At 51.4% G+C, this 46,054-nt stretch carries 47 protein-coding genes and 1 pseudogene (1 of these 48 running past the window's edge); 19 read left to right on the top strand and 29 right to left on the bottom strand.

The window, feature by feature from the left end; all coding sequences use genetic code 11:
- The first annotated feature begins 373 nt into the window (after positions 1 to 373).
- Positions 374 to 1,585, top strand: coding sequence for a glycosyltransferase family 1 protein (locus JTN23_RS23255; protein WP_247237477.1), 1,212 nt, complete (start codon positions 374 to 376; stop codon positions 1,583 to 1,585).
- 12 nt (positions 1,586 to 1,597) lie between these two features.
- On the top strand, positions 1,598 to 3,778 hold the full coding sequence (gene rfbD, locus JTN23_RS23250; RefSeq protein WP_247237476.1) for a dTDP-4-dehydrorhamnose reductase: 2,181 nt from the start codon (positions 1,598 to 1,600) through the stop codon (positions 3,776 to 3,778).
- 6 nt (positions 3,779 to 3,784) lie between these two features.
- Here the strand turns inward: rfbD and JTN23_RS23245 are convergent, their stop codons facing one another.
- From JTN23_RS23245 to alaS, 8 genes are all read right to left on the bottom strand, one after another.
- A complete protein-coding gene (locus tag JTN23_RS23245; RefSeq protein ID WP_247237475.1) occupies positions 3,785 to 5,020 on the bottom strand; it encodes a DEAD/DEAH box helicase in 1,236 nt (411 codons plus the stop codon).
- Between the two features lie 98 nt (positions 5,021 to 5,118).
- Positions 5,119 to 5,955 carry a DUF1206 domain-containing protein gene (locus tag JTN23_RS23240; RefSeq protein ID WP_247237474.1) on the bottom strand — a complete coding sequence of 279 codons (837 nt, stop codon included), beginning with the start codon at positions 5,953 to 5,955 and terminating at the stop codon, positions 5,119 to 5,121.
- A gap of 122 nt (positions 5,956 to 6,077) precedes the next feature.
- On the bottom strand, positions 6,078 to 6,914 hold the full coding sequence (locus tag JTN23_RS23235; protein ID WP_247237473.1) for a DUF1206 domain-containing protein: 837 nt from the start codon (positions 6,912 to 6,914) through the stop codon (positions 6,078 to 6,080).
- A 152-nt stretch (positions 6,915 to 7,066) separates the two neighbouring features.
- On the bottom strand, positions 7,067 to 7,906 hold the full coding sequence (locus tag JTN23_RS23230) for a maleylpyruvate isomerase family mycothiol-dependent enzyme (RefSeq protein ID WP_247237472.1): 840 nt from the start codon (positions 7,904 to 7,906) through the stop codon (positions 7,067 to 7,069).
- Positions 7,907 to 7,955: 49 nt separating this feature from the next.
- On the bottom strand, positions 7,956 to 8,885 hold the full coding sequence (locus JTN23_RS23225) for a hydrogen peroxide-inducible genes activator (protein ID WP_247237471.1): 930 nt from the start codon (positions 8,883 to 8,885) through the stop codon (positions 7,956 to 7,958).
- A gap of 486 nt (positions 8,886 to 9,371) precedes the next feature.
- Positions 9,372 to 10,013 (bottom strand): porin family protein, encoded by a 642-nt coding sequence (locus JTN23_RS23220; RefSeq protein WP_247237470.1) that lies wholly within the window; start codon positions 10,011 to 10,013, stop codon positions 9,372 to 9,374.
- A gap of 82 nt (positions 10,014 to 10,095) precedes the next feature.
- Positions 10,096 to 10,281, bottom strand: a complete 186-nt coding sequence (locus tag JTN23_RS23215; protein WP_247237469.1) for a hypothetical protein — start codon at positions 10,279 to 10,281, stop codon at positions 10,096 to 10,098.
- Between the two features lie 285 nt (positions 10,282 to 10,566).
- Positions 10,567 to 13,227 (bottom strand): alanine--tRNA ligase, encoded by a 2,661-nt coding sequence (gene alaS / locus JTN23_RS23210; protein WP_247237468.1) that lies wholly within the window; start codon positions 13,225 to 13,227, stop codon positions 10,567 to 10,569.
- A 303-nt stretch (positions 13,228 to 13,530) separates the two neighbouring features.
- Here alaS and JTN23_RS23205 point away from each other — a divergent pair, with 303 nt between their 5' ends.
- Together JTN23_RS23205 and JTN23_RS23200 are read left to right on the top strand one after the other, a co-directional pair.
- Positions 13,531 to 13,842 carry a MerR family transcriptional regulator gene (locus JTN23_RS23205; RefSeq protein ID WP_247237467.1) on the top strand — a complete coding sequence of 104 codons (312 nt, stop codon included), beginning with the start codon at positions 13,531 to 13,533 and terminating at the stop codon, positions 13,840 to 13,842.
- 88 nt (positions 13,843 to 13,930) lie between these two features.
- Positions 13,931 to 15,157 (top strand): M20/M25/M40 family metallo-hydrolase, encoded by a 1,227-nt coding sequence (locus JTN23_RS23200; RefSeq protein ID WP_247237466.1) that lies wholly within the window; start codon positions 13,931 to 13,933, stop codon positions 15,155 to 15,157.
- Between the two features lie 123 nt (positions 15,158 to 15,280).
- On the opposite strand, the gene JTN23_RS23195 is transcribed toward JTN23_RS23200, so the two are convergent.
- Positions 15,281 to 15,895, bottom strand: a complete 615-nt coding sequence (locus JTN23_RS23195) for a class I SAM-dependent methyltransferase (protein WP_247237465.1) — start codon at positions 15,893 to 15,895, stop codon at positions 15,281 to 15,283.
- 361 nt (positions 15,896 to 16,256) lie between these two features.
- Entirely contained in the window at positions 16,257 to 16,481 is a 225-nt protein-coding gene (locus JTN23_RS23190) for a VF530 family protein (RefSeq protein ID WP_247237464.1), read from the bottom strand.
- A gap of 210 nt (positions 16,482 to 16,691) precedes the next feature.
- Between JTN23_RS23190 and JTN23_RS23185 the strand changes: the two genes are divergently transcribed.
- Both JTN23_RS23185 and JTN23_RS23180 read left to right on the top strand, forming a co-directional pair.
- Entirely contained in the window at positions 16,692 to 17,348 is a 657-nt protein-coding gene (locus tag JTN23_RS23185) for a hypothetical protein (protein WP_247237463.1), read from the top strand.
- A gap of 43 nt (positions 17,349 to 17,391) precedes the next feature.
- On the top strand, positions 17,392 to 18,018 hold the full coding sequence (locus tag JTN23_RS23180) for a PRC-barrel domain-containing protein (RefSeq protein ID WP_247237462.1): 627 nt from the start codon (positions 17,392 to 17,394) through the stop codon (positions 18,016 to 18,018).
- A gap of 81 nt (positions 18,019 to 18,099) precedes the next feature.
- Here the strand turns inward: JTN23_RS23180 and JTN23_RS23175 are convergent, their stop codons facing one another.
- Positions 18,100 to 18,399 carry a chaperone modulator CbpM gene (locus JTN23_RS23175; protein WP_247237461.1) on the bottom strand — a complete coding sequence of 100 codons (300 nt, stop codon included), beginning with the start codon at positions 18,397 to 18,399 and terminating at the stop codon, positions 18,100 to 18,102.
- Positions 18,400 to 18,412: 13 nt separating this feature from the next.
- Positions 18,413 to 19,306 (bottom strand): DnaJ C-terminal domain-containing protein, encoded by an 894-nt coding sequence (locus tag JTN23_RS23170; RefSeq protein WP_247237460.1) that lies wholly within the window; start codon positions 19,304 to 19,306, stop codon positions 18,413 to 18,415.
- Between the two features lie 178 nt (positions 19,307 to 19,484).
- Here JTN23_RS23170 and JTN23_RS23165 point away from each other — a divergent pair, with 178 nt between their 5' ends.
- Together JTN23_RS23165 and JTN23_RS23160 are read left to right on the top strand one after the other, a co-directional pair.
- Positions 19,485 to 20,018, top strand: coding sequence for a DinB family protein (locus tag JTN23_RS23165; RefSeq protein ID WP_247237459.1), 534 nt, complete (start codon positions 19,485 to 19,487; stop codon positions 20,016 to 20,018).
- A 49-nt stretch (positions 20,019 to 20,067) separates the two neighbouring features.
- Positions 20,068 to 20,598, top strand: coding sequence for a DUF421 domain-containing protein (locus JTN23_RS23160; RefSeq protein WP_247237458.1), 531 nt, complete (start codon positions 20,068 to 20,070; stop codon positions 20,596 to 20,598).
- 47 nt (positions 20,599 to 20,645) lie between these two features.
- On the opposite strand, the gene JTN23_RS23155 is transcribed toward JTN23_RS23160, so the two are convergent.
- Positions 20,646 to 21,950 (bottom strand): DUF885 domain-containing protein, encoded by a 1,305-nt coding sequence (locus JTN23_RS23155; RefSeq protein WP_247237457.1) that lies wholly within the window; start codon positions 21,948 to 21,950, stop codon positions 20,646 to 20,648.
- A 291-nt stretch (positions 21,951 to 22,241) separates the two neighbouring features.
- Entirely contained in the window at positions 22,242 to 22,694 is a 453-nt protein-coding gene (locus JTN23_RS23150) for a hypothetical protein (protein ID WP_247237456.1), read from the bottom strand.
- Between the two features lie 419 nt (positions 22,695 to 23,113).
- On the opposite strand from JTN23_RS23150, the gene JTN23_RS23145 reads away from it, so the two are divergent.
- Entirely contained in the window at positions 23,114 to 23,689 is a 576-nt protein-coding gene (locus JTN23_RS23145; protein ID WP_247237455.1) for a hypothetical protein, read from the top strand.
- Positions 23,690 to 23,710: 21 nt separating this feature from the next.
- Here JTN23_RS23145 and nfi read toward each other — a convergent pair whose 3' ends face one another.
- The 6 genes from nfi to JTN23_RS23115 form a co-directional block, all read right to left on the bottom strand.
- Positions 23,711 to 24,400, bottom strand: coding sequence for a deoxyribonuclease V (gene nfi, locus JTN23_RS23140; protein WP_247237454.1), 690 nt, complete (start codon positions 24,398 to 24,400; stop codon positions 23,711 to 23,713).
- A 43-nt stretch (positions 24,401 to 24,443) separates the two neighbouring features.
- Positions 24,444 to 25,106, bottom strand: coding sequence for an endonuclease III domain-containing protein (locus JTN23_RS23135; RefSeq protein ID WP_247237453.1), 663 nt, complete (start codon positions 25,104 to 25,106; stop codon positions 24,444 to 24,446).
- Between the two features lie 21 nt (positions 25,107 to 25,127).
- Entirely contained in the window at positions 25,128 to 25,376 is a 249-nt protein-coding gene (locus JTN23_RS23130; protein WP_247237452.1) for a hypothetical protein, read from the bottom strand.
- Between the two features lie 77 nt (positions 25,377 to 25,453).
- Positions 25,454 to 26,419 carry an MBL fold metallo-hydrolase gene (locus JTN23_RS23125; protein ID WP_247237451.1) on the bottom strand — a complete coding sequence of 322 codons (966 nt, stop codon included), beginning with the start codon at positions 26,417 to 26,419 and terminating at the stop codon, positions 25,454 to 25,456.
- A 154-nt stretch (positions 26,420 to 26,573) separates the two neighbouring features.
- Positions 26,574 to 27,482 (bottom strand): UV DNA damage repair endonuclease UvsE, encoded by a 909-nt coding sequence (gene uvsE / locus JTN23_RS23120; RefSeq protein WP_247237450.1) that lies wholly within the window; start codon positions 27,480 to 27,482, stop codon positions 26,574 to 26,576.
- Positions 27,483 to 27,547: 65 nt separating this feature from the next.
- On the bottom strand, positions 27,548 to 28,129 hold the full coding sequence (locus JTN23_RS23115; protein ID WP_247237449.1) for an HD domain-containing protein: 582 nt from the start codon (positions 28,127 to 28,129) through the stop codon (positions 27,548 to 27,550).
- Between the two features lie 278 nt (positions 28,130 to 28,407).
- Here JTN23_RS23115 and JTN23_RS23110 point away from each other — a divergent pair, with 278 nt between their 5' ends.
- The gene (locus tag JTN23_RS23110) at positions 28,408 to 29,175 is read left to right on the top strand and encodes a S1/P1 nuclease (RefSeq protein WP_247237448.1); all 768 of its coding nucleotides are present in this window, start codon (positions 28,408 to 28,410) and stop codon (positions 29,173 to 29,175) included.
- Positions 29,176 to 29,231: 56 nt separating this feature from the next.
- Here the strand turns inward: JTN23_RS23110 and JTN23_RS23105 are convergent, their stop codons facing one another.
- Complete coding sequence (locus JTN23_RS23105) at positions 29,232 to 29,459, bottom strand: filamentous hemagglutinin (RefSeq protein WP_247237447.1); 228 nt, start codon at positions 29,457 to 29,459, stop codon at positions 29,232 to 29,234.
- Positions 29,460 to 29,726: 267 nt separating this feature from the next.
- Between JTN23_RS23105 and JTN23_RS23100 the strand changes: the two genes are divergently transcribed.
- Positions 29,727 to 30,815: a Gfo/Idh/MocA family protein gene (locus JTN23_RS23100; RefSeq protein ID WP_247237446.1), complete on the top strand. Its 1,089-nt coding sequence runs from the start codon at positions 29,727 to 29,729 to the stop codon at positions 30,813 to 30,815.
- Between the two features lie 79 nt (positions 30,816 to 30,894).
- Here JTN23_RS23100 and JTN23_RS23095 read toward each other — a convergent pair whose 3' ends face one another.
- The 6 genes and pseudogenes from JTN23_RS23095 to JTN23_RS23070 form a co-directional block, all read right to left on the bottom strand.
- On the bottom strand, positions 30,895 to 31,422 hold the full coding sequence (locus tag JTN23_RS23095; RefSeq protein ID WP_247237445.1) for a DUF4142 domain-containing protein: 528 nt from the start codon (positions 31,420 to 31,422) through the stop codon (positions 30,895 to 30,897).
- A gap of 187 nt (positions 31,423 to 31,609) precedes the next feature.
- Entirely contained in the window at positions 31,610 to 32,125 is a 516-nt protein-coding gene (locus JTN23_RS23090) for a DUF4142 domain-containing protein (protein WP_247237444.1), read from the bottom strand.
- Positions 32,126 to 32,499: 374 nt separating this feature from the next.
- The gene (locus JTN23_RS23085) at positions 32,500 to 33,045 is read right to left on the bottom strand and encodes a DUF4142 domain-containing protein (protein WP_247237443.1); all 546 of its coding nucleotides are present in this window, start codon (positions 33,043 to 33,045) and stop codon (positions 32,500 to 32,502) included.
- Between the two features lie 267 nt (positions 33,046 to 33,312).
- A complete protein-coding gene (locus JTN23_RS23080; protein WP_247237442.1) occupies positions 33,313 to 34,224 on the bottom strand; it encodes an SDR family oxidoreductase in 912 nt (303 codons plus the stop codon).
- 107 nt (positions 34,225 to 34,331) lie between these two features.
- Entirely contained in the window at positions 34,332 to 35,546 is a 1,215-nt protein-coding gene (locus tag JTN23_RS23075; protein ID WP_247237441.1) for a CehA/McbA family metallohydrolase domain-containing protein, read from the bottom strand.
- Between the two features lie 125 nt (positions 35,547 to 35,671).
- Positions 35,672 to 37,045, bottom strand: a pseudogene (locus JTN23_RS23070) (enolase C-terminal domain-like protein).
- Positions 37,046 to 37,349: 304 nt separating this feature from the next.
- On the opposite strand from JTN23_RS23070, the gene JTN23_RS23065 reads away from it, so the two are divergent.
- From JTN23_RS23065 to JTN23_RS23040, 6 genes are all read left to right on the top strand, one after another.
- Positions 37,350 to 39,353, top strand: coding sequence for an alginate lyase family protein (locus JTN23_RS23065; RefSeq protein WP_247237440.1), 2,004 nt, complete (start codon positions 37,350 to 37,352; stop codon positions 39,351 to 39,353).
- 150 nt (positions 39,354 to 39,503) lie between these two features.
- Positions 39,504 to 40,145: a hypothetical protein gene (locus JTN23_RS23060; protein ID WP_247237439.1), complete on the top strand. Its 642-nt coding sequence runs from the start codon at positions 39,504 to 39,506 to the stop codon at positions 40,143 to 40,145.
- A 120-nt stretch (positions 40,146 to 40,265) separates the two neighbouring features.
- Positions 40,266 to 40,940: a hypothetical protein gene (locus JTN23_RS23055; protein WP_247237438.1), complete on the top strand. Its 675-nt coding sequence runs from the start codon at positions 40,266 to 40,268 to the stop codon at positions 40,938 to 40,940.
- A 113-nt stretch (positions 40,941 to 41,053) separates the two neighbouring features.
- Positions 41,054 to 41,632, top strand: a complete 579-nt coding sequence (locus JTN23_RS23050; protein ID WP_247237437.1) for a PepSY domain-containing protein — start codon at positions 41,054 to 41,056, stop codon at positions 41,630 to 41,632.
- 61 nt (positions 41,633 to 41,693) lie between these two features.
- Positions 41,694 to 42,494, top strand: coding sequence for a patatin-like phospholipase family protein (locus JTN23_RS23045; RefSeq protein WP_247237436.1), 801 nt, complete (start codon positions 41,694 to 41,696; stop codon positions 42,492 to 42,494).
- Positions 42,484 to 42,717, top strand: coding sequence for a hypothetical protein (locus JTN23_RS23040; protein ID WP_247237435.1), 234 nt, complete (start codon positions 42,484 to 42,486; stop codon positions 42,715 to 42,717). Before JTN23_RS23045 ends, JTN23_RS23040 begins: the two co-directional genes overlap by 11 nt.
- A gap of 18 nt (positions 42,718 to 42,735) precedes the next feature.
- Here the strand turns inward: JTN23_RS23040 and JTN23_RS23035 are convergent, their stop codons facing one another.
- Positions 42,736 to 43,428, bottom strand: coding sequence for a hypothetical protein (locus JTN23_RS23035; protein ID WP_247237434.1), 693 nt, complete (start codon positions 43,426 to 43,428; stop codon positions 42,736 to 42,738).
- Positions 43,429 to 43,470: 42 nt separating this feature from the next.
- Entirely contained in the window at positions 43,471 to 44,787 is a 1,317-nt protein-coding gene (locus JTN23_RS23030) for an MFS transporter (RefSeq protein ID WP_247237433.1), read from the bottom strand.
- A gap of 173 nt (positions 44,788 to 44,960) precedes the next feature.
- Here JTN23_RS23030 and JTN23_RS23025 point away from each other — a divergent pair, with 173 nt between their 5' ends.
- Entirely contained in the window at positions 44,961 to 45,320 is a 360-nt protein-coding gene (locus JTN23_RS23025) for a BlaI/MecI/CopY family transcriptional regulator (protein ID WP_247237432.1), read from the top strand.
- Between the two features lie 23 nt (positions 45,321 to 45,343).
- Positions 45,344 to 46,054, top strand: partial view of a M56 family metallopeptidase gene (locus tag JTN23_RS23020; protein WP_247237431.1) — the start only. It continues 1,221 nt past the right edge of the window; only the first 711 of its 1,932 coding nucleotides appear in the window; its start codon is at positions 45,344 to 45,346; its stop codon lies beyond the right edge, outside the window.

Genomic DNA, 46,054 nt, shown 5'->3' with positions numbered 1-46,054 from the left:
TATAAAGCTAAAAGCAGTAGAAGCCCTAGGGCTTCTACTGCTGAATTTGTTTAACTCCAATCACCTAAAAATCTGTATCGTTTTTTTAGGTCGGGACAGGGGTGTACCAGTATACCGGGTACCCTGTACGGAGGTTCTTCTTGTGTAGTGACAGCAACATCCTGTGCATCTTTGTCAGCACGGCACCCGATAAGGATGTATTATTTGGTCATTGAGGCCTTTTTCAAAACTATATTTTTATAGCCGAGTTATTACTATAACTAGTGCTGTAAAGTTACTTGTTGACTGTTTGGGGTTACTTTGGTAACAGAATCGGGTATAGTTCCGAATATACCTACTGATACTCGCACTGACTGGCATACCTTTATTTAGTATGAATCACAAAATTAACCCGGAGGGACTACCTATGATGATCCAACATGATAAAACTGGTTACGGTATCAGTGAAACTGTGAGCAAGAAAAAGAAAGAGGTACAGCTACCAAAAAATCTTATATGTTTTTCCCATCTCAGATGGGACTTTGTATTTCAGAGACCACAGCATTTACTTACCCGATTCTGCCAGCATTTTACTATACAATTTTTTGAAGAGCCTGTATTCGACACAGAGGTGCCCTACCTGAGCCATGTACAGAAGACGCCTAACCTGACGGTAACTGTGCCGCATCTGGTGCCGGGTATGAGTGAGGATGACGTCATAAAGGCACAGGCCGCGCTACTGGACGAGTTTCTGGCCGAAAAAGACCTGACCGATTACGCCTTCTGGTACTATACACCCATGGCGCTGATGTTCAGCCACCATTATGTACCATCCATGACCATCTATGACTGTATGGATGAGCTGGCGGCATTTAAGTTTGCACCTACCCAGCTTCAGATCCTGGAGAAGGAACTCCTCAAAAGAGCTGATATCGTATTTACGGGAGGACATTCGCTGTACAAGGCCAAAAAAGATAAGCATCATAACATCTATCCCTTCCCCAGCAGCATTGACAAAGCCCACTTTGGCAAGGCCCGGGGAGAGATTACTCCACCACAGGACCAGGTAAATATTCCGCATCCACGGCTGGGATTTTATGGGGTAATAGACGAGCGCTTTGATATAGACCTGATCGAGCAGGTAGCCCGGCAGCGTCCTGACTGGCATCTGGTCATGATTGGTCCGGTTGTCAAGATAGATCCGGCCATGCTACCCCGTCTGGATAACATCCACTACCTGGGAGGGAAGAGCTACGATGAGCTTCCCGGCTACCTGGCAGGATGGGATATAGCCCTGGTACCTTTCCAGCTTAACGAATCAACGCGCTTTATCAGCCCGACCAAAACACCCGAGTACCTGAGCGCAGGTAAACCCGTGATATCTACCCCCATTCAGGATGTAGTTAATCCGTACGGGGAAGAAGGACTGGTACATATTGTGAGCAACGCAGAAGAGTTTATAGCTGCGGCCGAAGAAGTTTTGTTCAGTAGTACCATCGATAAAGAAAACTGGCTCAAAAGAGTTGATTGCTTTTTATCTGAAAACTCCTGGGATGCAACTGTTGATTCAATGATCAGCAGAATCAAGGACTGTTTCGATAAATAAGGATCTTATTGAGTGAATCAGGAAAATCTACATATCTGGGGCGGGATCGAGTGCACGATCAACCGCGTACATAATCAGTATTTTGATCAGCTGGACTATGCTGGTCATTATACCCGTGCCTCGGATCTGGCACTGGTGGCTGATCTCGGGATTGAAGCATTACGCTTTCCGGTTCTGTGGGAGAAGCATATGCCAAAGCCGGATACCTGTCCCGATTGGTCCTGGGCCAGACAAAGCCTGGAATTCCTAAGCGAACGCCAGATAGAGCCCATTGTAGGGCTGGTGCACCACGGTAGCGGGCCTTCCTACGTCAATTTTTATGCTGGAAGCTTTGAGCAGGGACTGGCCGACTACGCCCGTCAGGTAGCTCTGGAGTTTCCCTGGATTACTAATTACACCCCTGTAAACGAGCCACTTACTACGGCTCGTTTTTGTGGTTTATACGGACTATGGTACCCGCACGGACGCGATGATTATCATTTTCTGAAAGTGCTGATCAGCGAATGTAAAGCGACGTGTATGGCTATGCGTGCGATACGGGAAGTGAACCCATCGGCCCGGCTGATCCAGACGGAAGATATGGGAAAGGTGTACAGCACGCCGCTGCTGCGCTACCAGGCGGAGTTTGAAAATTGGCGGAGGTGGCTCTCGTTTGACCTGCTGATGGGAAAGGTAGATGCCGAGCATCCGCTTTGGGAATTTATACTTCACGCCGGTATCAATGAGGAAGAGTTGTACTACTTCCTGGCTCATCCTTGTCCTCCGGATATGATGGGGCTCAACTACTACGTTACTTCGGAGCGGTACCTGGACGAAAATCTGGAAATATACCCCAGCCACACCCACGGGGGCAACGGCCGGCACAACTACGCCGACGTGGAGGCGGTGCGTGTAAAGCTGAACGAGCCTACGGGACCCTACGAACTGGTGACCGAACTCTGGCAGCGGTACCACATACCGCTGGCTATTACGGAAGTACATCTGCACTGTACCCGCGAGGAGCAGGTAAGGTGGTTTCATTCGATGTGGCAAACGGCCGGCCAGCTACGCCGGAGCGGGGTGGATATCAGAGCTATTACCGCCTGGGCCCTGTTTGGCTCCTTTGGCTGGAACCGGCTACTCACCGAACCCAATGGCGACTACGAACCGGGTGTTTTCAAACTAGCCACTAACCAGCTACAGCCAACGGCACTGGCCCGGCTCATCAGGAACCTTACGCACCAGCAGACGTTTGACCATCCAATGGTGGAGGGACAGGGGTGGTGGCAGAGTGACAAAAGAGTACTATACCCCGCTGAGTACCAGGCCTGTCTTTCTGCGTCAACCCGAAAGAGATCTGCCCGGCCTATACTGATCTTGGGTAAAACAGGTACCCTGGGGGCAGCCTTTGCCCGGGTATGTGATATCCGGGGGCTGCACTATCAGCTTTTTGATCGCTGCCAGCTGGACATTACCAACCAGGCCCAGGTAGAGCAGGTGGTTAACGAACTAAAACCGTGGGCCATTGTAAATGCGACGGGCTATGTAAAGGTAGATGAGGCCGAACGTGACGAAGACAACTGCATAGGCTGTAACGCCACCGGGCCTATGTACCTGGCTCAGCTTTGTGAGCGACTAGGCATCAAGCTGCTCAGTTTCTCTTCGGATCTGGTGTTTGACGGGGAGAAAAAACAGCCCTACGTGGAGAGCGATCCGGTGGCTCCGCTGAGCGTGTACGGCCGCAGCAAGGCACTGGCCGAACAAAACCTGCTGACGTATAATCCTGCCTCGCTCATTGTACGTACCAGTCAATTCTTTGGGCCGTGGGATCAGGGTAATTTTGTAATACAGGCTCTTAATCAGCTGCTGCGTGGCGAGGAGCTGATGGCCGTTCAGGATGTGCATATATCGCCTACCTATGTACCTGATCTGGTCAATATGAGCCTGGACCTGATGCAGGACGACGAAGCGGGTATATGGCACCTGAGCAATGCTGGACAAACTACCTGGGCGGAGCTGGCCCGGCAGGTGGCCGAGCGTATCGGCGAGGATACTTCGCTTATCAAGGGGATACCCCTGAGCCAGATGGACTGGATAGCCCCGCGCCCCCAATATAGCGTCCTAAAAAGTGAAAAGGGAGCACAGCTCCCTTCTCTTGATAATGCACTGGACAGGTTCTTCTCCGATGCCAATACCCAGTTGCTTCAGTACTGAGTACGGCTATTTCTTCTTTTTCTTTTTCCGGTTTTCAAACTCCTCGGCTTCCCGCATCAGCGCTTTCAGGTCGTAGTTGGTATCGCTGGTAAACTCAATGGTTTCGGTGTATACCTCCTTATCTATATTCAGAATATTGACGGGATTGCCCAGGTAGTTTTCAATTTCCTTCAGCAGCTCTTTTTCTTCCTCACTACAGAACGATACCGCCTGTCCTTTCTGGGTACCTCTACCCGTACGGCCCACGCGATGCACGTAGTTTTCGGGCTGCTCGGGCAGGTCGTAATTGACAACAAAATCCACACTGGGAATATCAATACCCCGTGCACTGACATCGGTAGCTATAAGTACCTTTACTTCTCCCTTCCGAAACTGGTTCATAGCGGTAGTGCGGTCCTGCTGCTCCTTGTCGCCGTGGATGGTCTGGCTGGTAATACCCATACGCTCCAGCGCTTTGGCCACCCGCTCGGCGCGTACCTTGGTGCGTACAAATACCAGTATCTTACTTTCGGGATTCTGGTTGATAATACGCTCCAGGAAAAACCGCTTGTCATCCATGGGAATAAAGGCTACCGAATGGTTGACGTTACGGGCTACCCGGTTCTCGGGTGATATCTGTATCCGGATGGCGTGGCTGTGGACCAGCGAGTAAGCCATCTTTTTGATCTTTTCATCAATGGTGGCCGAGAAGAAGAGCGTCTGACGCTTGCGGGGCAGGCGCTTGATCAGGTCCTGGATATCCTTAATGAACCCCAGGTCCAGCATGTGGTCGGCTTCGTCCAGGATCAGGATCTCCACCCGCTCGAGACGCAGGTGCCCCTGGCTCACCAGGTCGAACATCCGGCCGGGTGTGGCCACCAGTATATCAATGCCTTTCTCGAGCTTAGCGATCTGCGGGTCCTGCTCCACCCCGCCGTGTATACTGTACGTCTTTACCCGTGTGTGCCGTCCCAACTGCTCAAATACCTCTGTGATCTGTATCGCCAGCTCCCGCGTCGGCACCATCACCAGGCACTTAACGCCATCGGGCCTGCCGGCGATCTTACGCTCGTGGAGTACGTTAAGTACCGGGATGGCAAAAGCGGCGGTTTTGCCCGTTCCGGTCTGAGCAATAGCCAGCACATCCTCTCCCTTCAGGATGGGCGGTATCGACTTGTACTGTATATCAGTAGGGCGTTTGAAGCCAAGCTTTTCGAGGCTGCGCTTGATTTCCGGCGCTATACGGTATTCTTCAAATTTCATGGGTAAGCTACGTTAATATCCACAAAGGTACCTTTTCCCGTAGCAAGTGCAGGCAGAAATCCAATTTATATCTGGCTGTACAGGCACCGACTGGTTTGTTAGCGGGTACTGATAGGTTCGTAGCGGGCCCTTACAAACATGAACATACCGTAGCATACCAACCCAATAGCAATGATACCTAGTATCCACGAACCGTACTCATTTTCCAGAAATTTGAACGCCGAGGTAGTACCACCGGCCTCACTGGAATCGGATTCGATGGCTGCCTGTAGAAAGAGGTACCCAATGATCAGCCACACAATGCCCCGGGCTATGTAGCCCAGTTTGCCAGCCTCAATCATCGTCTGCTTGATATTGTTGTCCAGCCGGGATTCTTCGATGTTCTTCCGGTACTTGTCCGACATGGCCCGGTAGATCTGATAGGCTCCGATGGCCATAGTACCCACAGCTACCAGGCCTACCAGCCACTGACCCATAGGTTGTTCGAGCAGCTTCTGGGCTACGGTCTGGCGGGTATCATCACCACCGCCTCCACCTGAGTTGCCACCGCTGCCCAGTAGCATTTTGGCGGCGTAGAAGGTAAGGCTACCGTATACCACCGCACTCGACAGGTAGGTAGCCCGACGCGATAAGCCCTTGGCATCAGAGCCTTTGTGTTCGGTATCTTTGATAGCTTCGATCAATCGCCAGACTGTATAACAAAGCAGCCCCACCGTAGTAATACCCAGGAGTATCTGGCCAAAGGGCTGGTCCTGGATCCACTGAAATATCTGGGATTTGCCTCCCTCAACATTGGCATTACTCATTTTAAAAGCGGTAGTAAAGGTAAGTATACCAACCAGCGTATATACGATACCTTTAGCGGTGAGTCCGGCCCGGGCTGCTCCTTCAATCCATTGATCCTTGGAAGGCGTGTTAAGCGTAGTGTAAGCCATTGCTGATTTAGATTTAGAAGTTAGTAGTTTAGGTAGATGCAGGGAGTGAGTTAGCTTCCTGCTACAGTACCTATACCAAAACTATTCCAGCCAATGGCAGCCCGATAGGGCAGTGCCGGAAGCTATTCCGGGGTCTTGATGTACTCGTACTGCGCCCTGACAAAATTGAAGAGCCCAAAGCACAGCAATCCGACGGCGATCAGCCCCAGCATAACCGAGCCGATACCTGAGCCGAAGGAGTATTCCACGAAATAAAAAGCAGAGGTATCATTTCCGGCTTCGGTCGGATTGAAGTAGATGGCTGATCTAAGTAGCATATATCCCAGCAGCAGCCACACTATTCCTACGGCTATAAACCCCCAGAAGCCGGTCTTGATCAGAATGGTTTTGTTCTCCTCCCGGAGCCGGCACTCTTCCACATGTTTGCGGTACCCGCCTGATAGGGCATGATACGCCTGAAATACGCCTACACACATGGTACCTACGGCAATGGCTCCCAGCAACCAGCGACCATTGGGCTGCATGAGTAGTGTTTCCGCTACGGTTTTTCTGGTAATCTGCGTTTCTTCATCAATGGCAAGCCCCGCGGTAAGCCGTATGGCATAGTAGGCAAAGGCTATGTACACAAAGCCCGTGACCAGAAACCCAAAGCGGTTGGCCAGGCCCATCAGCGTTTTGCCGTTTTTTTCGGTATCCATGATGCCCTGCACAAAACGCCAGGCCGCGTAGCACAGCAACCCTACGGTTACCATACCCAGGATACCCGGTCCGTAGGGGAGCTGGTACAGCCAGTCGAGTACCTGAAAACGACCTCCCTGATGATAGCTGAATCCAAACGCAGCCCCAAAAGTGATGATCCCTATCAATGTATACACGAGGCCATTGGCGATAAGGCCAATCTGGGCGGTTCGTTTTATAAATAATTCTCTACTAATCAGCTTCTCCGTCTCCGACAACATGGCTCCATAATTATAGGTCTTACCTGCAGTTGATTTGCAGATGTGCTATGACCCGCCTTCTAACCTTGGTTTGAGAGGAGTACAAATCTTTTAACTGATTTGTTTCAAAGGATTTAGCGGAATGTATGCATATGATTATATGTACAGCCCGATCAGGCCATCACCGCGACCATGGATAGAGCCGTTTCTCCTAGTGTGGTATTGCCGTTGATTACGACCTGAGTCCGGGCGGAGTCGGGGGAGAGTCCCTTCGTGAACAGCTTCCAGGCTACGTCAGGGGCAATGAGTATCTCTGCATCGGGTGAAGTGGTAGGCTCCTGGCTGAGCTGCCACTGCTCGTCAATACGTACCAGGTACCAGTCGCCGCCGATGTCTGTTGTAATCGTAATCTTGATGGTAGTACCCGGGGCGGCGGCAGTATGGCGATAGGTGTGCGGCAGTCCGCGCATGAACGTATCGATAAACGGATAGAATAGCTCGCGGGTCATGAGACCGGGCTTGCCAACGGCCTCCCGGATCTGCTGCTGGTGGTGCCACTTCTCGGTATACTCGCGGGCTACATGAAACCAGTTGGCCGACTGCTGCTCGCCCGCCCAGGCTACCGAAAACAAGGCCGGAGCCATCGGGTCAAGGGTAGTGAGGTACTCTGAGCATTGCTGGCCGGTAAGCTCCAGGAGCTGAGTCAACACGGGCGGACTCATCCGGCGGCTCGCTTTGACCCAGTCGGCATTGAGCTGGTTGAGGTAGTTGACCAGGTCCTGGTAGGAGTTGATGGAGTCCGGCTGCTCGCCAAAGTACCCGTCCCGTGCCCCTAGCATACGGATGTTACCGTCGAGCAGGTGAGCCGCTATGTCCTTTACTTTCCAGAGGCGGGCAATGGTAGGCTTTTGCCAGTCATCGGGCGTAAGTGACCGGAGTAGCTGGATCAGTAGCCGGTCCAGTTCGGGGAACAGGTGAACGGTGGGAATGGGGACTGTGAGTGTGGTGGACATAGAGGATGTGTATGAGTATGTTATATGCGGCAAATCTACTATACTACGATCAAAGTACCGCCACGTCATCCGCCTGGTTACGTAGTGAATCGGGTACTATATTCATGATAGTAGTACGCAGTACATCAATCAGATGGCTCTTGACCTGTTCGCGATTGACGACCATACATACCTGCCGGGCGGGCACGGGTGCCTGAAAATGGCGGATGTTGGGCTGGCGGTCAGCCGGAAGTTCCATCACGGCCATCTCGGGTAATATGGTGATCCCCCCGCTGCGATCCACCATCCGGATGAGGGTTTCGATGCTGCCCGAGCGGTACTGAAAGCTTTGCGACTGACTATTTTGCCGTAGCTCGCACAGTTTCTGAATCTGGGTACGGAAGCAGTGGCCTTCCTCCAGCAGCCACAATTCTTTTGGGTCAATGGCCTCGGGAAGTATGTAGTTTGATTTATAAAGTTCGGAGGTTCCTGATACATATACATAGAAACGCTCGTGATACAGGAGGGTCTCGCTCAGGGAGCTGTCGTCGGCGGTGGTAGCCATAAGTCCCACGTCTATATTCCCGTGTTTCAGCTCGGAGAGTATCTTCTCGGTGATCATCTCGTACACGTGGAGGCGGATCTGAGGGTAGGTCTCAGTGAATGTATTTACAAACAGCGGCAGCAGGTAGGGGGCAATAGTGGGTATAATACCTACCCGAAGGTCACCCGATAGATCGCCGTTGTACTGCTGAGCCATCTCCTTGAGCTTACCGGCCTCGCGAAGGACTACCCGGGCCTGATCGATGATCTGCCGGCCAATGGCCGTAGGTACGATGGGCTGCTTGGTCCGGTCAAAGATTTTTACGTTCAGCTCATCTTCCAGCTTTTTGATCATCATGGATAGGGTAGGCTGGGTGACGCAGCACTGGTCAGCTGCCTGCACAAAATGCCGGTGCTGGTCTACAGCTACTATGTATTCTAACTGCTGTATATTCATTTGTTATAGACACTATCTATGCAAATATAGAAATTATCAGTTTGTGTTATATGTTTAGTGTGCCTATCATTGTACTTACAGATACGGATCGTACAGGGGAGGGAGACAAGAGAGCCGGACAGTTCCAAGGGAGTTGACAGGTGTAGGCACAAGCGGATTCTCTACCGCAGCCATACTCCCTACTACCAGGCTGATTCCAAACTAGGTACTTGTATTGCTCAGGGACTGGGCATCCTGATTGCGAAGAAGATGATGACGCACGCATAACATCATGATAATAGAACGGATAGTGAGAAAGGGTACCTGCATTGCGGGTACTCTTTCTGTTTTACAGATACGGGTAGTCAGGTCCGGCCTCCATGGGTGGGAGCAACCGAAGGTACAGGCTTTGATTCCTGTTCAGTAGCCGATTACGAAAGTATGAGAAATAAAAAAAGCAGGTACCTGTAAGTACCTGCTTTTGTAGGATGGGAACTGTTCTGATTACTACTTAGTCTGTAATGTTCCCGTACGTGAACTATACGTACCAAATGGGAAGCTGAGTCCCAGATTAATACCCCAGTTTTGGTTTTTCCATACACGGGGATCCACTTTTGTCACATCCAAAAATCCAAGTCCGTAACGTACGTCTGAGTTCAGCCACAATTTCTGACCAACGCGCACGTTCAATCCGGCACCAAGTGTGGCTCCTACATCGAAGCCATTGTACACGCGGTTGTTAGAGTCGCCGTTAATATTGTTACCATTTATATCTCTGGCACCTACCAGGAAGTTGAGGTTGGGACCTATAAACAGTTTGGGACGTACCGCATTACCCCGTTCGCCCAGGTAATAGGTCAGTAGCAAAGGTACCTGTAAGTAGTTCAGGTTTATCTCGTTTGATTTGTTGTTTGTCTTGGCACCCAATTGAGTGTAAAGCACGTTACCGGTAAAGCCGAATCCGCTTTCGGCGCTGTAGTTGAAGAATCCCCCCACCGTAACACCTGGCTTCCAGTTGTTATTGGCTATATCTCCCCGGAAGTTCGAGATCGATACGCCCACCATAGGTCCAACGGAAATGTTTTCCTGGGCCATTGCCTGAGCTGCAAAAAACAAAATTGCGGTTGATAAGAAGATGATTTTTTTCATAGCGGTTGTCGGATGAGTTAGTTGAAAATTAACTGTCGTTTTCAATTTTCTGAGTGTATGTTTAAGTGAATAAAAGAAGTTGCTACGTATCTCTCATAGTACGCAGGAGCTTAACTCCCGACGAGAAAAAGATAAACCCAAGAATTCCGAATACCATTAAATTCTTGAAACTATCCGAGCGATTATCAAGGATCTGGATAGCGGTATAGACCAGAGCCCCGATCCCAAGGATAGTCAGCACGATTGCGAAAAGTTGTTTTGCGTTCATAATCTCAATACCTGTTACGGCGACGTTTACAGATCGAGGTTCAAAATACATTCCTGAGAAGTTGATGAAGCTGCATTTAAATAATAATTAATTGATATACAGGTAGTTGTGTGTATAGAGGCATCTATTCCTTGAAGAGCTGGAGTAGAATAGTTGTGGTAGATTATCTACAAAAAGGATAGTAAGTACAACTGGTATGAGGAATTACGCTATGGTCAAATAATACAAAAAGCACAGCCTTATATAGATAAAGCTGCGCTTTTGGTGGATGTAAAGTCCAAGTTTTTAGAATAAGCCTCTGGCTTTTTCCAGGGCCTGATCCAGTCCTTCGGGGTTAGAGCCTCCCGCCGTAGCGAAGAAAGGCTGACCACCTCCGCCACCGCGTATTTCTTTCGCCAGCTCTTTCACGATCTGACCGGCATTCAGCTGCTTCTCCTTCACCAGTTCTTCCGCTATGTATACCGACAGTTGGGGTTTGCCGTTCAGCTCGGTACCCAGTACGGCTACCAGGTTGTCGACCTGCTGGCGCAGCTCGTACGACAGTTGCTTCAGGGCATCTACATGAGGTACCTCTACCCGCTCCACCAGCAGGCTGTATCCATCCCTGGTCTGTACCTTGCCGGTCAGCTGCTCCTTCAGAGCCTGTACTTTTTCATTTTCGAGAGCCTCAATGCGCTTCTGCAGAGCGTTGCGTTCTTCCTGCAGGCTTTCCACTGCCTTCACCAAGTCCTTAGGAGCTTTGAGCAGGTCTTTCAGGCGGTTCAGCGTTTCTTCCTGCTGACGCATCAGTTCCAGGGCTTTTTCTCCCGTGATGGCTTCCACCCGACGTACCCCGGCCGATACCGATCCTTCGGTCGTGAACTTGAAGAGACCAATCTCACCGGTTGACGGTATGTGGGTACCTCCACACAATTCCAGCGAGAAAGCCGGATCGAATGTGATCACCCGCACAAAGTCGCCGTACTTCTCACCGAAGGTAGCCGTAGCGCCCATGTCCAGCGCCTGCTGAATGGGTACATTACGCTTCTCATCCAGAGGTATATTCTGACGGATCTTTTCATTCACTATATCTTCGATCTGCTTCAGCTCTTCGTCCGTTACTTTAGAGAAGTGGGAGAAGTCAAAGCGAAGTACTTCGTCGTTGAGGTATGAGCCTTTCTGAGATATGTGGCTTCCGAGTACCTGACGCATGGATGACAGCATCAGGTGCGTAGCCGTGTGGTTGGCCATGATCTTGCGGCGACGGGCCTCGTCAATACGGGCCGTCACTACATCGGCCTGTTGTAAGGCTTCGTCAATGTTTTTATCCTGCGAGATATGCACAAAGAGGTCGTTCTCCTTGCGGGTATCTACTATATGTATAGTTTTTTTCTGACCGTTTACCTCAAACTCCAGTACTCCCTTGTCACCTACCTGACCACCCATTTCGGCGTAGAAAGGTGTACGGTCCAGTACGATGTGGTACTCTTCGCCAGCCTTTACCTTCACCTTGCGGTACTTCACGATGTAGCTTTGGGTCTCGGTGAAGTCGTAACCCAGGAACTCCACGCCTTCTGATTCGCGCAGTTCCACCCAGTCGGTGGCTTCCTTGGCGGCGTCGGTGCGGGAGCGGGCCTTCTGCTCGGCCAGTGCCTTCTGGAATCCTTCCTCGTCGATCTTAAATCCGTTTTCACGGGCGATCAGCGCCGTAAGATCTACCGGGAACCCGAAGGTATCGCTCAATTCAAACACGGCATCACCCGGCAGGGTATTCTGGCCTTTCTCGGCCAAACCCGCTGTAATCATATCCAGACGCTTCAGACCAGCCTCCAGGGTGCGGAGGAAGCTCTTTTCTTCTTCCAGGATCACCCGCGACACAAACTCCTCCTGCGCTTTCAGCTCGGGGAATACATCCTTGAACTGCTCGGCCAGGGTAGGGATGAGGCGGTTCAGGAAAGGCTCGGTGAAGCCCAGGTACGAGTAGCCGTAGCGTACCGCGCGGCGCAGGATGCGGCGGATCACGTAGCCTGCCTTTACGTTGGAAGGAAGCTGTCCATCGGTAATGGCAAATGATACGGCCCGGATATGGTCAGCGATTACCCGCATGGCCACGTTGGACATCCGGTTGCTGTTGTTTTCCTCCTGGCTGTAGGTCTTACCGGATAGTTCTTCCAGTACTTTAATGGTATTCTGGAATACGTCGGTGTCGTAGTTGGAGGTCTTCTGCTGAATGGCCATACACAGACGCTCGAAGCCCATTCCCGTATCAACGTGGCGGGCCGGGAGCGGGATGAGCGAGCCGTCGGCCTTGCGCTCAAACTGCATGAATACCAGGTTCCAGATCTCTACTACCTGTGGGTGATCGCGGTTAACGAGCTCTTTACCCGGTACCCGCTCTACTTCTTCCGGTGAGCGCAGGTCCACGTGGATCTCCGAACAGGGACCGCAGGGGCCGGTATCACCCATTTCCCAGAAATTATCCTTCTTATTACCCAGTATGATCCGATCTTCCCCAACAATAGGCTTCCACAGGTCCCAGGCCTCCTGGTCGAAGGCTACGCCTTCCTGCTCATTTCCTTCAAATACCGATACGTACAGGCGGTCTTTGGGTAGCTGGTACACGTCAGTCAGCAGCTCCCACGCCCAGGTAATGGCCTCTTTCTTGAAGTAGTCACCAAACGACCAGTTGCCCAGCATCTCAAACATGGTGTGGTGGTAGGTATCAAAGCCTACTTCTTCGAGGTCGTTGTGCTTACCGGATACCCGCAGACACTTCTGGGTATCGGCAATACGACGCGAAGGAGGAGTACCATTTCCCAGAAAGAAGTCCTTGAACTGCGCCATCCCCGAGTTGTTGAACATAAGGGTGGGGTCGTTCTTGGCTACCAGCGGAGCCGAGGGGACAATGATGTGTTCTTTGCTGCGGAAAAAATCAAGAAAAGCCTGTCGGATCTGATGCGAGGTCATTGTATGTACAATTGGTATATGAGTCCGTTTTACTTCCTCCATCCTCCCAATGAAAAGCCTCTTAGAAGAGAGTACATTTGGAAAATAAGGTTGAAAATTCCCGCAAAGTTAGTGAAAATAATAGTTGTGAACCACGTAAAAGCTTGATTTCAGAGAGCCTTCTCAGCCAAAGGTTGGTAGGTAGCCGGGTTTGACTCTACTTATCCCTGGCCAGGTCCTGCTATACATGTAGAATTGTACAGATCCGGGTGTGGCAATTGATAGGGAAGCCTGCTATCTTTGTGTATATAGCATCCAGAGCCCATGAGTAAACCAACCAAATTATACTACGATACAAATGAGGTGGCCGAAATAGTAGGCTGTGAGCCTTCCGCACTGCGTTTCTGGGAGAAGAAGTTTCCGCATCTGAACCCCAAGCGCGATTCGCGCAACCGCCGCCGCTACACCGAAGCCGATATAGAAATAGTTCGTAAGATCATGTACCAGAAAGAAAAACAGGGCCGTACGCTCAAAGGTACCCGTGAGCAGCTCAACCACCGCGAAACGGCCCAGAACCTGATCCACCGCCTGACCCGCCTGCGGGAGTTTCTGGTGGAGCTGAAAGAGCATATGTAAGTCTGGTAGTAGTCTTTTTGCCTGACTGTCAAATCAAAAGCAGACAGGTGGTAGTTATAGCTGTGACTACTCACTTTGTCTTTACTCTATGAAGAAGATACTCCTGTTACTGCTGATTGGGACGTCCGCGCAGGCCGGTTTTGCCCAGTCACTCAATGCCAATGAACTCCGAAAACATGTAGAAGTACTGGCGGCTGACTCGCTCGAGGGCCGGGGTACCGCCACCGTGGGGGAGATCAAAGCCGCCAACTATATAGCCGAATCGTTCCGAAAGTACGGACTGGTATCACAGGGCCGAAACGGCGACTACTTTCAGCCGTTCGGGCTTATGATTCCCTTTGAAGGAGTACCGCATCAGGTTACGGCCCGCAACGTGGTAGGGTATCTGGATAATGGCGCCGCCAAAACCATCGTGATCGGAGCCCACTACGACCACCTGGGGCGTGGCTACCAGATGGGCTCACTGGCTTCGCAGGGCAAAGGGGTGATCCATAATGGAGCCGACGACAATGCCTCGGGTACGGCAGGTATGATGGAGCTGGCCCGGTACCTGGCGGGCAATGGCGTTAAGGAGCGGCACAACTTTCTGTTCATTGCTTTTTCAGGTGAGGAACTGGGGCTGCTGGGCTCCAAGTACTACCTCGAAAATCCCACCGTTCCTCTTACTAGCATATCCTTCATGATCAATCTGGACATGATCGGGCGGCTCGATACGCAGAGAGGCCTTACCATTGGTGGCTGGGGTACCAGCCCTACCTGGGGGAAGGTAGTACCCGCCCTGGCCAGGCAGGACAATATGAAGTTCGCGGTGGATTCGTCGGGAGTGGGGGCTTCGGATCATACTTCTTTTTACCTGAAAGGTATTCCGGTCCTTTTCTTTTTTACGGGAGTACATAGCGACTACCACAAGCCCACCGACGATACCGATAAGATCAACATTGACGGTACAGTACGTGTAGTGCGGCTGATTGCTAATCTTATTACCAAAGTCGAAGAGGATACTGCCGAGCCCCAATTTACTCCGGCCGGAAACCCCCACAGCGGCATGACGCAGTCCTCCTTTAAGGTGACGCTGGGGGTAATGCCCGACTACGCATACAGTGGAAAAGGACTTAAAATAGACGGTGTACTCGAAAACCGACCTGCCCAGACAGCCGGCATACAAGCCGGGGATGTGGTAGTCAGGATGGGGGAGTACCCGGTCCAGGACATTCAGGACTACATGAAAGCCTTGGGTAAGTTTGAAAAAGGGCAGACGGCCGAGGTAGAGGTACAGCGGGGGGGCGACCGAAAAGTACTGAAAGTGACTTTCTAATAAAGTAAATAGTAGTATTGTGTCGGGCTGAGCGGACAGGGCCGCCTGGCGGTCGAAGCCCCTCCAATATAAAAGAGCTGCTACAGGTAGGAATGTAGCAGCTCTTTTATCTTTTATATAGTACTACTGCTTTATAGCATCTACAATCAGGGAAGTATATACCAGCTTGCCGCCCTGGTTGCGCTTGTCGTGGTCGGCGGAGCGCATAATGAGGCCATCCTCGGGGCTCCAGTCGGCTTTGTGAAACTGGCCCTGCTCGTCGAAGTACTCTACCAGCCTTACCTTGTAGCCCAGGCCTTCCAGAAACTCCGTCATGAGGCGGTAGTTGTACAGTATCTTATGGTCATCGGCTCCTTCACCGGTACCACCCGGCTTTACCATGCTGATATAGGCCGGATCGGGATGAAATCCATCGGGTACCGCTACGCGCAGAAATCCCCCCGGCTTCAGAAAGGTATGGCAGTTGGCAAAGGCCGTCTTTCCATCCTGCTCGGTGAAGTGCTCCCACACGTGCTCGGCCAGGATTCGGCTGATAGAATCTTCCTTGAAGTACTGGCGCCAGTCTCCGGCTTTGAGGATGTTGAGGGTTTCGATATCGGTGTGTAGCCAGCCTGAGTAGGTAGTATACCCCGAGCCTATGACTACCTTGATGGGCTTACTTTCGTCGTAGGTACTGAGCTGGTACAGGCTGGTGGGTTTTTTGAGCAGGTCGGCTAATTTTCTCTGCAGATAGGACATAGTAGCTATCTTATGGGTAGTCTGGTTTGAGGCACAAAGATAATGGAATGATACAGATTCTATCCGGTAGATATAAATAGACCAATGTATAAAACATATCAGGCCGTCAACTGGTATTTATAAAAATTTACAGCGTATATTTCTTAGGAACTATAAAAGACATCGTCATGGCAAAAGGTAAGAATCCTTCCACGAATTCCCCTAAGAAGGAATCCGAAAAAACACTCAAGGAAAAGCGGGCTGAGAAAAAGGCCAAACGTGATAGCAAAAAAGACTACTAACCGATCAGACGTAATCAGAGAAATTAGTACCTCCGGACTTTTCGATGGAAAAGGTCCGGAGTTTTTTTTATAAGTACTTACTACCGCCGTTCCAGCATGCGCAGGTACAGGTCCTCTACTTTCTGACGGGCCCAGGGCGTTTTCCTCAGAAACTTCAGACTACTCTTGATACTGGGGTCGTGGTTGAAGCTATTGATGTTGATATGGTACCCCAGTTGCTCCCATCCGTAGTAATCCACCAGTTCGTTCAGGATCATCTCCAGCGTCTTGCCGTGTAGCGGGTTATTGGGTTGTTCGACTGCCATGTCCGATTAATGCTATATTATTTTTTTGCTGATCTACCTGCAGGTACCTTATTTCCTGCGTAAAGGTACGGTTTTATAGCTGTTGTAACAGACTACATGTAGTGGTTTTAATGTTACAGGTAGCCAAACATTTTAATAACAAATTGGTATAAAATGTATAGAGTATTGCACTCTGACGGTTGTATGTTCTAATCTAAAAATCCGCCCCATATGACAAACATGGATGTTGAGAAGAAGAACCGGGGATTTTCGTGGTTGTATATACTGGCCCTGCTGCTGTTTTTATTAGTACTGGCCATTCTCTTCTGGCCTAAGAGTACCAGTACCAGTCAGGACGATGTACCCGGGCTAGCCGCCACTGAGGCCATGACCGCCTCTGACGATACCTACGCTACCGATGATAGTACCGGAGGGAATGCCACCATGGCGCAGCCCGTACGCTCGTACGTCGACTGGTCCGCTACTATGTCCGGGCGTGAGTCTGATCAGGCATTTACCAAGAGCGGACTCATGAGCCTGGCCGATGCGCTGGCTGCCGTAGCTGAGCGGGCTCCCAACCTTAATCGTGACCAGATCAATAACAAGCTAAGTACAATGAGGAACAAGGCCAGTGCCATTACCGGCAACTGGGAAAGTACCGCGCACGCTAGCAAGATCAGGGAAGCGTTTTGGGCTAGTGCCGATGTGTTCGATGCAATTCAGCAGAGTTCCTTTCCTGATTTGAAGCAGGATGTACAGGGCTTACGTAATGAGATTCAGCGGCTGGATGCTCAGGCTCTAACGCAGGATCAGAAGAATAAAGTAAAGGATGTATTCAGGGAGGCCTCGGATGTACTTCAGAAGATGGAACAGAACAGAGGTCGCTAGTATATAATCGTTGATTTTTGAAAACTACTAAACCAAGTTAACTATGGCAGAAGATAGAATTGGGAATACTGAAAATGGTGGTAATGTAAAAGATGACACCCTGTACCGGCTCAACGAGTTGAGTGACTACAAAGTAGCGGATCATAGCATCGATATCCGGGGCATGCAGGTCAAAAGCCGCGATGGCCGCATTATCGGGACCATCACCGACCTGGTAGTGGATAAGGTAGCCGAGAAGGTGCGGTACTTTGATATGGAACTGGAGGATGACTTCATGGCCGACAGTGATCATACCAACATCCACCTGCTGGTACCCATTGGAGCTGCCCGTCTGGATGATCAGGATACTTTCGTCTATATAGACCGGATCGTGACGCACGACGAAATGCAGCACTATCCACGCCCGTCCAGCCGGATTATTACGCGGGAGTACGAGGAAGCGGTTGTCAACTACCACAACCGACCCACCCTGTATACCGGTACCGGTGAGGAGTATACTCCTGGTACTGGTGAATATTCGACTACTACCGGTACTACCGGCCTTAACCCGAGTCATACTCCTGGTAGTGAGGATGATCCCATCATTGCGTATGACAGCAAAGATGACTCTGCCTTCTATAATCAGGATTGCTTCAAAGAAGGAAACCTGTACCAGAACCGCGGACTATAATCTGTTAACAACGGATTCAGCTCCCGATAGTACTTCAGGTGTCGCAAACCCGCGACACCTGAAGTACTATCGGGAGCTTTTTTATAGATCTCGTTCGTAATGGCGTAGCCGGTTTCGCAGCAGCTTTATTTCAGCCTGCATGGCTTCGTGGCGCTCGAGCAGGTGCGTAATGGCTTCGATACCCGCCAGGTTGATCCCCAGCTCCTGGTGCAGGCGGACCATCTTTTCCAGCAGGCACAGCTGGCTGCTATGGAGGTAGCGGGTTTGCTGAATCCAGACTACCTCGATCAGGCCCGTCTCCTGCATGGATTCAAGCAGGGAATCTTCAACATGGTAATGAGTGCAGAAATCATCCGCCTTGATGAGCTCTTCTGTTTCCATGATTACTCAGAGGTTAGGACTTTGATAATTCTCTGAAAAGATCTTTCTGCCGTTCGGTCAGGTTGGTAGGTAGCTTTACCGTGAACGTGACGTACAGGTCACCGTACTGACCTTCCTGCTTATACACCGGAAATCCCTTGCCCTTCAGCCGCACTTTTGTACCATTTTGCGTCTCCGGCTTGACGGGAAGCTTTACCTTACCATCCAGTGTATCCAGTACCACCTCGCCACCCAGTACGGCGGTGTACAGGTCCAGGTCGGCGGTCATGTACAGGTCATTGCCTGACCTCCTGAACCGCGGGTGCTCAGCAATTGAAAACGTAATGTACAGATCGCCGTTGGGACCGCCGCTGGCACCGGGGCCACCATGTCCGGCTATCTTGATCGTCTGACCATCTTCAATGCCAGCAGGCACCGTGATCCGGATGTTCCTTCCATTGACGCCCAGGGTACGCTTGTGAGTACTATAGGCCTCTTCCAGACTGAGCTGTAGCTGGGCCTGTAAGTCCTGTCCCCTAAATCCGGCACTGCTCCGGCGGGTTCGTTCACTGGCTCCAAACATGGACTCGAAAAAGTCCGAGAAGTCGGAGAAGTCGCTCTGGGCACCCGCTCCCGAGTACCACTGGCCGCGGCTCTGTGACCGCGATTCCCGGGCCTGCCTGGCCTTTTCAAACTCTTCAGCGTGCTGCCAGTCCTTGCCGTACTGGTCGTACTTCTTACGTTTTTCCGGGTCGCTCAGTACCTCATTGGCCTCGTTGATCTGCTGAAACTTCTGCTTGGCTGCATCATCATTCGGGTTGAGGTCGGGGTGGTACTTGCGAGCCAGCTTACGATAGGCATCCTTTATGTCTTTTTCGGTAGCGTTCTTATCTACCCCCAGTATTTGATAATAATCTATGTAGTCCATAGGTCCAACGTGTGGCTGTGGTTTTATCCTGTAAAACAAAAATCTAAGGTTAAGCCTCACAATAAGGCTCTCCGCTGGTGCTATGTTATCAGATACTATGCTTTATTTGCCTATAATCAACAAGGTAGAAAAATAGAAAGTTTTCCAACCAAGCATTTGTAAATACTAGTCTGATTGTATGACACAGCAACCCAAACTGGAGGTATGGTTACGGGGACCACTACCCGATATGCCCCCTTTGTTACAACCCGTTGCGCATGCCCTGCTGCAGGCCCGGGAAGAGGTACAGGCCCTGATGAATGGCTTCGATGAAGAGGATCTGTGGAAGCGTCCGGCCGGACTAGCATCGGTGGGATTTCATCTGCAGCACCTCACGGGCGTGCTGGACCGCCTGCTAACCTACGCCCGCGGCGAATCCCTCACTACTGAGCAGATGGAGTGGCTGAAAGGCGAAGGCAAACCTTCCGAAACGGGTACTACGGTACCTGAACTAGTGGAGCGATTCGAGCAACAGGTGGACCGGGCGCTGGAACAACTCCGCACTACCGATGAGCAAACACTCACGGAGGTACGTGGCGTGGGCCGGGCGCAGATACCCTCTACGGTACTGGGGCTGCTGGTGCACTCGGCCGAACATACCATGCGCCATCTGGGCCAGTTGCTGGTGACAGTCCGCGTGGTGCAGGGGGGGGACGCTGTAGCCCTGGCGTAAAAGATTCATTTTTTTATAAGCCGTAATAAACATATGATCCACTTAATCTATGCAAAAACTATTTTTTGATAGCTGGGACAGTATTATCAGAAGCCTTATTATAACCATACTAGCCTATTTCATACTGGTTTTTATGCTTCGGGTGTCCGGCAAGCGCACCCTGTCCAAAATGAATGCCTTTGATTTTATTATTACCATTGCGTTGGGATCATCGCTGGCTACGGTGGCGTTGAGCAAAGATGTGGCCCTGGCTGACGGAGCGCTGGTATTTCTGTTGCTGGTGCTACTCCAGTTTGTCATTACGTGGCTATCCGTGCGAATACCCTTTGTAAAAAATCTGATTACCGATCAGCCTAAGCTACTCCTGTATAGGGGAGAACTGCTGGATGCCACGATGAAGAAAGAGAGGATTACGGTAGAAGAAGTGTACGTAGCCGCCCGAAAACAGGGAATAACGGATCTGGGAGCAATAGATGCCATCGTCCTGGAAACTACTGGCGATCTGACGGTCATTCCCAAAGTGCCGGAGCAACATGCCGAAACCCTGCAGGATGTAAAAAACTATGGAAAAGCTACATAAAGACTTCTGTTGACAAGCAACCGAAGTCTTCATGTATAGTTTATAGTTTATTTCAAATCCGCCGGGGTAATTGGGTTGCTGAGCAACTCGCCGAAGAGCGACCAGCGCCTGTCGGGAGCCGAGGCCACTCCACCGTTGGCTTCGATGTAGTTCTTGACCAGATCCTGACCGTAGTTGTAGCAGATCACGTAGCTGCGGTAGTTGCGGATAAAGCGGATGGAATTGGCGGCTACTTCGGGGCTGAACAGGCAGTAGTCGGTCAGCCAGCGCAGGGCCTCCTGCTCCGTCATGGTACCATTGACCAGACCGCGGGCAGCTTCGTTGCGGGCGTAGTTCAGCTCCGACCGCAGGGCCAGCATCGTAAAGTACTGATCGGCTTTAGTAGCGTCCAGCCCTGCCAGCGGGATAAGTATTTCCTTAGCAAATTTGACCCTTTCGTCTCCCGGAAAAGCTACGTCTATACCGTAGTTGGCGCTGCCTTCGGCAATGAGCGACTGCGGGCTAAACAGCGGGTACAGCGAGATCTCCACCCAGCCCTTGTCGCGGTAGAGGTTCTTTTCGAGCAGCAAATTGTACACATGATGGCCCGGGTAGCCTTCGTGGCAGGCCAGATCAATGGCCCGCTCAATGTAGATGGGCATATCAATATTGATCTGGATCAGGCTGTTGTACTGGCCCTGGTACCAGTTATAGCCCGACCAGGGCTTGTCGCGGACGTACTCGAGCCGGAACGACTCGCTGGGAGGCATCTTAAAATTGGCCGTAGTACGACGGCGCGCTTCCTCAATGGCGGCCCTGAATACCGTATCAATCTTGTTCTGGGGGATCTTGTACTGGTTGGATAGCACCTGTACCCGCTCCTGCACGCTGCCCTTACCGGGTAGCAGGCTATCGAGCCGGGCGATCAAAGATTTGAAGTGCGCCTCTGAATACACGGGTGCCTTTACTCCGAACAGGTCTTCCGACTCTTCATCAAAAGAGGCGTACTCACCCGTAGCAATCCGGATGCGGCGGCCAAAGGCTCTGAGCTGTTTGGTCATCCACTCGGCCCGAACCCGTAATGTGTCAGAAGTATTGGTGCCGTCAGTAAAGGGCTTGAGCTCAGTGAGCAGACTATCTACCGCCCCCAACAGGCTATCCGTGGGAAATTCGGCGCTCTTCCCACCCGTGGGCTGCAGCGAGTCAGGGCCGTAGTAGGCATCCACAAAGGCCGGGTCGTACTGCCCGATGGTCAGCCCCAGGCGTACATAGCGCGTGGCTATTTGATTAAGTGCATCTCCCGAAGGAGCTTTGGTTTGGCAACCGATACCAAACAGACTGAGACACAGCAGGCTTATAAAGATATGTTTCAAGGTGGTAGGAGAGGATTGAGTGTCAAGGCTTCCAATTTAGATAAATCCCCCCAACCTGCCAATAGCCGACTATTGGATATGTATATCGAAGCGAGTGGTGACAATCCTTAACCCAATATACTACCATCCGCTATTACGGGAATAGCAGCCTGCCAGGTACCTTGGCGGTACCTCTATACGTACTTCGTAATATAAGTTGGAATGGGATTCAACCATACGCGTTACTCCAAAACGTTCATCCCGTGTGGGTTACATTTTGGAGTAGAGGTGTAGCTAAGAAAAGTACAATAGCTATCGGCGGCTGGGGTCAATGGTAAACTCAATCAGATCAACCTCTTCGTCCGATACCAGGCGCAGGCTCAAAAGACGCTTGCGCATATTGCTCAATACCTCCTGTTCCGAATCTCCGGCGGTCGTAACCAGGTCCTTGCCAAAGTGAAGCTTGCCCCACATTTTGGCCTGGTAGTTAGACTCCAGGTTGATAATCAGCCTCATAGACTTTAGGAAGGCAACCACCTGATCCAGATCTTCGTATCGGCTTATCTGAATAAATTCACCGGTTTCCAGCTTTGTTACCTGAATGTGATTAAACTCTTCGTCTCCAATCCTGAACTCACTCCATTCATCACCCTGGGTAATGTTCTGTTTGATTTCTTCGATTGAACTAGCCTTAAATTTAAAGTCATTCATACCTCCGCGGGGGGAGATTGTGTCAAAGGCGAAAACAAAAAAGTCTTTTTTCATTTTCAAGTCAGTATGTAAATATGTATCAATAATTTAGATCGATATAGATAAGTGTACAGCAATAATAGCACCAAGTATTCTTTAATTCAATCTTGGAAATATTGAATTTTTTCAGGGTGTAACTTTTGTTGAGTACTTCTCTTAAAGTTACATAATAAGTTTTGAAAAGTCACTAGCTTTAGCTATAAGGTAAAGAGAAAGAATACAGAGATTGTTTAAAATAATGTGCCAGAAGCGGCCGTTCCTGAGTGGAAATTTAGTCTGCGGTAGGACGGAGCCATCTGGCCGTAACCCGTTGTAGTAAAGAATTATAAATAAGTGCTGATATTGTAAGAAGTTCTGTGGTGTTTCGTAGTAAGATCTAAAACTAAATGCTTTTCAGTGGATAGAGTATATACAATGTGGAGAAAGGAAAAGGTATGAGAAAAATAGTTTGCCTGTTTATACTGGCAATATGGCTGCCGGTGGAGTTAATGGCGCAGCCCAATCCGATTGAGGTGTACCAGGTAACGGTGGTTACCAATTTTGGAAGGAGGTTCAGTGGGTATTTGTATGATATAACCAGTACACAACTTGTCTATGCGGGTACTCCTACGTCAATGAAGGTAGGAGCGGGTATCGGGCAAATCCCGTTGCGGGACATCCGGCGGGTAAACGTCTACGGCGGAAAGAAAAGGGCCGGTGCCATTGAGGGAGCCATTATAGGTGCGGCCGGTGTCACCTTCCTGGCCCTGAAGTCACTGCAGAAGTCGCCGCTCCGAAGCCCCGTCATCACAGGTATAACCCTGATGCTTGCGGCAGGCGGTGGGGCTGCCTTTGGATCGTTTGTGGGAGCGGTGGGTAGTAATATGGGGCGAAGAGGGTTCAGAGTCAGCAATAAAGATGGCGATGAGTCATTTCTCCGGAGTCAGCTTACCCCTTTTACCTATACGTACCAGATGAACCGCAGTCAGAGCAATCCGGATCAGTACTATATGAAGGAACCTTACGAGTAGAGGCACACCCGGGCAGGTGACCTAGCTGGAGGGAGTATACTTACGCCGGAGGGCGTTGACGTGCAGGTGCGCGCGCCGGGTCGGCTCAGGTATACGGTAGCCCCCGTCGCAACGTAGGGTCAGGTCCAGCGCCGTAGGGAGGTCGATCAGGTGGCCGGGCGAGATGAATACGGGATTGACCTTATTCTTGGTCCTGAGGGCCGCTCCTACGGTTTCCTTCCGATGGATCATGGGCGACCAGGTACCTCGCGTAGGCTCCGGCTGTTCAAAAGTACCCGCCAGTACTGATTTGCCGCAGCCAAAGGTTGGGCGGTTGAGCCACAGACCCATGTGGGCGGCTATGCCCATTCGCCTTGGGTGGGCCGTGCCGTGCCCGTCAAACATGACCACATCCGGCTCCGTTTGTAGTTGTTGCCAGGCTTCGAGCAGGGCGGGGCCCTCGCGGAAGGTCAGCAGGCCCGGTATGTACGGAAAAGGTGCTGTACTCACTACCCCCGCTTTCTCCACTACTTCCAGCGTATCCAGTCGCAGTACTACTATACCCGCGTACACCGTTTCTTCAAACTTATTAAAGGAGATGTCACAACCCGCTATGGTCTGGGGGGGAGAGGCAAGCGGCTTGATCTGGAGTTGCTGCCGGAGCTTTTGCTGGATATCTACAGCTTCGGCGGGTGTTACATCCCAGCGGTGAAGGTCGAGGTGTTGGGCCATATCGGGTAGTTTAAGAAAGTAGGTACTTAATCAGCAAGTTGGGTTAGCGGTGACGCGTTACACCTACCTGCTCGCACCACTGGAGCACCGGGCAGGTGGAGCAGCGGGGCAGAGTGCCGGTGCAGATGTGCTTCCCAAACGGCATAAGCAGGCGATTGATGTGGATCCACTGTTCCTGAGGTACTTTCTCTTCCAGTACCTTCAGGGTTTGCTCCGGTTGTTTGGTCAGGACGTATCCCCAGCGGTTGACGACCCGATGTACGTGTACATCCACACTGATAGCGGCCTGCTTGCTGGCTACGCCCAGTGCCAGGTTGGCACACTTGGGGCCTACGCCTTTGAGGGCCGTTAGTTTTTCGAAGTCGACAGGTAGTTCGTTGTTATACTGCTCTACTGCGGCTTTGGCAATTCCCAGCATGGTATAGGCTTTCTGCTCCGGGTAGGTACTTCCGTACAGTAGTTCGGCCAGCTCTTCAGGACTTAGCCGGAGAAGTTCCTGAGGCGTACGCGCCTGGGCAAACAGCCTAAGCGAAACCGGAATGGTAGTTTCGTCAAGGGTACGGATGGAGATAATACAGGAAATCAGCTGCTCGAACAGCGAAGAATAACCACGCTCAAACAGTTCAAACATAGCCGCCTTGGGAAAGGGGCGAATGGCCTCTTCGATGCGCTCGAGTACTATGTTCAGGTCAAAACCTGGCTTCATGGCTACCGGTACCTCCCTGGTTTAGACCTTACCGTGATTGTCCCAGTGGTCTTTGATGACCTTCCCCGTCGGGTCTTTGACCAGGGTGCGGGAGTAGCGGTAGCCTTTGATGAGTCCGTCTTCGCCCCGGGTACCCAGGTAAAGCAGGATAGGATTGCCTTCATCATCAGTTACCATGGTAACGTCGTATCTCTCAAACCTGGCGGCAATGGTACTGGAAGGGGCGTACTTCTTATCCAACTGTTTCTGCAGTTTTGCTCCTATTTTCATGGTGTAGTGTAACTGTAATGGAATAAATAAAAATACGGGACAGCCTGCTCATGAGGCTGCCCCGTATGAAAGCGTCTTTATGAGAAAAGTCGCTTTCTCTGCGTATAGATAACCAAGCCAAGAGCTACCAGTCCCACAACACCGGCTATACCAGCCAGGCGGGTAGTCTTATTATCCTCGGTTTCCACTTTGGGAGGTACAAATACCACCCCGTTGGAATTGACAATAGCCGGACGATCCTTATAGCGGCCAGTAGTAGGTCGGGCCTGTGCGACAAAGTTATGAGCCAGCTCCTCGAGTTGTTGCTGCATGGCTTCACCCCGCATGGGCTTTCCGTGTCCGGTAGCTACGATTTCGGGCTTCAGTTCGGCCAGTTTATTAACCGATAGTTCGGAGGCGGTCCAGTCGTAGGTAAAGTAGGCGGGAGGCCCCGAGATGCATTCCGTCTGCAGGAATACCGATAAGGCAGACTCCTGCTTGGTTGTTACGAAGGCATCGCCGGCTATAAGTACTTTATCTTTTTCGCGCCACAGGCTGATATGACCCGGTGCGTGACCCGGTGTATGGATATAGCGCCAGCCACTCAAACCAGGTACCTTGTCGTTCTGGGGGAGCCGTTCCAGGCGGTGTTTTATATTAATAGGAGCTTTGGGATACAGGTCAGCCATCCAGGCCATCATACCACCACCCACGGTTGGATCTGGTGGTGGGTACGACGATTTGCCGGTCAGATAAGGTACTTCCATTTCGTGGGCGTATACTTTTACATCCCACTCTTCGGCCAGCTCCTTCAGAGAGCCCACGTGATCAAAATGACCATGAGTAAGTATAATGGCTTCGGGACGACTATCTTCACCAAACAGCTTTCTTGCCATTTTTCGTATCTTGGAGGCGGAGGTCTTTAGTCCGGCATCCACAAGTACCCAGCTCTTGTCGTGCTGGTTTTGAATCATAAAGACATTGACAAAATAGTCCTTTAAGCCCCAAATGCCATCTGCTACTTCAAAGTAAGCCTCTTTCGAAGCGGTCATCTCTTGCTCCATAGTTATGCGCTTATAATTGGTACAACGTTTAGTATACAGCCGTTATAAGGTAAAAAAGCATGCCATCCGGTAGATGCTGCCGCAGAAGCCTTTAAAGGAGCAATTGAGAAGCCGAAATCAAAGTATGTGGAGGGGAGCCATTCCCCAGCCTGCCCTATACATCCACCGCAAATTCCTCCAGGTAGCGTTGTACAGCACGTTCCTTGGCTTTGGCCTCCAGCATGATATCGGCATCCTGCCCGTACAGATTAATATGCTGGTAGATATAATCAGCGTGCGCTACCTCACTTACCAGTTCATCCTCGTATTTTTTTCTGGAACTTGAGTAGTGGATAACCGGACGAATGGGTTTGGGCCAGGTACTTACGGCTGTAAGCATAGCCTCCTCTTCGCTCCATCCGCCCGTGCATAGTTGATGATGCAGGTAGTCAAATACCAGCGGGATGCCGGTGCGCTGGTGGATCTCGAGCAGGTCGCTGGTCGAGAACATATTAGCCTTGTCGTCGTTTTCGACGGTCAGGCGGAGGCGGGCGGTATCAGGGAGTTGCTGGTAGTTGTGGCAGAACCGGTCAATGGCCGAAGGCTTATCGCCGTAGGCTCCTCCTACGTGCAGATTGATCTTGGCAAAAGGGGTACGCGGCAGCCCGATCATGTCCATCACTTCTCCGTGCTGCCGTAGCTCTTTAATGGTTTTTTCAAGTACCCCCGAATCCCTCGTAGCCAGTACATTGAAGGGGCCGGGGTGATAGGTGAGGCGCAGGTCGTGTTGCTTTACTTTTTCACCTACGCGCGCCAGTAAGGTCCTGATCTCCGCGATGTCCGGCAGATCATCAAATTCGTACTCACTCATCCACGGGAACATGTTGCTGCTCAGGCGGTACAGCAGCACCTGGTTTTCTATGTTCCAGTCGATGACCTTCTCCAGATCCTGGATATTCTTCAGCGACAGCTCCGAAGCATAGGGTATGCCTTTTTCCTGAAAGGTTTTTTTGATCATCTGACGACTGACCTGAACCTTCTTCTCAGCCAGAAACATATTTATACAGGCGTAACCTATCCGCATCTTAGTCTACATTTAGTGTGAGTCTCCTACTGCTGCACAACGGCTTGTGGTAGTCATAGGTTTAGTCAGGAGTTGCTGGCGGCCTGGCGGTCGTAGTACTCCTTGAGTATTCGCTTACTCTCGGCTACTGCCTCCAGGGCTCGCTGGTAAAGTCGCTGGTCACCCCCTTTCATGTGCTCGAGTAGGGTAGTACTTTCATTCACAAATACCTTCCCAAACTGCTTATCGTGCCTGACAATATCCAGGCAGTTGTCGATGAGGTCGGCGTACTTGACGGTCTGGGCCATCGGATCAGCTTTGCCCAGCCGCTCGGCCTCCCGCCGACGCCGCTTTTTGCGGTTCAGGTGGGGGTAGTTTTCCTTGGTAAACTCATCCGTCAGATCTTTCACCAGCCGGTAGGTCGTCTCCGCTACCGGCCTGTCCATGACGGATTGCAGGTACTCTCTGAGCTGGTGGTGCGTAACGGGTGTATCCTCAAGTACATCATGCAGCAGAGCTGCGGCCAGAACAGCAACCTGTTCAGTATACTCTTTGCATAACTTCATCACCGCCACCGGATGAACTATGTACGGCTGATTACTGTACTTGCGTTTCTGCTCGCCGTGCGCCTCTTCTGCATACTGCCGGATCTTCTCGAGTACTTCCATTCGCTCCCCTCTATCAATAGGGCTACAAGTAGCCGATTAGACTATACCTCTTCGTTATTTTTCTTCTTTTGTTGTCCCGTAAAATACAGATAAGCCAGTACGGCTGCTACGATCACAATGGCAATTAGTGGGATATACATAGGAGTATTATTTAAAGGTTAACAAATAAGGACAAAAGCTAAAAAATTATGCCTCGAGCCCTTTTAGTCTGTTACCTTTGTGGAGCCATAGCTTAGCAGAAGCTTTAATTCCATTATACAAATTACATTATCACAACAATGAAAAAATTACTAAGTCTTTGTTTGATAGTACCCTTTATGATTGGTCAGGCCTGGGCCTGGGGCCAGACCGGCCACCGGGTAGTGGGTCTGGTTGCGCAGCAGCATCTGAAAAACAGCGCTCGCAAGAAGATCGAAAAGGTACTGAATTACAACTCCCTGGCTGAGGTATCTAACTGGATGGACGACATCAAGTCGGATACGGCCTATAATCATACCCATGACTGGCACTGGGTGACGATACCGGAAGGAACGGTATACGAGAAGACCGATAAAAACCCCAAGGGTGATATTATCATGAAGCTGGAAGAGATCGTGGTGGCGCTTAAGGCCCGTAATCTGCCCGCAGCTACCGAGCAGGAGTACCTTAAGTACCTGGTTCACCTGGTAGGTGACCTGCATCAGCCCCTGCACGTGGGCGGCAAAAACGATACCGGTGGGAATGCCGTAAAGGTACAGTGGTTTGGACAGCCTTCTAACCTGCACCGGGTATGGGATAGCGACATGATCGACGGCAAAAACCTGAGCTATTCTGAGTTAGCAGGCTTCCTGGGCCAGCCTACCAGGAGCCAGATCAAGGAGTGGCAGTCGCTGTCGATTCGTGACTGGGCGTATGCCTCTCAAAGCCGGTCTCCTCAGGTATACAACATACCCAAAGACGGGCGCCTGGGCTACAGGTACTCCTACGAAAACTTCGATACTGTACAGATTTGTCTGTTGCAGGCGGGGGTTCACCTGGCTGGGCTACTCAACGAAATCTACGGATAATACAGAAGGCCACCCGATCGGGTGGCCTTCTCTGTTTAGTGTCATTCCCGGATGTATTAGGCCGGTCTTTCACCCGGTACGGGTATCTCAGGCTCCGGATTCTGGTCCGGCTGCGTGGGTATGGGTTCAATGGGAGGAATACCCGGGTCAGGCTCCCAGGGCGGATTTTCTCTGGGTATATCCGGAGCCGGTATCTCGGGACCTGGTGAAAAGGGGGGCGTCTCAGGAGGCGCACCCGGGGTAGGTATACCCGGAGTAGTAGGGGGAAATGCTGCTGTTATCATATCTGTATATGTATTATGGTAGAGTCGTCAACGGGGGTAGGAGCTAATGGTTAGCAGCCTACTTGTCCGATTAAGGCTTGGCTATCCCTGGGTAGTAATAGCACTGACCGCCGGCAGTATGATAACCGGGTGTAGCAATAAATTGATTTAATTTTTTAAAAAATTTAATAAAGAAACGGGAGCTCACGCCGTTTTGCTTAGAAAAATACAGTAAAATTGTAGTGTCAGCATTAGTTGTAACCCTTAATACCATTTTAATTAATTTTCATGTCAAATGTCAATCAGCCCATACGAGTCCTGGTAGTAGGATGCGGCAACATGGGGGCCTCACATGCACAGGCCTATCAATCAACCGATGGCTTTGAAATTTGTGGAATTGTGTCCACCGGGAAAAGCAAGGAAGTACTAAATGAGAAACTAGGCGGCGGGTATGATCTGTACTCCGACTACGAAACGGCCCTGAAAGCTACCAAGCCCGACGCGGTTTGTATCTCTACGTACCCTGATACGCACGAGGCGTACGCTATTATGGCCTTCGAACAGGGGTGCCATGTATTTATTGAAAAACCCGTAGCCGATACCGTAGAAGGAGCGAAGCGCGTAGTAGAAGCGGCCAAAAAAGCGAACAAAAAACTCGTAGTGGGGTATATCCTGCGCCACCACCCTTCGTGGGAGAAGTTTGTGGAGATAGCTCAGGACCTGGGCAAGCCTCTGGTGATGCGGATGAACCTCAACCAGCAGAGCCACGGCATCATGTGGAACGTACACCGTAACCTCATGAAGAGCCTGAGCCCGATCGTCGACTGTGGCGTGCACTACATAGACGTTATGTGTCAGATGACCCGCTCGAAGCCGGTACAGGTAAGCGCCATCGGAGCGCGCCTCACCGATGATATCCCTTCCAGCAACTACAACTACGGACAGCTTCAGATCCGGTTTGAGGATGGGTCGGTAGGCTGGTACGAAGCCGGATGGGGACCCATGATGAGTGAGACTGCTTTCTTTGTGAAGGACGTAATCGGACCCAAAGGCTGTGTGTCTATCGTAGCCAAAGAAGCCGGTGGCGCCGGCAAATCAGACAATGTAGACTCGCATACCAAAACGGAGTCGCTGCGTGTACACCGGGCCGACCTGAACGGGGATAACCAGTTTGTGCAGGAAGACGAGTGGATCAACCTGACTGACGAGCCAGATCACCAGGAACTGTGCAACCGCGAGCAGCGGTACTTCCTGAAGGCGATCCAGGAAGATATGGATCTGACGGATCACATGCAGGATGCCGTTAATAGTCTTCAGATTGCCTTTGCCTGCGACGAGTCAGTACGCACCGGCGAAGTAGTCCGATTGGAGGCCTAGTCCTACAACCCAATTACTATACAGCAAAGAAGGCCAGCATACATGCTGGCCTTCTCTATTTTATGTAATGGGTGTAATACTACATGGTGTTAGTGAAAGATCGCTGGATGGTCTGCGCCCGGTTAAGTGATTGCTCCAGGGCCGTAAGGCGACCGGAAGCCCAGGTCTTCAGGTCTTCATCCGTTGAATTCATAGTATGTTGTCTTAACTGTTCAATGGTTTTCTGATGTGACTGGATGGACCAGTCAATGTAGGCCGTATCAAAACTTGATCCTTTCAGCGCCGACAGCCGATCAAAGTCCGCCTGGTTGATCGTACTCAGCGTCGACGGGAGAGGGATGTTTTTACGGTTGGCAATCCGGAGCAGATCATTGGAGGCTTTGTTAAAGTAATCATTCATCGTAACCGAGTAGTCCTTTACATCCTGCGACTGGGCATTGTTCTGTACGAGCTGTCCCAGGCGCAGCCCCATAAGGTTGGTCTGGGCGGCCTCAAGTGCAAACGTTCTGTCTACTACCGCTACCACATTGGGGGTACTTTCATTTCTGCACGAAGTAGCTATCCATAGGCTAGCCCACAGCAGCAGGTTCCATTTTACGTATTTCATAAAGAGTTTTCAGTAGTAATAAATTAGATTGTCAGGTACCTTACAAGCGATGTACCACCGGTATCGCTTCAAATAACTGTACCAATTGCGGTAGCTCTTGAGCAAATAAGGAGCTACCTTTTAGCAGCTCCTTACCAACTTAACCAACTATAAGTACTTTTGAAGTACAAGTTCTTCAGGGATAGGCCTATTTCATTGTAGCCCGTATGGTTTGCGCTCTTTCGAGTTCCTGACGTAGCAGGGGAAGCTTGCTGGATGCCCACGAACGTAATTCATTATCTTTTCCTTTACGGACCTGCTGCTCAAACAGCTCAAGCGTAACTTTGCGCGAATCTATGATTGTGCTAAGAAAGTTTACGTTAAAGGTTGCCTCGGGCGTACTCAGCAACTGGTCTACCTCGGGCTTAGAGGTAAGTGCCTCAAGGTCTGGTAGAGTCAGGCTCTTTTTTTCAATCATGGCTCTGAGCTCTTCCGATATAGTATTACCATTCCGGAGCAGGATCTCACCAAACCGCCGTACTTCATCGGTGGTGGCGCGGGTTCGGGCTACCTGTCCTATCTGCATATCCAGTTGATTTCTCTGTACGGCACTCTCTACAAACTGACGATCGGTGGCTGTGACAACATTGGCATCCATGGGTGTACAGGAGAAAGCCGTTGCCAACCCAACCCAAACTAAAATATAAGTTATACTCTTCTTCATGGTGTTCTAACGTTACAGGTAAATGATACCTTGCTTTAGTGGGTGTATCTTAATAAGATAGATACCTAAAACTATACCTGAAGTAGTGACTATCATCCCAATTGACTCCGGGCCCGCATCTGGGCATTTATAATGATTCTTTTATACTAGGTTTACCCCGTATAGTACAAGACCTGTTTGCATTTTTCTGATTTTCGGGTGCCGGTTTAAGTCCCATTATTTCAGCAGGTTGCGGGAGGATATCAACATATACGCCAAAAGTGGATACAACAAGGAGCCTCTGAGGAAATCAACACCAGCAAAAAGGGTCGGCTCTGTAAGAGCCGACCCTTTTTGCTGAATACATTATTCAGGTTTTATGATCTGTCACATCATTAATTATCCTGATCTGTCACATCATTATTCATCGAATTCTGAATAGCCTCTACCATTTGCTGGTTTTGTTCCAGAGTAGCAATTCGGCTGGAGGCCCAGTTACGGAATTCGGTGTCACCGGAGGCAGTCATATGCGCACGAAGCATATCAATACTCTGCTGGTTGGAACGAACAGCCCAGCTAACGTAGGCCGAATCAAAACGGGAACCCTGCAGAGCGGCCAGTCGGTCGTAATCCTGCTGGTTCATAGTACCCAGGGCAGTTGGCAGAGAAATATTTCTCCGACGAGCCAGGTCAGCCATATCAGTGGTTGCTGTATTATAATACTCACTCATTGCTGTCGAGTAATCTTTTACCTGCTGAGACTCCGCATTGGATTGCACAAGCTGTCCGGTACGTACCCCCATCAGGTTGGACTCTGCTGCTGCTACCGCAAACTCTCTGTCTACCTCGGCAGTCATGTTAGTATCGTCTTTGTCGTTTTTACACGAAACGGCCATAAACATACCTGCCAGTAGCAATAGATTCCATTTAAGCTTTCTCATAAAGGTTACAGTTAATTTGAACATATAAAAATTAGTAAGCACCGAAAAGTGCAATACAGCTGCAACCTTGTAAATAACTATGCCATTAATGGTCAGGATTTTAGCGAAAAAACAGAATATCGCCCTAAGAAGTTAAAGCTAAGTGTACTAACTAAGTAGCCGTCGGTAAATTGTTGAAAAAAGTCAACAGGTGGGCATTCACCACATTGTCCTGTATAATCCCCCGTTTTGCCTTTCCAGGTAATGTAGTTGAATGCCAGTAGCTGATTAAGAGGGTACAGCCTGCCTTTGCTGGTGTCTGGCCACCTGCTCCTGCACAAATTCCTCAATGCTGGTAAGCTTCATGGCGTACTTGCTTAGGGTTTCGGTCATGTCCAGCGAGCAATCCATGTTGTCAAGGATGGCGCTCATGTACATGATCCGGCCAATACCCGGGTGGATGGGGCTGATGATCTTTGAAAGTACCTGTAAGGTACGTCCGGGAACATGCTTCACTTTGGGGGGTATGCCAGCCAGGCGTCCGTAGAGGCTGGCGACTTCATTCTTGGTGGGGTTTGAGGGGCCACCAATGGTTATGATCCGGTTGTAGTACTCGGGGTTCTGGATGGATTGCCTGATTAGATAGGCTACATCCCGTACTGCCACAAAATTGGTAGGCGTATTGCCCCTCCCCAGAATAGTGACAGTCCCCTTCTCAAGAATAGATTTGCCGAGCAGGTTGTGGGCGTGCCATTCCATAAAAGCCGACGGCCGAAGGATGGTATGAGGTATACCACTCTGATTAAGATACTGTTCAACATGGTACTTAGTGCGGTAAAAATCAACGGGATGCCCGGGACTAACTCCCGAAATAGATGTGTAGATAAACTGACTGACTCCGGCTGCTTTGGCGGCATCGATCAGGGAACGGTGTCCTATGGAGTCTACTTTGTCTGAGCTATACTTACCTCTCCCGAGCAGGCTGTGCGCGGAGGCAACGACGACATCTACACCCTGACAGGCCTGCCGTATGGTAGTGGGCTTGGTCAGGTCGCCCTGAACTACTTCAGCTCCCTGTTTTATCAGATCAACTGCCTTAGCGGGCGTACGAACCATGGCCCGGACGGGGTAGCCGGCATCCAGCAGTTGAAGGGTTGCTTCGTGTCCGAGCGCACCCGTGGCGCCTACAATAAGTATCATAAGCTATTGGAGATTAGGTGTGTTAGCTAAGATACTACCATTCTGTATAACACTGCTGTTATTCAGGGCATTATATAAAATTGTTTACTGGTTTCGTGACCTGGTACTTATCTTTCAGCTTGTCGGACGACCGGCTGTGTCCAGGCTGTCTCCAGGTCTCCTTCCTGAAAAGGATTCTCCTGTACCTGGGTGGAGATGATCCTGGCGCGAACGTACAGGTCTCTGGGGGTAAGGGTGTAGCTGGCTCTGGTGCCCCTGACCTCCTTGAGTAATACCCGTTCGCGGGCGCGGGCCTGGGCGGAGGTACCTGCGCCTAAGGGGCGCGCTCCCCAGAATTGAATCGTATAGCGGGTACGGGCTTCGGAGGCCACCTCTACGGTCAGGGTATTTTTGCGGGTTCTTACATCCTTGAGAAGTACACCGGTGGTAGCGTAGAAATCTCCCTTTTCCATGGCCGCTATAAGCGAGTCCGGTGATAGCTGGGCCGCCCGCACCATAATCCAGCCCCGTCCGGGGTTGCTGAGGCCTACCTTGTACTCGAGGTAGTTGTGCGAGTCGTCGGTAGCCAGGCCGTACAGGGGAGGTTTGCCATCTTCGAGGTACCGGACCAGCAACCGATCCCACAGTTCTTCCATCCCGATGGTGACCGAGTCGCCGTAGTTGTGTACATGCGGGTGGCCGTTGTACACCTCAAAAAACCGCTCCCCCCGTAGCTGCATCATATCTTCGGCCTTGATGGCCCAGCCGAAGTTGGGGTGGTTGATGTGCGGAAACATGGGCTGTCCCGTCCGCTCCCGCTGTTCATACACGGCGTCGAGATTGTTCTGAAGCACCTCGGCTACACTGTTGCCGCCACGTGGCTTTACCAGCTCCTGTACGTTGATGGCGTTCATATGAACGGGTTTGCCGGCGTAGCCATCGGTAATCTCCTCGGCCTTAATGATCAGAAACTTGTCTTTCTCCTCAAACAGCTGCCTGAACTCATCCAAGGTTTTCAGCTTTACGCTGATGCGCCCCGCCGAGTCAGTTCTATAATTTACCCATTGCTCACCGTACTTCCCGAGGTACTCCCGGAAGCGGCGCTGGCGAAACGGGTGGGTAGGTATCTGCTTCCAATACTCCTTGTCGGCCAGTACGTTGTGGTCCGAGAGCGCTATGAAATCATAGCCCCGGGTCTTGTACCAGTCCAGGATCATCTCGGGGAAGTCATCGCCGTCACTCCAGTACGAGTGGGTGTGGGTGTTGCCCTTGTACCAGCGTGTTTGTTGAGCCAGGGCTGAGGTGGCCAGTAGGGTAAAGAGGATGATCCCCGAGATGCGCATGAGCAGGTAGGTTAGTGGTTAGGTTTGTCTTAGATCATCAAGTTACTTTCTTTTCCCCACTTCCAGTATTCCACTTTGTCCGGTCCAATGTATTGTTACAACGATAAGGAATAATAGGTACATGGTCACGGCCGGATGATGGTACCGTCGTCACGCCGCACCTGCCAGTTGGATTTGGTAGTGATCGGGTACCTGGCGGCTTCTTTTTCGTTAATGTCTACCCCCAGACCAGGTACTTCATTGACCGACATATAGCCTTTGTTCATGGTAGGACAGCCGCTGAATACCTCCATCATCTTATCCGAAAAACTCACTGCCTCCTGAATCCCAAAGTTCCAGACGGCGAGATCAATGTGGGCGTGCGCCGCGTGACCCACCGGCGACACATCACCGGGGCCGTGCCAGGCGGTACGTACGTTGAACCACTCACCCAGACGGGCTATTTTCATGGCGGGTGTAATCCCTCCAATCTGCGACACGTGGCAGCGGATGTAGTCGAACAGGTGCTGTACCATAGGCTCTTTGAACTCGTTGATGTTGTTGAACAGCTCACCCATGGCGATAGGTACGGTGGTGGTCTGCCGAAGTTGGCGGAACCAGCTCATGTTTTCGGGCGAGAAGGGGTCCTCAATAAAGAAAGGCTGGTACTCTTCCACCTGCTTGATGAGGTTGATGGCATCCATGGGCTGCACCCGCTCGTGGATGTCGTGCAGCAGCTCGACCTCTTCACCGCACCGCTTTCGTACTATATCGAACATCTTTGGTACTGATTTGAGGTACACCCGTTCGTTCATGTAGTTATCAGTAGTGCCGCCAAATCCTGCCGTTTTGAAATCCGGCTGCTGGTTGATACTCCCTACGGCTCCGTAGCCACCCTGCTGGATGCGTACGTACTTAAAGCCCAGGTCTATGATGCTCTGGGCGCTGTCGGCTACCTCTTCGGGCGTTTTTCCGCCCGCGTGGGTGTAGCAGGGAATGGCAAAACGAGCCTTACCGCCCAGGAGCTGGTATACCGGCATGTTAGCTCGCTTGCCTTTGATGTCCCACAGGGCTTCGTCCAAGCCGCTCAGGGCGTTGTTGAGCACGGGTCCGTTGCGCCAGTAGGAGCTTACGTACACCGACTGCCAGATATCCTCAATATTGTCGACGTCTTTGCCGATGACCAGGTCGGGCAGGTAGCTGTTGATGGCGGTAACGACAGCGGCCGCCCGCTGGGTAAAGGTAGCGCAGCCCAGGCCGTAGAGGCCGGGCTCGGTAGTCTCTACCTTCACCACGATCAGGTTGGAGCCCTGCGGAGCGGTGGCAATGGCCTTGATACTTTTGATTTTGACCGGAGCCATGCCTTAGGCGTAGGCCGGAGTGGTAGGTGCCTGGCGAGCTTCGGCGGGGAGAGTCAACAGCCCAAACATACCGGCAGCGGAGCCCAGGCTCAGCTTCTTAAGCATATCGCGGCGGGAGGAGCCGGTAGGCTCATCGGAGGGAGTAAAGGTTGGATGCATAGGGTTTAGATTTCTAGCTAAAAGTGCGCGCGAAGGTGAATCTACCAATCGCAGACAGCGAGGTACATGTATAGGTACAGCCTGATTTACAGCCCGTCAGGTAGTAGTTAGGCGTTAGTATGCAGGTACCCGTTATGCCCATACCGCAGACTGAGGATCTTTCAACCATTTACAAAGCAGTGCCGTAAGCTTCTCCATTCGGGGAAGCTTACTTATTTATCTACCTGCTGCTGATGTGGGGTTAAGATGAGTAAGTAGGTTAGGTATACTACGCGCTTATTCAATCATCACTACCTCCTGCACTATGGAAAAAGGGCTGTTACTTCTCCTGAACCACTTCTCACTCACAGGGTACACTCGCTACGTACTGCTGCTCCTGTTGCTGCTACCCGCCAAGGGATCTGCCCTTGGTGAGAGCTATCAGGAGCGGGTGGAGCAGACTATCGAAATAAAGAAGCTACTATCGCGGCTGAATCTGGATGCGCCGGGGCTTGCCAGAGTTAAAGCCGCAGCTCCTACTCCCGAGCTGGCAGCCATAGAGCTGCTGACTTACTACCGTACCCGTACTTCGGTAAAGCATCCGGTGGAACGTCAGGTAAAAGCTGCTATGCGGGGTAGTAGCGCCAGTGAAAAGGATATTCAGGTAGCCAATGATGCTCTGAAGCATGTGTTTGTGGGGCAGCCGGCCTATCCGTCCCATTTCTGCGGGGATGATATCAATTGGGCTACCAACCCTTACCCGGATAAGGAGTGGGTGTGGCAGTTGAACCGGATGAGCTTCTGGGACGCCATGGCCCGCGCCTACTGGCATACCGGCGACGAAAAATATGCCCGTGAGTGGTGCGCCCAGCTCGTAGACTGGACCCGCAAAAATCCTCGTGACGACCAGCACCAGTACGCCTGGCGTTCCATTGAAGCCGGGATCAGGGGGTACCGCTGGACAGGGCTCTTTGAGTACTTCATAGACTCCCCTCACTTTACGCCCGATGTACTGGTGGCTTTTCTGAATAGTTGCTATGACCATAGCTCGTACCTGATGACCCGGTACACTAAGGGGAGTAACTGGGGGCTGATGGAAGCCGAGGGCATGGCCTTTATTGCCATGACCTTCCCGGAGTTTCAGGAATCGAAACAATGGAAAGAAGAGGCCATCCGGCGGCTAAACCAGGAAATCACCAGCCAGGTATATCCGGACGGTCATCAGCGCGAACTGGCCTTTGGGTACCACATGGGCTGCATCGGGTGGTTTATGCGTACGTATGAGCTGGCCCAGCTGAACGGTCAGGCGGATGCATTTTCAGATTCTTATACCAAAATCATCGAGAAAATGTGCGAGGTACCTATGAAGCTCAGCTTTCCGGATGGTACTACTCCGCAGTTTGGCGATGCCTGGTCGGGTACTCCCGGACAGTATTACAGGCAACTCCGGGAGTGGGCGAAGCTATTCAATCGGCCGGACTTCCTGTACGTGGCTACCGAGGGGAATGAAGGCACCCGTCCTGAGGCCACGGCCTTTGCCTACGATAAGAGCGGCTTATACTCCATGCGCAGTAGCTGGGACAAGGATGCCATTACTCTGGTACTTAAGTGCGGACCGGATGGAGGGGGCCACAGCCAGCCCGACAACGGTACCTTTGAGCTGTACGCCGGCGGCCGCCACCTGATGCCTGATGCCGGTAGCTACATTTACAGCGGAGATCCCGAAGGCCGCCGGTGGTTTCGGCAGACCAAAGTACACCAGACCCTTACGCTCAATGAAGCTAACTCGGCTTATGCCCCCAGCCTGCGGCTGTGGAAGCCCGGCCCGGATATGGATGTACTGGTGGTAGAAAACAAGAGCTACCCGGATCTGACCCACCGGCGGGCTGTACTGTTTGTCGACCGGAAATATTTCGTATTGGTTGACGAGGCCATAGGGGAGGGTACCGGCGACGTAGATCTGCATTTTCAGCTGGCTCCGGGCGAGGCTGTTTTTGATCAGAATAACCACTCCGTGCACTCTGATTTCAAAGAAGGCTGGAATGTACTGGTACAGGCTGTGGAGCAGCCCGGTATAAAACTGGAAGCGGAGGAAGGGCAGGTGTCATTTGTCTATACTAAGAAGGAGCCACGCCCGGCCTTTAGGTACCGGTTACCTAAGACTACCACCGAGAACGGGCTTCGTTTTGTTACCTTAGTAGTACCTTATACCGGCTCCCGGCCTAGTGTAAGCGCCCGTGTCGTCGGACAACCGCCAGTAGGAGCCTCTCAGATAGAGCTGGAGGTAGTAGTGGATGGAGTAAAGAAACACCTGACCTACCAACTTTGAGCTTGTTTTGAAGAATGTACATACTGCTGTGAAGCAACTCTGGCTCAATCCGGAATAGCAGGTACCGTTGGATAAAATTTCCGGGATTCTTTTGAACGACTTACGCGAAGACTCTACTTTTAGGTTTTTTACCACCCTCTATCTGTATTCATGCGTATTCTACTACTTAGCCTGGGGCTATGCCTGCTGAGCCTGATAGCCGGTGCCCAGGGCTTACCTATCCCCCAGATTGAGGTGCCATCCACGGACAGCCTGTCCGAAGTACCCCAACTACCTGCTGACACCCTTTCACCAATTACCATGAAGGTGGAGCCGGGCCTGGTGGCAGCATCCGTTGTTGCCGGGGTAGCCGGCCTTCCTGCTTTTATGTACATGGGGTTTCATTCCTACACAATCAATGGCAGAAAGAGGCTTAATCAGAGAGCCGTACTTCCCTACTTCAGAGCTACTGGTGATGCCCAGCTCATGCAGCTATACGGTAAGCACCAGGAGCAACGGGTGATCTGGTATACCGCTACTACTGGCGGCCTGGTGCTATTTGCCTATGGTTTCGCCCAACTCATTGTCTCCATATTTGATCCGTCGGAAGGAGCCGGTGCCGCTACCAAACTCCTGCTGGGAGGAGGGCTGACGGTATGGGGACAGGTAGCCCGGGCTATAACCTTCCGTAAGCTAAGTCAGGCGGTTGATTTATATAATTATCAATATGCTACTTCTTCCAGACGAGTAAGCCTGCACCTGGGGCTGCCCTCCCGAACACCAGCCGGAGGAGCATTGTATCTGAGATTCTGATTGCTTAGTGAAGCAGATAGCGTTAGTACTTGTCTGAGCTACTTTCTTTTGATGCGGATATGGACTCTATATTAGGAGAGAAGGCTGTACTTTTGTACTTCCATTTCCTTACCTTTTTGCATGAATAAGTACCTATTCACGTTCGGGCTTTGTTTTTTGTTTCGGGTGGCTGTCGCTCAGGACTTGCCCATACACCAGGTAACTCTGAGTACATCCGATAGTACCTCTGTTCGTTTAGAATCAACTGATGGGATACTGATTCCTCTCGCACTTGCCGATTCGCTTCCTCCTATTTATATGAGGGTTATGCCGAGCCGGATAATATTATCCCTGGCCTCCCTATTTTTGCCCATTGTTCCGGGTACCGGACTTTTTCTGGGGTGGCACGCCTACACCATAGAGGGTAGGATCAGGTTTACACCGAAGGCTGTAAAACCCTACTTCCTGGCTACGCAGGACCAGCGCCTCCTGGACTTGTACCAACGGCACCGGAACAATCGCACGGTCTGGTACACGGCTACGGCCGGAGGGGTGGTAGTAGGGGCGATCGGTTTCGCGCAACTATTTGTATCCATTTTTCGACCTGCCAATCTATCAGCGGCTACTACCAAACTTATTATTGGAGGGGGCCTGTTGGGAGGTGGTCAGATAGCCCGGGTGGTTTCCTTTCGTCAGTTACGGAAGGCGGTCAACTTGTACAACGATCAGTATGCTGTTCCCCCGAAGCGGGTCAGCCTGCATGTGGGGCTATCCTCCCAAACGCCTGCCGGTGGAGCTTTGTATCTGAGATTCTGAAACTGATGAAGCTGGTTGCACCTGTATACTTTCTGGATTTAACGTTGCCAATGCTTTACTTTGAGGTTGCATTGAACCTGACACCGCTTACCTGACCCCATTGCCCTTCGTATATGCCAACTCTTCCTCCCTCCCAAAAGATAGCCCAGTCAACCCGCCTGTACCGTAAGCTGCATAAGTGGCTGGCCGTGCCGCTGTTTCTGTTTATGATCCTGGTGGGAGGTACCGGACTTCTGCTGGGTTGGAAGAAACAGGTACAGCTCCTTCCCAAAACCGCCAAAGGTACTACTACTGAAAGTACACAGTGGATCAGCCTGGATAGTATACAGCAGGTAGCTCAGGCCTACTCCCGCACGGAGCTGGGACTGCCCGACGAAATAGATCGTATTGACGTCCGTCCGCAAAAAGGGGTAGCTAAAATTGTCTTCACGCAGCACTTCACCGAGCTGCAGATCGACTGTACCACGGGCGAGATCCTAAGTACCAGCACACGCTCCTCGGATATCATCGAGAAGATTCACGACGGCTCCATCCTGGACTACTGGATTGGTCAGGATGGGGAGCAGATAAAGCTCACCTATACGACTTTACTGGGCCTGGGATTAGTCCTGCTCTCTGTGAGTGGATTCTGGCTGTGGTACAATCCCCGCCGGATCAGGAAGCAGAAGCGAGAAGTTGTGGAGAGAGTTTGATACCAGACTAACCCAGTACTCCTGCCTACTAATGAAAGAAGACGCTTCTAATATGAGATATTTGATACCTAAATTGGCCCTCCTGCTCATACTAGTCGGTAAAGCCTACGCGCAGCAGCCTGATATCCGGAATCTTGTATTTGAAGGGGCGGGTATTCGGGGTATCGCTTACGCCGGTGTCATTGAGGTGCTCGAAGAGCAAGACAGGCTGTCGGGAGTGCAAAAAGTAGGAGGGACCTCGGCCGGAGCGATCACTGCCTTGTTGGTTTCGTTGGGATATACTTCTGCCGAAATAGCCGAGATTATTTCTTCTACCCAGTTCAACCGGTTCAACGATGGCCGGCTCTTTTTTCTGGGAGGAGTAGCGCGGATGAATAGCAAGTTTGGGTGGTACCGGGGGGAGAAGTTTACGGCCTGGCTGGCCGGCCTCATCGAAAACAAAACGGGAAATGGGGATATAACATTTGAGGAACTGAGCCAACGGGGCTTCAAAGACCTGTACGTAACGGCTACCTGCCTCAATAAGCAGCGGCTGCTGGTCTTCTCAAAAGAGACATACCCCCGGATGAAAGTTAAAGATGCCGTACGGGCGTCTATGTCCATTCCGCTCTACTTCCGGGCCGTTTTTATTGATAGTACCGGACAAGTACACCGGAAGCTGGACCCCTCCAAAAAACTGGATGTAGTTGTGGACGGCGGCCTTATCGGTAACTTTCCAATCACCCTATTTGATCGTACTGAGACGGATTCAGTGCAAAAGAAGTACCGGATTCCTGATCCGCAAACTCTAGGCATACGCATAGATTCAGATCCGCAAATCCGGGAGGATGCCGTGACCAGGGAGCTCGCTCGTGCCTCTTGAAGTAAACAACTTCAAAGAGTACATCTCTGCCTTCTATATCCTGGCCCTTGAAAACCTGAACCGAAACGAACTTACCGAGGCTGACTGGGCCAGAACCATATCCATTTCTTCCGTAGGAATCACCCCGAGGATCAAGCGCCTTTCCCGTGAGCAAAAGGAAAAGCTGGTTACCAGTGGCCGGGAGTTTACCGACAGCTACCTCAAAACCCGGCTGGCGGAGTAGGTTTTGTTACTACCCGTACTAATTCCTACTCAAAGGAATCCCTACCTCCACTACCAGCAGATTATGTTTTTCGGATTGGGACATTGGATACATACTCTTCCAGTCACCGAGCAGGCTCCATTCGTAGCGGGCATTGAGCATTACCTGACCGGCCTTCCACATAACCTCGGCCGGTACCACGGGCATGAAGCGACGGTACTGTTTGTTTGGATATAGTTTGCCTGGAGTAAGTTCAATGCTATTGTCAAAGTCCCACCAACGGGTCTGTGACACTAGTAGCATCCGTCCCCCCAATCCGGTTCCCACCGAGAGCCCTTTGGTTAGGCCAAGCTGTAAGGTACTGGTAAGGCCCAGGGTATAGTCGGAGGCAGCCCCCTGAAAAAATCCTCTTGCTCTTCCGTCCTGATCCCTGACATCAAATGGTGAATCCCAGTAGGAGTTTCGGGACAGATTGGCCTGGGTTTTCAGACTGAAGGAACGGGTCCAGGTGGTGAGGGCAGTGGTACCGATGCCAAAACCGCCCACCTGCACACGAGGACTACGATTATGATCGTACCACAGGAGGGGGGAGGTGGCTTTATCAGAAGACTGTCCGGGAAGGTACAGGTTTGCGTTGGGAGTAAAGTACCATTCGGTGGGGCTGCTTTGGCTGAATGCCTGCGTAGAAAGTACGACGAACAGGCCGAGTGTAAGCCGGAGAAAGTGCTGCATGGGGTTGGCAGTTAGGTACTGATGTTGTATAGTAAATAAATGCTATTTTTTTACAGCAGGAGCCAGTTTATCTCCCAGTACCACATTCTCATACACCTGCTCTGCTTTCGGCCTCTTTACAGCAACTATGGTTATAATGGCCGACAGGAACAGTGAACCGGCCATAAAGATGTAGGAGGCGCTAAAGCCTCCGGTAGTACCGTTGAGGTACCCAACTATATACGATCCCACAAAAGAGCCCAGCGCCCCGAAGCTGTTGATAAGGGCCATGGCTCCACCGGCTACGTTGCGGGGGAGCAGATCAGGAATGATAGCAAAGAAAGGTCCGTACGGAGCATACATAGCCCCGCCCGCAATGACCAGCAACCCGAATGATAGCCAGAAGTGGTCCGCGCCCAGCAGATACGATCCGTAGAAGGCCACGGCACCAATCAGCAGAAACGGCCAGACGAACAGCTTTCGGTTGAGGGTCCGGTCGGAGTAGTAGGAGGCACCCAGCATACCTATAATAGCCAGTACGTAGGGTACCGACGACAGCCAGCCGGTTTTGACGATGTTCATGTTAGGAGCGGCATTGAGTATGGAAGGCAGCCACATCACAAATCCATAGACACCAATGCTCCACAAGGCATACTGCAGACATAGCCAGAGGACGATTCGGGATTTGAAAGCCTCTGCGTAGTTTTTAACGGGCTTAATACCCTGCTGCTCCTGTTGCAGCTTTTCTTCCAGTGCCAGCTTTTCGGGCTCCGATAGCCAGGTAGCATCCTTTGGGCGGTCATCTACCAGCCGCCACCAGAAAAACGCCCAGATTACGGCCGGTAAACCCTCCAGAATAAACATCCACCGCCAGCCCACAGCCTCGATCAGATAGCCCGACAGGACCGACATCCACAGAATGGTAGCCGGATTGCCCAGGATCAGGAAGGTATTGGCGCGGGAGCGCTCCGACTTGGTAAACCACCGGCTCAGAAATAGCAGCATGGCTGGCATCACCGCGCTCTCTACCACCCCCAGCATAAAGCGTATCACGATCAGGGCGTTGACGTTGCTGCTCATACCGGTAGCCGTGGCCAGCCCACCCCACAGGATCAGCGACCAGAAGATCAGCTTACGCGCACTCCGCTTTTCGGCGTAGATAGCACCCGGTACCTGAAAGAAGAAGTACCCCAGAAAGAACAGCGACCCCAGCAGCGACGACATGGCAGGCGTAATGCCCAGGTCCTCGGCCATGCCTCCGGCCGCTCCGAAGCCATAGTTGGCCCGGTCGAGGTAGGCGAGGCTGTACGTAATAAAGGCAATGGGGATGAGGCGGTACCAGCGGGCCTTCGCCACGGTTTGATCAGGGATAGCTGCCATTGGGTATGGGTGAAAAGGTATATACCTAAAATCAGGTACTGCGCTATTTTTACTATCCACTAGTTGGCGGTTTAATGGGGGTGGACGGAGATATTTTTCTTACTATAAAAAAGTTAACAGGAATACTTGTATAATCTACGAAAAATTCGTAGTATTACGAGAAGATCGTAGATATGGAGAAGCTAACCCAACAGGAAGAAGAGGCCATGCTGGCCGTATGGAAGGCGGGAGAAGGAAGTGTAAAAACATTCCTGGAATTCATTGAGGAGCCGCGCCCGCCGTACACCACCCTGGCTTCCACCATCAAGAATCTGGAAAAGAAAGGGTACCTGACCAGCCGGAAGATTGGCAACACCCTGCTGTACGCACCGGCCGTCACCGAAGAGGCCTATAAGCAGAAGTTTATGGGGACGGTAGTGAAGGACTATTTCGAAAACTCCTACAAGGAGCTGGTGAACTTCTTTGTCCAGAAAAAGAAGATCTCCACCGAAGAGCTGAAGGAGATCATCAACCTGATCGAAGGTAAAAAATAAGAGCCCTATCCACACCATTCACTATGTCACCATTCCTGGAGTACCAGGCTAAGCTGGCTGTCAGTCTGGCGGTCATCAGCCTGTTTTACCAATTGGTACTGCGCCGGCATACGTTCTTTAACTGGAACCGCTGGTACCTGCTGTTTTATTCAGCACTGGCTTTCTGCATTCCTGCCATTGATCTTAGCCCGACCATCCGGCAGACGGAGCTACTCACGCACCCGGTCATTCAGTCCATCCCTACCATTCAGCACTTCTCGTCACCGGAGCCAGTTGCCCCAGTGAGTGAGGTGGCAGCCACGCCCCTGGGCCTGGATGACTATGTACTTATCCTCTTTGTGGTGGGATGCATCCTGATGTCGGTTCGGTTGGGGGTACTGCTGTACTCGTACATTCAGATCAAAAATGGATCCCGCCTAGTCCGGGACGAGGGGGTGAAGATCTACCACGTAGCAAAGGATATTGTCCCTTTCTCCTTCGGCAACGCCATCTTTATCAATCCGGAGCTGCACCGGGAGAACGAGTTACGGGAGGTACTACTGCATGAGATCGTACATGTCAAGCAGAAGCACACGCTGGATGTCATCTGGTCGGAGGTACTCTGCATCCTCAACTGGTACAACCCCTTTGCCTGGATGCTGCGCCACGCCATCCGCCAGAACCTCGAATTCATCGCCGACCGCCGGGTACTTGAGCAGGGCGTTGATCCCAAAGAGTACCAGTACCTGCTTCTG

Source organism: Telluribacter roseus, assembly GCF_017355915.2.
Classification (GTDB): Bacteria; Bacteroidota; Bacteroidia; order Cytophagales; family Spirosomataceae; genus Telluribacter.
This window is presented reverse-complemented; position numbering and strand designations above follow the sequence as displayed.

Bases quoted from the DNA above. Each gene is read 5' to 3' on its own strand.
- JTN23_RS23255 (WP_247237477.1), top strand. From the start codon at position 374: ATGAATCACAAAATTAACCCGGAGGGACTACCTATGATGATCCAACAT.
- JTN23_RS23245 (WP_247237475.1), bottom strand. From the start codon at position 5,020: ATGAAATTTGAAGAATACCGTATAGCGCCGGAAATCAAGCGCAGCCTC.
- JTN23_RS23240 (WP_247237474.1), bottom strand. From the start codon at position 5,955: ATGGCTTACACTACGCTTAACACGCCTTCCAAGGATCAATGGATTGAA.
- JTN23_RS23235 (WP_247237473.1), bottom strand. From the start codon at position 6,914: ATGTTGTCGGAGACGGAGAAGCTGATTAGTAGAGAATTATTTATAAAA.
- JTN23_RS23230 (WP_247237472.1), bottom strand. From the start codon at position 7,906: ATGTCCACCACACTCACAGTCCCCATTCCCACCGTTCACCTGTTCCCC.
- JTN23_RS23225 (WP_247237471.1), bottom strand. From the start codon at position 8,885: ATGAATATACAGCAGTTAGAATACATAGTAGCTGTAGACCAGCACCGG.
- JTN23_RS23220 (WP_247237470.1), bottom strand. From the start codon at position 10,013: ATGAAAAAAATCATCTTCTTATCAACCGCAATTTTGTTTTTTGCAGCT.
- JTN23_RS23215 (WP_247237469.1), bottom strand. From the start codon at position 10,281: ATGAACGCAAAACAACTTTTCGCAATCGTGCTGACTATCCTTGGGATC.
- alaS (WP_247237468.1), bottom strand. From the start codon at position 13,227: ATGACCTCGCATCAGATCCGACAGGCTTTTCTTGATTTTTTCCGCAGC.
- JTN23_RS23205 (WP_247237467.1), top strand. From the start codon at position 13,531: ATGAGTAAACCAACCAAATTATACTACGATACAAATGAGGTGGCCGAA.
- JTN23_RS23200 (WP_247237466.1), top strand. From the start codon at position 13,931: ATGAAGAAGATACTCCTGTTACTGCTGATTGGGACGTCCGCGCAGGCC.
- JTN23_RS23195 (WP_247237465.1), bottom strand. From the start codon at position 15,895: ATGTCCTATCTGCAGAGAAAATTAGCCGACCTGCTCAAAAAACCCACC.
- JTN23_RS23190 (WP_247237464.1), bottom strand. From the start codon at position 16,481: ATGGCAGTCGAACAACCCAATAACCCGCTACACGGCAAGACGCTGGAG.
- JTN23_RS23185 (WP_247237463.1), top strand. From the start codon at position 16,692: ATGACAAACATGGATGTTGAGAAGAAGAACCGGGGATTTTCGTGGTTG.
- JTN23_RS23180 (WP_247237462.1), top strand. From the start codon at position 17,392: ATGGCAGAAGATAGAATTGGGAATACTGAAAATGGTGGTAATGTAAAA.
- JTN23_RS23175 (WP_247237461.1), bottom strand. From the start codon at position 18,399: ATGGAAACAGAAGAGCTCATCAAGGCGGATGATTTCTGCACTCATTAC.
- JTN23_RS23170 (WP_247237460.1), bottom strand. From the start codon at position 19,306: ATGGACTACATAGATTATTATCAAATACTGGGGGTAGATAAGAACGCT.
- JTN23_RS23165 (WP_247237459.1), top strand. From the start codon at position 19,485: ATGACACAGCAACCCAAACTGGAGGTATGGTTACGGGGACCACTACCC.
- JTN23_RS23160 (WP_247237458.1), top strand. From the start codon at position 20,068: ATGCAAAAACTATTTTTTGATAGCTGGGACAGTATTATCAGAAGCCTT.
- JTN23_RS23150 (WP_247237456.1), bottom strand. From the start codon at position 22,694: ATGAAAAAAGACTTTTTTGTTTTCGCCTTTGACACAATCTCCCCCCGC.
- JTN23_RS23145 (WP_247237455.1), top strand. From the start codon at position 23,114: ATGAGAAAAATAGTTTGCCTGTTTATACTGGCAATATGGCTGCCGGTG.
- nfi (WP_247237454.1), bottom strand. From the start codon at position 24,400: ATGGCCCAACACCTCGACCTTCACCGCTGGGATGTAACACCCGCCGAA.
- JTN23_RS23135 (WP_247237453.1), bottom strand. From the start codon at position 25,106: ATGAAGCCAGGTTTTGACCTGAACATAGTACTCGAGCGCATCGAAGAG.
- JTN23_RS23130 (WP_247237452.1), bottom strand. From the start codon at position 25,376: ATGAAAATAGGAGCAAAACTGCAGAAACAGTTGGATAAGAAGTACGCC.
- JTN23_RS23125 (WP_247237451.1), bottom strand. From the start codon at position 26,419: ATGGAGCAAGAGATGACCGCTTCGAAAGAGGCTTACTTTGAAGTAGCA.
- uvsE (WP_247237450.1), bottom strand. From the start codon at position 27,482: ATGCGGATAGGTTACGCCTGTATAAATATGTTTCTGGCTGAGAAGAAG.
- JTN23_RS23115 (WP_247237449.1), bottom strand. From the start codon at position 28,129: ATGGAAGTACTCGAGAAGATCCGGCAGTATGCAGAAGAGGCGCACGGC.
- JTN23_RS23110 (WP_247237448.1), top strand. From the start codon at position 28,408: ATGAAAAAATTACTAAGTCTTTGTTTGATAGTACCCTTTATGATTGGT.
- JTN23_RS23105 (WP_247237447.1), bottom strand. From the start codon at position 29,459: ATGATAACAGCAGCATTTCCCCCTACTACTCCGGGTATACCTACCCCG.
- JTN23_RS23100 (WP_247237446.1), top strand. From the start codon at position 29,727: ATGTCAAATGTCAATCAGCCCATACGAGTCCTGGTAGTAGGATGCGGC.
- JTN23_RS23095 (WP_247237445.1), bottom strand. From the start codon at position 31,422: ATGAAATACGTAAAATGGAACCTGCTGCTGTGGGCTAGCCTATGGATA.
- JTN23_RS23090 (WP_247237444.1), bottom strand. From the start codon at position 32,125: ATGAAGAAGAGTATAACTTATATTTTAGTTTGGGTTGGGTTGGCAACG.
- JTN23_RS23085 (WP_247237443.1), bottom strand. From the start codon at position 33,045: ATGAGAAAGCTTAAATGGAATCTATTGCTACTGGCAGGTATGTTTATG.
- JTN23_RS23080 (WP_247237442.1), bottom strand. From the start codon at position 34,224: ATGATACTTATTGTAGGCGCCACGGGTGCGCTCGGACACGAAGCAACC.
- JTN23_RS23075 (WP_247237441.1), bottom strand. From the start codon at position 35,546: ATGCGCATCTCGGGGATCATCCTCTTTACCCTACTGGCCACCTCAGCC.
- JTN23_RS23065 (WP_247237440.1), top strand. From the start codon at position 37,350: ATGGAAAAAGGGCTGTTACTTCTCCTGAACCACTTCTCACTCACAGGG.
- JTN23_RS23060 (WP_247237439.1), top strand. From the start codon at position 39,504: ATGCGTATTCTACTACTTAGCCTGGGGCTATGCCTGCTGAGCCTGATA.
- JTN23_RS23055 (WP_247237438.1), top strand. From the start codon at position 40,266: ATGAATAAGTACCTATTCACGTTCGGGCTTTGTTTTTTGTTTCGGGTG.
- JTN23_RS23050 (WP_247237437.1), top strand. From the start codon at position 41,054: ATGCCAACTCTTCCTCCCTCCCAAAAGATAGCCCAGTCAACCCGCCTG.
- JTN23_RS23035 (WP_247237434.1), bottom strand. From the start codon at position 43,428: ATGCAGCACTTTCTCCGGCTTACACTCGGCCTGTTCGTCGTACTTTCT.
- JTN23_RS23030 (WP_247237433.1), bottom strand. From the start codon at position 44,787: ATGGCAGCTATCCCTGATCAAACCGTGGCGAAGGCCCGCTGGTACCGC.
- JTN23_RS23025 (WP_247237432.1), top strand. From the start codon at position 44,961: ATGGAGAAGCTAACCCAACAGGAAGAAGAGGCCATGCTGGCCGTATGG.